The following is a 57,164-nucleotide window of genomic DNA, read 5'->3' as shown; positions in this document are numbered from 1 at the left end:
CTCGCGCGATCCGAACTGGAAACTCGTGGCGACCGAATCGGAACATGAGTGACCACGCATCGGACTTCGTCCTGCAGGCAATAAGCTTCGACACTCTGGAAGGCTGGAAGGATGATGATCCCTCCGGCCTTTTTGAAGTCATGCGAAGCTGCCAGCGGCAGATCACCGATGTCAAACCGTACCGCACCGGATCGCTGGGCCTGAGCTCGGAAGACCTGCTTCCGCTTCTCGCCGCCGCCGGAGATTTCATCCCGTCATCTCCGGCATCGGCACGCGCTTTTTTCGAGACGCACTGTCGGCCCTTTCTGATTCGCCGCAAGGACGGCAATGCCGGCTTCGTCACCGCCTTCTACGAACCTGATATCGACGTGTCGGAGCGGCCGGACGAAATTTTCCGTTTTCCCTTCTACCGGCGTCCGGACGATCTGATCGATCTCGACGACGCCAATCGCCCCGCCGAACTCGACAAGGCCTATGCTTTCGGCCGTCTGCATGAGGGCCACGTCACTGCCTATCCGGACCGCCGCGCCATCGATCAGGGATTTATCGAGGGCCGCGGCCTCGAAATCGCCTGGGCGAAGTCGAAGGTCGATGTCTTCTTCGTGCATGTGCAAGGCGCTGCCCGCCTGCGTTATGAGGATGGTCGTATCGGCCGCATCACCTATGCGGCGAAGGCCGGCCACGCTTTCTCGGCGATCGGCAAGCTGCTGATCGAGCGCGGCGAGATCGATCGGGCGGAGATTTCGATGCAGGCGATCCGTGCCTGGCTGGGGCGCAATCCCGAGCACGTCGATGAAGTGTTATGGCATAACCGCTCTTATATTTTCTTCCGTGAAGCGCCGGTTGCCGATCCGCAGGCAGGTCCGATCGCCGCCGCCAAGGTTCCGCTTCTCGCCGGGCGCGCGCTTGCGGTCGACCGGATGATCCATACCTTCGGCTTTCCCTTTTTCATTCGCGCCGAAAGCCTCACCCATCTCGACCAGGGCCGGCCGTTCCGCCGGCTGATGCTGGCGCTCGATACCGGTTCGGCGATCGTCGGGCCGGCGCGGGGTGATATCTTTACCGGTTCTGGGGATATGGCCGGGGAAAGTGCCGGCACCGTCCGCAACGAGGCCGATTTCGTCATCCTCATTCCCAATGCCGCCGCTGGACGATTCGACTGATGGCCAGGGATCGCAAGCTCAACACCGACGAGAGGATCCTCTGGGGCAAGGTCGCCCGCAGCACCCGGCCGATGCCCGGCAAGGCGGGGGCGTTGACCGAACTCGATGCTTTTCTTGCCGAAGCCGAGGCGGCGGCCGAACGGGAACAGGAAAAGCAGACGCCCGCCACACCCACGCCGCCGCAGCCGGCAGCACCGTCAATGGCGAAACCATCGGCCGGGGTGCATCATCCGCTGGAAAAGCCGGTCAAGCGGAAGATCGCCAAGGGCCGGCTGGCGCTCGAAGCGCGGATCGACCTGCACGGGCTAGTGCAGAGCCAGGCCCATGCCATCCTTCTCGATTTCCTGATCCGCGCCCATGAGCGCGGCATGCGCCATGTGCTGGTCATTACTGGCAAGGGCAGCTCCATGGGCAGCGACGGCGCGCTGAAGCGGGCTGTGCCTCTTTGGTTCTCGAAGCCGGAATTCCGCTACCTGATCTCCTCCTATGAACCGGCCGCACAGCATCATGGCGGTGAGGGCGCGCTCTACATTCGCCTGTCGCGGCGGCATGGGGAAAGGCCATGACACCCTTCGGAGAGGCGGTTCGCAGGCTGCGGGCGCGCAAGGGCGTCTCGCAGAAGGAGATGGCGGAGGCACTGAATGTCTCCCCTGCCTATCTCTCGGCGCTCGAACATGGAAAGCGTGGGCTGCCGACATTCGATCTGCTGCAGCGCATCGCCGGTTATTTCAACATCATCTGGGATGAGGCCGAGGAACTGTTTCTGCTCGCCCGTTCTTCGGACCCGCGCGTCGTGATCGACACCTCCGGCCTGCCCCCCGAATATACCGATTTTGCCAACCGGCTGGCCCGGCGAATCCGCAGCCTTGACAGCGCTGAGATAGGCCGGCTATCGGCTCTTCTCGAAAATGGCGGTAAAGGCGACGGAAAAGCGTCATAATCCCCTGTTTTATGCCTTGTTTTAGGGGCTTGCCATTGGGAAGTGGGTTCAAAAAACCTATATACAAGAGTGAAGAAAGCCGGTGATTCGCAAGGCGCGCCGCAGCTTTACGACAACAGGGAAAATCTCGACAGAATGAGCGATACATCCGCGACGGAAAACGGCGTAAGCACCGAATATGGCGCAGATTCCATCAAGGTTCTGAAGGGCCTCGATGCCGTGCGCAAACGCCCCGGCATGTATATCGGCGACACCGACGATGGCTCCGGCCTTCATCACATGGTCTATGAAGTCGTCGACAACGCGATCGACGAAGCGCTTGCCGGCCATGCCGACATCGTCACCGTCACTCTCAATCCGGATGGTTCGGTCACCGTCACCGACAATGGTCGCGGCATCCCGACGGACATTCACACCGGCGAAGGCGTGTCGGCTGCCGAAGTCATCATGACGCAGCTCCATGCCGGCGGTAAGTTCGACCAGAATTCCTACAAGGTTTCCGGCGGCCTGCACGGCGTCGGCGTCTCCGTCGTCAACGCGCTGTCCGTCTGGCTGAAGCTGAAGATCCGCCGTCACGACAAGATCCATGAAATGAGCTTCACCCATGGCGTGGCCGATGCTCCGCTGAAGGTTACGGGCGACGCGCCGAATGAAACCGGCACGGAAGTGAGCTTCATGCCGAGCACCGGCACCTTCACCATGACGGAGTTCGACTACGGCACGCTGGAGCATCGTCTTCGCGAGCTCGCCTTCCTGAATTCAGGCGTCCGCATCCTGCTGACCGACAAGCGCCACTCCGATATCAAGCAGGAAGAACTGCGTTATGACGGTGGCCTCGAGGCTTTCGTCGCCTATCTCGACCGCGCCAAGAAGTCGCTCGTCGACAAGCCGGTTGCCATCCACGGCGAAAAGGACGGCATCACCGTCGAAGTCGCGATGTGGTGGAACGACAGCTATCACGAGAACGTGCTGTGCTTCACCAACAACATCCCTCAGCGCGATGGCGGCACGCATATGGCCGGCTTCCGCGCGGCGCTGACGCGCCAGGTCGTTTCCTATGCCGACAGTTCCGGCATCACCAAAAGGGAAAAGGTGACGCTGCAGGGTGAAGATTGCCGCGAAGGCCTGACCGCGGTTCTGTCGGTCAAGGTGCCGGATCCGAAATTCTCGTCGCAGACCAAGGATAAGCTGGTTTCCTCGGAAGTCCGGCCTGTTGTCGAAAGTCTCGTCAACGAGGCGCTGAACACCTGGTTTGAAGAACATCCGAGCGAAGCCAAAATCCTCGTCGGCAAGGTCGTCGAGGCAGCCGCCGCACGCGAAGCGGCCCGCAAGGCCCGCGAGTTGACCCGCCGCAAGGGCGCCCTCGATATCGCTTCGCTGCCGGGCAAGCTCGCCGACTGCTCCGAGCGTGATCCGACAAAATCCGAAGTCTTCCTCGTCGAGGGCGATTCTGCCGGCGGTTCGGCCAAACAGGGCCGCTCGCGCGAGAACCAAGCGATCCTGCCGCTGCGCGGCAAGATCCTGAACGTCGAACGCGCCCGTTTCGACAAGATGCTGTCGAGCCAGGAAATCGGCACATTGATCACCGCGCTCGGTACCGGCATCGGCAAGGACGAGTTCAATGTCGAAAAGCTGCGCTACCACAAGATCATCATCATGACGGACGCTGACGTCGACGGCGCCCATATTCGCACCCTGCTGCTCACTTTCTTCTTCCGCCAGATGCCGCAACTGATCGAGCGCGGTCATCTCTATATCGCCCAGCCGCCGCTCTATAAGGTCTCGCGCGGCAAGTCGGTGCAGTATCTGAAGGATGAGAAGGCGCTCGAAGAATATCTCATCAGCCAAGGCCTGGAAGATGCTTCGCTGAGGCTCGGTAGCGGCGAGGTTCGCACCGGCCAGGATCTGCGCGAGGTCATCCTCGATGCCCTGCGTATGCGCGCGCTGCTCGACAATCTCCATTCGCGCTACAATCGTTCCGCCGTCGAACAAGCGGCGATTGCCGGCGCGCTCAATGCCGAGCTCGCCAGCGACCCGGGGAGGGCGCTGGCGCTGGCAAACGAAGTGGCTGGACGCCTCGATATCATCGCCGAGGAAACCGAGCGCGGCTGGCGGGGCGATCTGACAACCGATGGCGGCCTGCGCCTCGAGCGCATGGTCCGCGGCGTCAAGGAACTCGTTGTGCTCGACATGGCGCTGATCGGTTCCTCGGATGCCCGTCACATCGACCAGCTGACGGCACGCCTCAAGGAAATCTATCAGACGCCGCCATCGCTGCATCGCCGCGAAGGCGACGTCGAAATCTCCGGCCCGCGCGCCCTGCTCGATGCAATCTTCGCAAGCGGCCGCAAAGGCCTCACCATGCAGCGCTACAAGGGTCTTGGCGAGATGAATGCCGAGCAGCTCTGGGAAACGACGCTCGATCCGAACGTGCGCTCGCTGCTGCAGGTCAGGGTCAACGACGCCACCGACGCCGATGGTCTCTTCGCCCGCCTGATGGGGGACGAAGTCGAGCCGCGGCGCGAATTCATCCAGGACAATGCGCTAAGCGTCGCAAATCTCGATATCTAATTGATATTTCCGAAATAAATGGCCCCGCTATCTTTAGGATGGCGGGGCTTTCGTTTGCCCGATATCTGCTTGGCCTTTGGCTTCGCTCAATTCGCGACGAAGCGCCCGTTGAAGGCGACCTCGGAGAGCGGCTTGCGCTGGCTGGGGAATTCGCGCGCCTGATTGCGTTCGGAAAGAACGCTCTTGTCGGCCAGGCGGCCGATGGCGACGCCTGCTTCGACCCGGTATCCCTCGGGAATGGCGAAAGCCTGCCTGATCTCTTCATGCTTGATGCCGCCCATGCCATGGGCGTAAAGGTCGGAGAGGCGCGCCTGGATCGCCAGATGCCCCCATGCCGCACCGGCATCGAAGGAATGGGTGTAGCTCGGCTTTTCCTCAGCTGAGCCGGCAGCCCCGGTGAAGGCACGCGACACGACGAAGATCAGCGCCGACGCATTCCTGGCCCATTCCTGGTTGGCGTCGACGAGCAATGCGACGAATTTCTCCCAATGCCCTGAACCCTTGAGCGCATAAATGAAGCGCCATGGCTGGTGGTTGGCTGAGGACGGCGCCCAATGGGCAGCGTCGAGCAGACCGAGCAGCTGCGCCTCCTCGATGATTTCGCCGGTGAAGGCGCGCGGCGACCAGCGGTCGAGAAACATCGGATTGATCGGATAGTCGGATTCGCGGTGATTGCTCTTCGTCATGCTTGTTCCAGGGTTCGGGGCAGAAAATTTGGATCGGGGGCTGGGCTTAGTCCGTCCAGACGATGTCGAGTTCTTCGCGGAAGGCAAAGCGCTTCAGATGATCGTCGATGACGTGCTGCATCCTTTCCTGTTGCGAGGGATCGGCGACGGAAAGTGTCATGGTCAGCGTCGCATCGTCGGCCGCAAACGTCACCTCGGCCGTATCGCTGAACGGCACCCGGCCCCTCAGAGGATCAAAATCGACGCTGAACTTGTGGCTCCAGTGTTTGCAGAGCTGCTGCAGGTAGCGGCTTGCATGTTCGGTCGGCACGACGGCCTTCGAGAGATGCATTTCGAACTCCACGTCATTTTGTATAGCAGAGACATATTTCCTGCTTCACCGGGCTTGGCAAGCGCAGCATCGTCGCAGTTTGGGTGTACAGACTGTCTTCATAAACGCGGCATCACGCCGGCGTCGAAGCAGGATAATGAACCATTTCGTCAATCGATCGGGGAGTTGCGCATGCTGGTGAACGGAAAATGGACGGAAGACTGGCAGCCCGTTCAGGCAAAGGACGAAAAGGGCGGCTTTATCCGCCAGACCTCGAGTTTCCGCAATTGGGTGACCCCGGGTGGCAGCGCCGCGCCGACCGGCGAAGCCGGCTTTGCCGCCAGCGCCGGCCGTTACCATCTCTATGTCGCCTATATCTGCCCCTGGGCCTCGCGCACCCTGATCGGCCGCAAGCTCAAGGGCCTGGAAGATATCATCTCGATCTCGGTCGTCGAGCCGCTGCTGGGCAAGCAGGGCTGGCGCTTCGGTGATTATCCCGGCGCGACGCAGGATCACGTCAACGGCGTAACCTATATGCATGAAATCTATACCAGGGCAGCACCGGATTTCACCGGCCGGGCCACCGTGCCGGTTCTCTGGGACAAACAGAAAAAGACCATCGTCAACAATGAATCCGCCGATATTCTGCGTATGCTGAACAGCGGCTTCGGCGGTCTGGCAAAAAATCCGATCGATCTTTACCCGGCGGAGAGGCGCACCGAGATCGATGCTTTCAACGATCGCATCTATCCTGCCCTCAACAACGGTGTCTACCGCGCCGGTTTCGCCACCACGCAGATCGCCTACGAAGAAGCCTTTGCCGATGTCTTTGCCTGCCTCGACTGGGTCGAGCAGCAGTTCGAGGGCCGGTCTTTTCTCTTCGCCGATCATCCCACCGAGAGCGATATCCGGCTTTTTGTAACGCTGGTGCGCTTCGACGTCGCCTATCACGGCATCTTCAAATGCAATCTGCGCCGGCTTTCCGACTATGCCAATCTGCGCGCCTTCTGCCGCCGAATGCTGGATTGGCCGGGCATCGGTGAAACGGTGAATCTCGATCATATCAAGCGCGGCTACTATTCGATCGAAAGCCTCAATCCGACGAAGATCATTCCCTCCGGCCCCGATCTGGCGGAAATTTTTAGAGCATGATGCCGGCAGGTACCGGCGGTTTTCGGCAGAAAATCATCCGAATCGCGGCAAAGCCGTACCGCTTCCTGGGAAAGCCGTAATGACACCGATGAATAATTCGTTCATAGGTGGCTGCAAATCCGTTTTCGATGAGGAGGAATTCCATGAAGCTGATGCGTGTTGGCGAAGCAGGCGGTGAAAAACCAGCACTTCTCGATGCCGATGGCAAGATCCGCGATCTCTCCGGTCATGTCGCCGATATCGGCGGTGAAGCGATCGGACCGGCAGGCCTTGCAAAGATTGCGGCCATCGATCCGAAGAGCCTTCCGGAAATCGCACCCGGCCGCATTGGCGCCTGCGTCGCGGGCACTGGCAAATTCATCTGCATCGGCTTGAATTATTCGGATCATGCTGCCGAAACAGGTGCGACCGTGCCGCCCGAGCCGATCATCTTCATGAAGGCAACATCCGCAATCGTCGGACCGAACGACGATGTCGTCATCCCCCGCGGTTCGGAAAAGACCGATTGGGAAGTCGAACTCGGCGTCGTCATCGGCAAAACCGCCAAATATGTGACGGAAGCCGAAGCGCTGGATTATGTCGCCGGTTATTGCGTTTCCAACGACGTTTCCGAGCGCGCTTTCCAGACCGAGCGTTCCGGTCAGTGGACCAAGGGCAAATCCTGCGACACGTTTGGCCCGATCGGCCCCTGGCTCGTGACCAAGGATGAAATTGCCGAGCCGCAAAACCTCGGCATGTGGCTGACGGTCAACGGTCAGAAGATGCAGAACGGTTCATCGAAGACGATGGTTTACGGCGTTGCTTTCCTCGTCTCCTACCTCAGCCAGTTCATGTCGCTGCGTCCCGGCGACGTGATCTCGACCGGTACGCCTCCGGGCGTCGGCATGGGCCTCAAGCCACCGCGCTATCTCAAGAACGGCGACGTGGTCGAACTCGGAATCGAAGGTCTCGGCACGCAGAAACAGACCTTCGTAGCGGATCGTTAACGACGCTTCCTGTTGAGAAACTTAAGTTTTCAGGTCGATTATGATGCCGGGGATCAATTCTCCGGCATTTCTTGTGCGGGTCTGGTGCGTCAATGTTGCTGTGCAACAAAAACCTGTTAGTCTGCGTTACGTGCCCGCGTTACGAAAAGAGTCGATGCCTCTCAATCGGTGTCATCTTTTCGATAGAGAAAGGTGGCGCCTTCCAATGTTTTATCAGCTTTATGAATTGAACCATGCCGCCATGGCGCCGTTTCGCGCCGCGGCCGATATCATGCGATTTGCCTATGCCAATCCGCTGAACCCGTTCTCCCATACGCCATTCGGCCGGACGATGGCGGCAAGTCTCGAAATGTTCGAACGCACGACGCGCCGCTACGGGAAACCGGAATTCGGACTGAAGCAGACGACGATCGGTGACAAGACGGTGTCCGTCCGCGAAGAGGTCGTCTGGTCGCGACCCTTCTGCAATCTTCTGCATTTCGCCCGCAGTATTCCAGCCGCCCGCGGCAATGATCCACGCATCCTGATCGTCGCGCCGATGTCCGGCCACTATGCCACGCTGCTGCGCGGCACGGTCGAGGCGCTGCTGCCGAGTGCCGATATCTACATCACCGACTGGATCGACGCCCGCATGGTGCCGATGACAGAAGGCACGTTCGATTTCGACGATTACGTCGACTACGTTATCGAGATGCTGCATTTCCTCGGTCAGGACACGCATGTCATCGCCGTCTGTCAGCCTTCCGTTCCGGTGCTGGCAGCCGCTGCCGTGATGGAACAAGCCAGGGATCCGCTTTCGCCGGCGTCGATGACGCTGATGGGCGGCCCGATCGACACACGCATCAATCCGACGGCGGTCAACAAGCTCGCCCAGGAGCGGTCGCTGCAGTGGTTCTCCGACAATGTCATCATGAACGTGCCCTGGCCGCAGCCGGGCTTCATGCGCCCGGTCTATCCAGGATTCCTGCAGCTTTCGGGCTTCATGTCGATGAATCTTGATCGCCATCTCGTCGCGCACAAGGAATTCTTCATGCATCTCGTGAAGAACGACGGCGAGCCGGAAAGACATCGCGATTTCTACGACGAATATCTCGCCGTCATGGATCTGACCGCCGAATTTTATCTGCAGACGGTGGAGGAGGTCTTCATCAAGCATTCGCTGCCGAAGGGCGAACTGATGCATCGCGGCAAACGCGTCGATCCGGCGGCCATTCGCAACGTGGCGCTGCTGACCGTCGAAGGTGAGAATGACGATATCTCAGGGGTCGGCCAGACGGAGGCGGCGCAGACCATCTGCGTGAACATTCCCGAAGATATGCGCATGCATTATCTTCAGCCGGATGTCGGCCATTATGGTGTTTTCAACGGCTCGCGTTTCCGCCGCGAGATCGCGCCGCGCATCATCGATTTCGTCCGCCAGCATTCCCGTTCCGCCGTCAAGCCTCCCATCCCGCGTGTCATCAAGGGCGGCCGGACGGGCTGAATCAGGGACAGCTGAATTAGCAAAACGGATTCAAGGCCTTGTCCGATTTCGTGGGCAATCGTCTTGAAGGCGGTTATTGTGGTAACCACATCGATTTCAGCGTTCGGTATTCTGCCGGGCGCGGAAAGCGAGGGATACCCGCACGATGAACCAGTCAGCATTGCTTCGACCGGATTGGACTCCGGCTACCATTGCCCTGATGATTCTCGGCTTCATGGTTTTCTGGCCTCTGGGTCTTGCCATGCTTGCCTACATCATCTTCGGCGACCGTCTGCGCGGCTTCAAGCGTGACGTCAACCAGGCGACCGATGGCTTCTTTGCCTCCTGCCACCGCCCGCATGGCCGTCACCGCCCGCATTTTTCGACCGGCAACGTCGCCTTTGACGACTGGCGCAAGGCCGAACTCGACCGCATCGAGGAAGAGCGCCGCAAGCTTGACGAAATGCGCGAGGAATTCGACTCCTATCTTCGCGAACTCCGCCGCGCCAAGGATCAGGAAGAGTTCGATCGCTTCATGCGCGACCGCAGGAACGCCAAGCGCGATGACAACGGCCCGGTCGCTGAATATCAGACGCCGTAAACGCCTGAACGATGAAATGATGACCGGCATCTCTCGATGCCGGTTTTTCCATGTCTGCCCTTCCGGCGATCATTTAGATTTGCCGGCGAATCGTATAGAAAACACGCATGTTCTCGCTTCTGAAAACAAGGTCGAAGGCGCGAAAGCCGGCTCCGCCCGAAATGCGGACGCTCGATGTCGCCGGCCGGCTCATGCCGCTGACGATCAAGCAGCATGACCGGGCGACACGCATCACGCTGCGCATCGAACCGGGCGGTCGCGCCTTGAAGATGACGGTGCCGAAAGGCCTTGCGGCGCGTGAGGTCAATGCCTTCCTCGATCGTCACCAGGGCTGGCTCCTCACCAAGCTTGCTAAGTTTTCGACCGATACCGGCCTGCGTGATGGCGGCGAGATCCTCCTTCGCGGCGTTTCTCACCGCATCCAGCATAGCGGCAGCTTGCGCGGGCTGACGGAGGTGGTTTCCACAGGCGGCATCCCGGTGCTGCGCGTCAGCGGCATGCCGGAACATGTCGGACGGCGCATTGCGGCCTTTCTCAAGAAGGAGGCGCGCGCCGATCTCGCAAGACTGGCGACGATGCATGCCGCAACGATCCGGGCGCCGATCCGTTCGATCTCGATGAAGGATACCCGTAGCCGCTGGGGCTCCTGTTCGTCGGAGGGAAATCTGAGCTTTTCCTGGCGTATCGTCATGGCGCCGCCGTCGGTGATCGATTATCTCGCCGCCCATGAGGTAGCCCACCTCAAGGAAATGAATCACGGCCCGCACTTCTGGGCCCTCTGTGGCAAACTTTGCCCCGGTATGGACGAGGCGAAATCCTGGCTCAAGCGGCATGGCAGCCAGTTGCATGCCATCGATTTCGACTAGCGCGTAACCCCGAAATCGGAATCGATTTTTCGGAAAGCATTATGCGCAGATTTAAAGTGATAGAGCGTCCTTAGCGCGTCCTTTGGATGCGCGGCGCTCTAGCCGAGAGCCGCGCTAAATTCAGTGTTCGTCGCAAATTGGCTCGACTCTTTCCGCATTTCGTGTCACTTCGCTGCCATGAGACCGGATATCAAGATCTGTGGTTTGAAGACGCCTGAGGCTGTCGATCGTGCGCTGAAACGCGGCGCGACCCATATCGGTTTTATCTTCTTCGAAAAGAGCCCGCGCTATATCGAGCCGGACCTGGCGGCAAAACTGGCCGAACCTGCGCGCGGCAAGGCGAAGATCGTCGCCGTCGTCGTCGATCCGACCAATGACGAACTCGACGAGATCGTATCGTTGTTGAAGCCGGATATGCTCCAGCTTCATGGTAACGAGAGCCCTGAACATGTGCTGACCATAAAGGCGCTCTATGGTCTGCCTGTGATGAAGGTCTTTTCGGTCCGCACGGCAGACGACCTGAAGCGCGTCGAGGCCTATATCGGCATCGCCGACCGTTTCCTCTTCGACGCCAAAGCGCCGAAGGGTTCGGAACTGCCTGGCGGCAACGGTATTTCCTTCGATTGGAGCCTTCTCAGCTGGCTTGACGGCAGCGTCGATTACATGCTTTCCGGCGGGCTGAACAAGGACAATGTCGCCGAGGCGCTTTTCATCACCAAGGCACCGGGTATCGACGTCTCCTCGGGAGTCGAAACTGCGCCTGGCGTGAAGAGCGTCGCGAAGATCGATGAATTTTTTGACGCGGTCGAAAAGGCGAATGCGCCGATGATGGCCTCAGGGAGTTGAGAGTGAACGAGACGCCTAAACCGAATTCCTTCCGTTCCGGCCCCGATGAAGATGGCCGTTTCGGCATCTATGGCGGTCGTTTCGTGGCCGAAACATTGATGCCGTTGATCCTTGATCTGCAGGACGAGTGGAACAGGGCAAAGAACGATCCGGCGTTCCAGGCCGAATTGAAGCATCTCGGCGCGCATTATATCGGCCGCCCGAGCCCGCTCTATTTCGCCGAGCGGCTGACGGCCGAACTCGGCGGCGCCAAGATCTATTTCAAGCGCGAAGAGCTGAACCACACCGGCTCGCACAAGATCAACAACTGCATCGGCCAGATCCTGCTCGCCAAGCGCATGGGCAAGACCCGCATCATCGCCGAAACCGGTGCCGGTCAGCACGGCGTCGCCTCCGCAACCGTTGCCGCCCGCTTTGGCCTTCCCTGCGTCGTCTATATGGGCGCCACCGACGTCGAGCGTCAGGCGCCGAATGTTTTCCGCATGAAGCTGCTCGGCGCGGAAGTCAAGCCGGTCACGGCGGGCAGCGGCACGCTGAAGGACGCCATGAACGAGGCACTTCGCGACTGGGTCACCAATGTCGAGGATACCTATTACCTGATCGGAACGGCAGCCGGTCCGCATCCCTATCCGGAGATGGTCCGTGATTTCCAGTCGGTGATCGGCATCGAAGCGAAAGAGCAGATGCTGGCAGCCGAAGGCCGTCTTCCGGATCTGGTCATCGCTGCCGTCGGCGGCGGCTCGAACGCCATCGGCATTTTCCATCCTTTCCTGGATGATCCCTCTGTCAAGATGGTCGGCGTCGAAGCCGGCGGCAAGGGTCTGCAGGGCGACGAACATTGCGCCTCGATCACTGCCGGTTCGCCGGGCGTGCTGCACGGCAACCGCACCTATCTGCTGCAGGATGGCGACGGTCAGATCAAGGAAGGCCATTCGATTTCGGCCGGTCTCGATTATCCTGGCATCGGCCCCGAACATTCCTGGCTGAACGATACCGGCCGCGTCGACTATGTGCCGATCATGGATCACGAAGCGCTCGAGGCTTTCCAGACCTTGACCCGCCTCGAAGGCATCATCCCGGCGCTCGAGCCCTCGCACGCGATTGCCGAGGTGATCAAACGCGCACCGACGATGGGCAAGGACGAGATCATCCTGATGAACCTCTCCGGCCGCGGCGACAAGGATATCTTCACCGTCGGCAAGATTCTGGGAATGGGACTGTAAGACATGACCGCACGCATGGACAAACGCTTTGCCGAGCTGAAGGCCGAGGGCCGTCCGGCGCTTGTGACCTATTTCATGGGCGGCGATCCCGATTACGACACCTCGCTCGGCATCATGAAGGCGCTGCCGGAGGCAGGCTCCGACATCATCGAGCTCGGGATGCCCTTTTCCGATCCGATGGCCGACGGCCCGGCGATCCAGCTGGCCGGCCAACGGGCGCTGAAAGGCGGCCAGACGCTGAAGAAGACGCTGCAGCTGGCGGCCGATTTCCGCAAGACCAATGATGCGACGCCGATCGTGATGATGGGTTACTACAACCCGATCTATATTTATGGCGTCGAGAAATTCCTCGACGACGCGCTCGCCGCCGGCATCGACGGCCTGATCGTCGTCGACCTGCCGCCCGAGATGGATGACGAGCTCTGCATTCCGGCGATCCGCAAAGGCATCAATTTCATCCGCCTTGCGACGCCGACGACCGATGAGAAGCGCCTGCCGAAGGTCCTGAAGAACACCTCCGGCTTCGTCTACTACGTCTCGATGAATGGCATCACCGGTTCGGCGCTGCCCGATCCGTCGCTGGTTTCGGGCGCGGTCGAGCGCATCAAGCAGCATACCAAGCTGCCCGTCTGCGTCGGCTTCGGCGTCAAGACGGCGGAACATGCAAAGGTCATCGGCAGTTCGGCCGACGGCGTCGTCGTCGGCACCGCGATCGTCAATCAGGTTGCGACCAGCTTGACGCATGACGGAAAGGCAACGGCGGACACCGTTCAGGCGGTTGCCACGCTGGTGCGCGGCCTTTCCACGGGAACACGTTCGGCGCGCCTTGTTGCTGCCGAATAGTTTGCCCACATTGGCAATAAAGCATGTCGCGCAAAAGTGTGCAGCGGTTTTGCGGCAACGACATGCGGGAAACTAGGACCTAAAGCGTGGCAGCGCATCTGAAAGATCGCTACGCGCTTTAGACTATCAGGAGTATTCGAGTTGAACTGGATCACCAACTACGTTCGCCCGCGGATCAATTCCATGCTGGGCCGTCGCGAAGTGCCGGAGAACCTCTGGATCAAGTGCCCGGAAACGGGCGAGATGGTCTTCCACAAGGACCTGGAAGGCAACAAATGGGTCATTCCGGCGTCGGGTTATCACATGAAGATGCCGGCCAAGGCCCGGCTGGCCGATCTTTTCGATAATGGCGAGTTCGAATCGCTGCCGCAGCCGAAGGTCGCGCAGGACCCGCTGAAGTTCCGCGATTCGAAGAAATATAGCGATCGCCTGCGCGACAGCCGCCTGAAGACCGAACAGGAGGATACGATCCTCGCCGGTGTCGGAAAGGTGCAGGGACTGAAACTCGTGGCCGTTGTGCACGAATTCAACTTTATCGGCGGTTCGCTCGGCATGGCCGCCGGCGAGGCGATCGTCAAGGCTTTCGAGCGCGCGACGTCTGAAAAGTGCCCGCTGGTGATGTTCCCCGCTTCCGGCGGCGCGCGCATGCAGGAAGGCATCCTGTCGCTGATGCAGCTGCCGCGCACGACGGTTGCCGTCGACATGCTGAAAGAATCCGGCCAGCCCTATATCGTCGTGCTGACCAACCCGACGACGGGTGGCGTCACGGCCTCCTATGCCATGCTTGGCGATATTCATCTGGCCGAGCCCGGCGCCGAAATCGGCTTTGCCGGCAAGCGCGTGATCGAGCAGACGTTGCGTGAAAAACTGCCCGAAGGCTTCCAGACCGCCGAATACCTGCTGGAGCATGGTATGGTCGATATGGTCGTCAAGCGCCACGATATTCCGGAAACGCTGGCGCGCCTCTTGAAGATTCTGACGAAGAAGCCGGTTTCGGCGGCGAACGACATGAATGGCGGCGCCATCGCTCTGGCGGCGAGCGCCTGATAACTGACAAGCAGGCGGGGTGCCGAATTGATACCCAGAGGCCAAACCGCGGTGAGTGAGGCAGCGCAGGAGATCGACAAGCTCATGGGATTGCATCCCAAGGGCTTTGATCTGTCTCTCGATCGCATCACCCGTCTTCTCGATCAACTCGGCAATCCGCACAGGAAACTGCCGCCGGTGATTCATGTCGCCGGCACCAATGGCAAGGGGTCGGTCACCGCCTTCTGCCGCGCCCTGCTCGAAGCCGGCGGCTACAGCGCTCACGTCCACACCTCACCGCATCTCGTCAATTGGCACGAGCGTTATCGCATCGGCGTCAAGGGCGGACGCGGACAGCTTGTCGACGACGCCGTCTTTGCCGAGGCCGTGCGTCGCGTGGCCGATGCCAATGCAGGACAGCAGATCACCGTCTTCGAAATCCTGACGGCAGTCACCTTCATCCTGTTTTCCGAACATCCGGCCGATGCCGCGATCATCGAAGTCGGTCTCGGCGGCCGGTTCGACGCCACCAATGTCATTTCCGATCCGGCCGTCTCGGTGATCATGCCGATTTCGCTGGATCACCAGCCCTATCTCGGCGACAGGGTCGAGCTGATCGCGGCCGAAAAGGCCGGCATCATGAAACCGGGATTTCCCGTTGTCATCGGTCATCAGGAATATGACGCAGCGCTCGACGTGCTGATGTCGACGGCCGAACGGCTGCATTGCCCGAGCGCCGTCTTCGGGCAGGATTTCATGGCGCATGAGGAATATGGCCGGCTCGTCTACCAGGACGAGTTCGGCCTTGCCGACCTGCCGCTGCCGCGCCTTCCCGGCCGCCATCAATATGCCAATGCCGCCGCTGCCATTCGTGCCGTCAAGGCGGCGGGTTTCACCGTCACCGAGACGATGATGGAAAAGGCGATGAGTTCGGTCGAATGGCCGGGCCGGCTGCAGCGCCTGAGCGAGGGCCGGCTGCTGCCGCATGCACCCGCCGGCGCCGAGATCTGGATCGATGGCGGGCATAATCCCGGTGCCGGCGAAGTGATCGCCGAAGCCATGGCCACTTTCGAGGAGCGCCAGTCTCGGCCGCTTTTTCTGATTATCGGCATGATCAACACCAAGGATCCGGTCGGTTATTTCAAGGCCTTTGCCGGCTTGGTCGAGAAGGTTTTCTGCGTGCCGATCCGCGGCAGCGAAGCGATGGTCGACCCGGTGATATTGTCGAATGCCGCTTATGATGCCGGCTTGGTTGCCGAACCGATGTCGACGGTCGGCGATGCGCTGGAAGCGATAAAAGCCGTCGCCGACCCGGAGGCATTGCCGCCGCGCATCCTGGTCGGCGGCTCTCTCTATCTTGTCGGCGACGTGCTTGCCGACAACGGCACGCCGCCAAAATGAAGGCTGCGAAATGAAAAAAAGCCCGGTCGAGCCGGGCTTTTTCGTCAATGTGATATAAATTCGTCGATATTAATCAGGCAGCGCTCGAAATCCAGTTCGAAAGAGCCGTCTTCGGCTTTGCGCCGACCGAGATATCGGCAACTTCGCCGCCCTTGAAGATTGCAAGGGTCGGAATGGAGCGCACACCGAACTGTGCAGCGAGTTCCGGGTTCTCATCGATATTCAGCTTGGCGACCTTGACCTTGCCTTCCATCTCGACGGCGATTTCTTCGAGGCTCGGAGCAATCATCTTGCACGGGCCGCACCATTCGGCCCAGAAATCGACGACGACGGGTTCTGCGGATTCCAGAACTTCCGACTGGAAGTTATTGATATCGACTTTCACGGTAGCCATGGGCTGCTCCTTTAACGGAATTGGGTGTTGAACCACATGTGATGGTGCGGTGCCGAACTTTCAATGTCCGGTATTTCACTTTGTCTTGACCGCTGCAAGCGCCAAACCGAGCGCCTTTTCGCTCAGCGTGTAGAGCGAAGCGTTCTCGGTATAGACAAGCATGCAATCGATACGCTTGTGAGGATAGAGCGGCGCCAGGATCTCGCGATAGATCGCCAGCTGTGCCCGGTGCGCGAAGGGGATAGCTTCTTCTGTTGCTGGCGGTACCCGATTGGTCTTGTAGTCGAGAATGACGACGCGATCGGCAAGAACGGCAAGCCGGTCGATGCGGCCGGAGACGGCATAGCGCCGGTCTTCGAGCGTCAATGTTCCCATGATCGAGACTTCGGGCTGGGCCTGCGCACCGAGAACAGCCTGCAGGCCTTCCTCGTCCAATAGTTTCAGAACCGAATCGACAAGCTTGCGCCGTTCGGCTTCCGGCCAGAATCGAGCCGCCCTTTCGGCATAACGGCTCGCCGCGTCAGGCCGTTCGCCAAGCGGAATTTCGGGAAGCGCCTGCAGCATGCGATGGATCAGCCTGCCCTTTTCCAGCGAACGATCGCTGCGCTCCTTTTCGCCGAACAGCGGCGAGACAATCAGCAGACCGCCCTCGTCTTCATCGATGATCGTCCCGGCGCCGGAAGGACTGAGCGGCCGGGGCAGCTCAGCCTGCGGCGGCAATGGCCGCAACAGACCGTCGGGCAAGGTCTCCTCGCTGCCGCGCTCTTCGGTGCTATCGGTACGCTCGAAGCGTCGTTCCACCCGCGGCACGCGCCATTTGACGCCCGGCCATTCCCCATCGGGACCGGAGAATGTGGTCGCCTCCACATGCGGATGGTCGTCGCGCAGGGCCGTCGAGATCATCATATGCCAGGTGTCGTTATTCACACGCACGCCACGATAGCCGCAGACGACCAGCCGGTCGGCGGCGCGCGTCATAGCGACGTAGAGCAACCGGCGGTATTCCTCTTCCGCCAGCATCTGGATACGTGCGGCATCGTCCTGGGTCAGCGAATTGGCCAGATCGGAGACAGGAACCCAGACGGGCATCGGTGGTTCGTCGGGGCTGGTCTCGATCAGGCGAAGCTTCGGCAGATGGGTATGGGTGAAGGCCTTCGAACCGCCGTCGACAAGAAAAACGATCGGTGCTTCAAGACCCTTGGAGGCATGCACCGTCATGATCCGCACCTCGTTGCGCCCCTTGTCCTGCTCGCGCTTCATTACCGGGGCTTCGAGCTCCAGCGTCGAGATGAAGGATTGCAGCCCGGGAAGGCCGGAGCTCTCATGGTCGAGCGTGAAGGTCAGGAATTCGTCGAGAATATCGCTGACTTCGGTGCCGAGACGGGCAAGGAATTGCCGCCGCCCGCCATAGTTGCCCAGCACGCGCGCATAGAAATCATGGACCGACAGGCTCCTGGACTGCCGGAGAAACAGCTCCAGCCTCTCGACGGCAGCGCGGAAACGTTCGGTGCCGTCGGCGGCGAAGCTTTTGAGATGGCTCCAGACGCTTTCATTGTCGCCGCGCAACGCGGCGATCGCAAAGATGTCGTCCTCCGAGAGATCGAAAAGCGGGCTCTTCAGCACGGCGGCGAGCGAAAGATCGTCTTCCGGCAGAAGCAGGAAACGGCCGAGCGCCAGCAGATCCTGCACGGCGATATGGCTGGTCAGCACCAGCCTGTCCGCGCCGGCGACGGGAATATCGCCGCGGCGCTTCAACGCGCGCGTCAACGCATTGACGAAGGCATCGCGCTTGCGCACCAGCACCAGGATGTCGCCCGCCTCGATCAAGCGCTCCTTGCCTTTGTCGACGATCGTTTCCCGGCCAACAAGCGTGCCGATCGAATGGGCGATCCGCCGCGCGAGGATCGCGGCCGGCGCGCTTTCCGGCGTCGCATCGAAGGGCGCCGTCCAGTCCTCCTCCTTCACCACCGCTTCCGGCGCAACCATTTCCCAGAGATCGACGGCGCCGGGATGTCCGATGCGGCTTGAACGATGCACGACCGGTTCGCCGAGCGCGCTGAGGCCGCGCGCATTCTCGGCTGTCTTGAAAATGTGGTCAACCGCCTCGAGTACGTCTGAGGTCGAGCGGAACGACAGTGGCAGCCGCACGGAGGAAAAACTCTGCCCGCTATCGGAAACGCGCCGCCGCGTCCGGTCGCTCTCCTCGGAAAAACGCTCGGGCCGCGCCCCCTGGAAGGAATAGATCGACTGCTTTTCGTCGCCGACGGCAAACAGCGTGCGCACGGTCGGCCGGGCGCTTTCGCCGGAGAAGAAATCTTCGGCGAGCGACTGGATGACGCTCCACTGGATCGGGCTGGTATCCTGCGCCTCGTCGACGAGGATATGATCGATGCCGCGATCGAGCTTGTAGTGGATCCAGGGGCCGACGCCACTTTTGGTCAGCAGGTCGGCAGTGCGGCTGATCAGATCCTCGAAATCGAGCTGGCTGCGCTGCTTCTTCAACTCCTCATAGTCGTGATTCAGCCGATCGGCGAGCACGAGCGCTGCATGCGTGGCGCCGTACATCCGCATCAGCTTCAGCCGGTCGCGACTTGCTGCGACATGCGCGCGGGCAATGGCGATGGCCTCTGCCAGCTGCGGTGCCTCGGCAAGCATGGCCTTGACGAAGAATTGCGAGTCCGCCTTGGGCTCGCCCTTCACGGTCAGAAAGATCTTCTCGAGAAATTGCGCACGCCTTGCGTCATCGCGCTCCCGCCCGGCGAGCCTGAGGCCGTAAGCAACTTCCTGCGCCTTCGCGCCGCCCTTCTGGTCGGCAAGCGAGAGATAGAGCTCCAGTGTGCTGCCCGAAAGCTCCGGCAAAGGCCAATATTGCGCCGCGATCCTGTCTTCAGTGTCGCCGACGGCAAGGCCGAGCCTTTTGCGCAGAACCATTTCCACACCGCCCTGCTGTTCGGCCGTCGCGGTGAAACGACGAACGGCATTGCGGTTGGCGACGATGTCGCCGAGCAGGTTCTCCAGCCCGGATTCGTCGCCGAGATTGAGCACGTAGGCGAATGCCTCGGCAAGGGCGCTGTCTTCGTCAGGCGCCGTTGCCGTCAGCAGCGCCCGGCGCGCATCGGAAAGCAGCGTCAACGCCGCGCGATCGTCGAGAACCGAGAAATGTCCGGCAACGTTGGCCTCCAGCGGGAACTGATGCAGCAGTGCCTCGCAAAAGGCATGGATCGTCTGGATCTTCAGTCCGCCGGGCGTCTCCAGCGCCTTGGCAAACAGCCGACGAGCCTCGGCAAGCTTCAGTCCGTCGGGAGCCACGCCTTCGATCTGCGTGATGCGGCGGCCGAGGTCTTCATCGTCAAGCACCACCCATTCCGCCAGCCGTTCGAAAACGCGGTTCGACATTTCCGACGCCGCAGCCTTGGTGTAGGTGAGGCATAAAATGGCGGAGGGCCGCGCGCCTGATAGGAGCAGCCGGATGACGCGCTGCGTCAGCACATGCGTCTTGCCGGAACCGGCATTGGCCGAGACCCATGCCGACCGAAACGGATCGGAGGCTATCGCCTGCTGGATTGTCGTCCAGCCGATCCAGGCGCCCGGATCGTCATCGTTGGGAAGGGCGGTCACATCACTCATCGCCGCCCTCTTCGGTTTCGGCCGTCGACCATTCGGAGACGCGGGCGAGATGATCATAATCGCCGCCGAAATCGAACTGCTGGGCCGGGATCAGCCGCGAGGTAAAGCCTCTTTCGCTGGATTGCAGCAACCCCACGAATTTGACCAGCTGGTCGATCGATTCAGCGGCGAGATCCATCGCCGATTTGGCCTTGTCGCTGCGTGCAGAGCTCTCGTTGTTGACGGTATCGACTTGAAAGCGGCTTCCCGGTCGCAGACGCACATAGAGAAGGTCCTGCGGCACGAGGCTGCCGGCATCGCGAAAAGCGCCAGCGCTCAAGGCCGCTGCTTCAAGTGCCAGCTGCGGATCGAGAAGCACGCGTGCCTGCGCCGGCGAGGGATTGTAGCCGGTCTTGTAGTCGATGATATCGGCCGAGTGTGGTCCGGTGACGTCGATCCGGTCTGCGACGCCGGTGAGCCGGATATTGATCGGCTCCAGTTCCATGCCGCCTCGCACTTCCGTCAACGTTTTCAGGATGCCATGTCGCCGTCCGGCCTCCCATTCGAGGAAGACGCGGGCGACTGCGCGAAAACGCGGCCGCCACACGGCATCGATATGCGGCGGCAACTTTTCCATGTCGAAAAGCTCGGAAAGGACGTGCTCCATCGCCGCTGCCGCATCCGGCGTGCCGGCGATATGGGCTTCGCGGATGAAACGGTCGATGATCTTGTGGTAGAGCGTCCCGCGTTCGGCCGCACCCGGGTCGCGATTGAACGGGTCGACGGGGTCGAGCCGCAGGATGCGACGGGCATAGATGGCATAGGGATCTCGGCGCAGCCGGCCGACTTCGCTGAAGGAATAGGATTTCGGCTGCAGCGCCAGCGGCGGTTTCGGCGAGGGTCGTTGCGCCGGCGCCTGACTGTCGCCCCGATCGATGAGAGCGGTCCACTGCAGGAAACGATTGCCGGGTCCCTTCAATTCCGCTTCGAACGCCTCTCCGCCGAGCGCCAGCAGCCGCTGCAGCCAACGTGAGGCAACGGTCGGCGTCGAGCCCTGGCGCAGCGCGCGCGAATAGATCAGATGACGTGTGCCGTTTGCCATCTCGAAGTCATGTGCCAGCTGGCCGATGCGCCGCTCCGGCGGCTCGAGGCCGATTTCCGTCTTCATCATGCGCGGAATGAAGGGATTGTTGGCGGTCTGTCCCGGCCAGGTGCCTTCGTTCAGGCCGCCGAGGATCAACGTATCGACGCTCTGCAGGCGGGCTTCCAGCGTGCCGAAGATGAAAAGCCTCGGATGGCTGAGCGCCCGTGGCTTCACCGCATGACCGGCGGCGAGTGCTGCCATGATGTCGATCCATTGCGGTCCGTCGGCCTCCATCTGGCCGTCCGTGTCGATCACTTCACCGAGCAGGGCGGCGAGGGCATCTCCCGCTTCGTTCGACCAGAGATCGGCGAGATTGCCTTGCGGATCGACCGCGACCGCTTCAAGCGAACGGCCGGTGCGTTCCGCCCATTCGGACAATGTGAAGCGCGCTGTTCTTCCGCGATCTTCCGGCCGGTGCCGCATCAGCGCCGAAGCCAGAGGCTCGGTCGCCCGTGTGACCCGCCGGGCAAGGTCGTATGCGGCGTCGGCGGCCTCAGGCGAAAGCGCTTTTCGCCATTGCGGCGCGTGCCTGTCCAGGGCCTGTTCGGCAAGTTGGTGCGTGAGCAGCGGTTCCAGCGTACTGATATCCACCTCTGCCACGCCGCCGCGCAGTGCCAGCAGCTCGAGCGCCTCGGTAGCGGAAATCAAGGCGCCGCGCTCCAGGCCGAAGCGGGCAAGCGGATGTTTGAGCAGCGAGACGATGGCCACCGGATCGCCCGGCCGCAGCGCTGCCTCCAGCAGCAATTGCAGCAAGGTACCCTGCGGCATGGCCGAAAGCGGTGTGCCCGCCGAATCGTCTGCGAGGATGCCGAAGCGGGAAAGCTCGGCCATCACCCGCCGCGCGAGATTGCGGTCCGGAGTGATGAGTGCTGCCCGGCTCTCGCTGTCCTGTCCCGGCCTCTCCAACGCAAGCCGGAGCGCGATGGCAATTGCGGTTGCTTCCTCACGCTCATTGGCGGCTTCAATCAGCGAAATGTCAGAGAAGGCCGAAGACAGCGCGCCTGCCGGCAGGTCGTTTTTCCACGCTCCCCAGTCGCTGGTCGCCTCCGCCGGAGCAAGTGCCCGCGACAGGATTTCGGCACGCCGCTCAAGATCGGCCTCCGGTCTGTCGAGGAGCGTGACGTCGGCCCGCGTCAGCTTCAGCCGCTTGAGCAGAGACGACAGACCATATTGCGGATGGCTCCGGCTTGCCGGATTGGCATGTTGGCCTGGCGCCGGTTCCGGCGCGACCATCTGCCAGTGCCTTTCGGGCATGGAGAGATCGAGACCTGGAAGCACGATCACGCCTTCCGGCAGATGGGCGACGGCGGCAATGAGATCGGCGGTGGCGGGAACGGAACCCGTCGAACCGGCGATGATGATCGGCCCGGCGGGTTTCGTTGCCGAAAGCCGGCTTGCTTCGGCCCGGAGAATGGCGTTTCTGTGCCGCGCCGGCGAGGATTTGCCGAGCTCGGACAGCCGCTCGGGCCAGAAGGCGCTGGCGATCTGCAGGAACTCCGCCGTCAACTGCCACCAGGCGGCATAATCGCCAGTATCGAGTTTCGACAGCTCCGACCAGTCGAGATCCTCGGTCTCGATGGAATCGATCAGCTCCGCAAGGTTGCGGGCGAGCCAGATCGCATCGGCCGGGCTTGCCGGCGCGACGAGCGGCGAGTCCGAGTGAATGTGGCGGACGATCTCCGGCAGCTTGTTTCGCCAGGCGAGGATCAGACGCGCAAGCTCCAGCAGACGGGCGGTATTCGATAGCGGCTGAGCGAGATCGATCGTTGCCGGCAGCGCCTCGTCGAAATAGCCGCTATCGTCATCGGTTTCGCCGAGCGGGCGGATGACGGGGAGGATCGCCGAGCGGCCGCCGAGCAGGTCGACGAATTCGGAGCGCAGCACACGCACGGCGCGCCGGGTCGGCAGGTAGATCGTCACTTTGGCAAGCGATAGCGGATCATCGGCGTCGTGCCGGAAAATCGGCGTCAATCGGCCGTCGCAAAGTGTCGTCGCCAGCGTTTTAAGGAAGGAGAGGCCCGCCGGGATCGTCAGGATGCGTGGCTGGTGCCGCTCTGCCATGGCTTACGCAAACGTCCGCAATCGCCGGATCGTTTCCTCCGCCTCGCCGATCGCCTCGGGCGTGCCGACCGTCAGCCAATGGCCTTCGAGCACCATGCCGAAAAGCCGTCCACGCGCGATCGCCTTGTCGAAATAGATATTGAGGTTGAAGGCATCCTTCGGCGCATCGTCGAACAGCGACGGGTTCATGGCGATCGCGCCGGCATAGACAACGGGATTGGACGGATCGTCGCGATAACGCGTCAGCCGGCCATCGGCCGCAAGACTGAAGTCGTTCTTGCCATTGTGACCCGTCGTATCCTCGATCCCGACGCAAAGCAGCGCCATATCCATGCGCTCGGCATCGAAGAATCCGGCTAAGCGTTCCAGGTTCGTCGGCCGCCCCGGCTGTTCGCCGATCCAGAAGAGATCGGCATTCATGACGAAGATATTGTCGCGGCTAAGCAGCCTCAGCCCCTTCGCCAGGCCGCCGCCGGAATTCATCAGTGCGTCCCGCTCGTCCGATATGGCGATGTCGAGGCCGTGATAATTCCTGAGATGTTCGAGCATCTGGTCCGCGTGGTGGTGAACGTTGACGACGGCGCGTTCGATGCCGGCCGCCACCAGGCAATCCAGCGCGTAGTCGATCATCGGCTTGCCGTCGATCTTCACCAGCGGCTTCGGGATCATGTCGGTGATCGGGCGCATTCGGGTTCCGAGACCCGCGGCCAGTACCATGGCTTGTCTGATGGTCATTCTGATCCGGAACTTATGATTCGCTCTGGCCTATTCCAGCCCTTGCGCACCAATCGCGCAAGGGGGCAAGCGCTTCATGCTCAAGCGCGACGTTCAGATAGGAAAGCGTGCGCGGCATATGTTTCAGATAGCTCGGTTTGCCATCGCGCTGCAACAGTCGCACCCAGAGGCCGGCAAGCTTGCAGTTGCGCTGGGCAGACATGATCGCCCAGGCCTTCATAAATCCGGCTTCGTCGAAACCGCTCTCTGCGCGGCGAAGCCTCAGATAATCATCCATCAGCTGCCGGAAGAGGTTCGGCTCGATCGTTACGCGCGCATCCTGGACGATCGAGGCAAGATCATAGGCCGTTGGTCCGATCATCGCGTCCTGGAAATCGATGAGGCCGATCTTGCGAATACCGCTCTCATGTTCGCGCCAGATGATGTTCGGCGAGTGGAAGTCGCGCAGTAGCAGGTTCTTCTCGGCCGTTGCGAGCTCATCGATGAGCGCATCCCAGATCGCCAGATATTCCGCCCGTTCGGCTTCCGTTGTAGGCGCGCCCTGGCGCTTCCAGGGCAGGTGCCAGTCGAGCACCAGCCGCACCTCCATCTTCATCGCCGTGCGGTCGAAGTCAGGAATATGATGGACATGCCGCTTTCCAACGGGGATGTCCTGCGGAAATTTCAGGGCGTGCAGTCTGGCCAGGCAGGCAACGCTTTCGCGATAGCGTTCGATAACCGGCTGTCCGTGGGCATCCAGCACGCCTTCGCTGCCGAGATCTTCGATCAGCAGGATACCCTTGTTATAATCCACCTTGTAGACTTCGGGCGCCGCAAAACCGTCCTTGCGCAGCGCATCGGCGATCGCCACGAAGGGATAAGCGTTTTCGGCGAGATGCGCGACTTTGGGATAGGGTTTGCCGTCGAGAACCGGCGGGCCTTCAGCAAGCGGCGGCCAGTCCATCAGGATGATGCGTCGGTTCCCGGCCTTCGGATAGATCGCCTCATAGGCGCGCAACGAGGCATCACCGGTCAGGAATCGGCGTCTCGCTTCGGGATAACCTGCACCGTCAAGGAAATCGCGGATCGCCAGGACGCGGTGGATGCGTGTATTTTGCGCGCCAGCAGCTTCGATCGTCGCCCGCCGGCCGCTGCCTTCATGCGCCAGCGTCAGGGTGATTCGCTCCGCGGGCAGTTCGCTCTTCGCCATCTCCGGCCATTCGACGAGACAGATGCCGTTCTGCAGGGCCTCGTCGAAGCCAAGCTCCCTCAGTTCGGCAGGATCGCCGAGCCGGTAGAGATCGAAATGCGAAACAGCGATGCGCAGATCATAGGATTGCACCAGCGTGAAGGTCGGGCTCGGAACCTCGAGCCCCTCGTCATCGGCCATGGCGCGCAGGATCGCCCGGGCGAGCGAGGATTTCCCCGCGCCGAGATCGCCGGAAAGGGCAAGGCAATCGCCGGCCTTCAGGGCCAGCGCCAGGTCCTCACCGAGGCGGATGGTGGCCACCTCGTCTTTCAGGAAAAGCGAGATCGCATCGCTGGTCGTCATTCGGCGGCAGCTGAATGCGGTACATCGACCGAGGGGATACGGCAGACGACGGTCGTCCCCTTGCCCGGCTCGCTGTCGATCGTCACATCGCCATGATGCAGACTGACGAAGCTGTCGACGATCGAGAGACCGAGGCCGGCGCCGCCGCGTTTGCCGCTTTTCGCTCCCGTGGCAAAACGGTCGAAGACGGTCGCGATCATGTCGGGTGAGATGCCGGGGCCGCGATCACTGACGGCGAAGACGAAATCCGTGCCTTCGCGATGGCATTCCAGCGAGATCGACGTGCCTTCGGGCGAGAAATTCGCCGCATTGGACAGAAGCTTCAGAAGGATCTGTTTCAGCCGCTGCGGATCGGCAACGATCGAGCCGAGATAGGCGGGCGCGGTGATTTCAAGCGCGACACCGCTTTCGTGGAGCCGATCGGCGATCTGCATCGAGACGTCGTCGAGCAGGCCGTTGAGATCGATATCCGCATAATTGAGGCGCATGATGCCGGCATCGACGGTCGCAAGGTCGAGAATATCGTTGACGAGCGTCAGGAGAACCGAGGACGAGGTCGAGATGTGGTCGATATATTCGGCCTGCCGTTCGGTAAGCGGCCCGACGCCCGGTGTGCGCAGGAGATCGGTGAAGCCGATAATGTTGGTCAGTGGCGAACGCAGTTCATAGGAAACGTGCTGGACGAAGTCGTTCTTCAGCTCGTCGGCCTTGCGCAACGCTTCGTTCTTCTCGGTCAGCGCGCGCTCGGCGCGCACGCTGTCCGTCATGTTGACGAAGGTCAGCATGGTCTGGGCGTTCGGCAGCGGGATGACGGCATAGTCGAGCACGAGGCCGGAGAAGAGTTCCAGTGTTCCCTGGCCCGAGCGGCGTTCGTCGTCGAAGCTGGTGATCAGTTCCGCGAAGGTCTTCCAGCCGTCCGGCCGGTCATAGGACGGGGCGCAGGCCTCGCCCAGCGCACGGATATGGGTGCCGGGCTTGCCTTCGGTTTCGGTGATCCCCCAAAGCGCGCGAAAGGCCGGGTTGGAAAGGCGGATGCGTCCGTCAGGACCGAACACCGCCACACCTTCGGAAAGATGGTCGATCGTTTCGCCCTGCACCTTGACCAGCGTGTTGTAGCGCGTTTCGAGATCGACCTGCTCGGTCAGGTTTTCGAACACCCAGGTGGCGCCGCCCTGCGGATGGGCGGTCGCAAAGACCCGCAACGTCTGCCCGTTCGGCAGGTGCCAGAGATCCGTTTGCGTGTCGAGCGCGCGATAGACGGAAAGCGCGGCTTCCTTCCAGCTTTTCCAGTTGAGCTGGTCCGGCAGCTTCTTGGCCGCCCGCAGCCGCTCGAGCAGCTCGCTATTGTCAGGCCGGCCTTCGAGGAAGGCGATATCCAGCTCCCAAAGCGCGACGAAAGCCTGGTTGTAGAATTGCAGCCGGCGGTCGCCGTCGAAAATGGCAACCGGCGTGGCGAGATGGTCGAGCGTTTCGGCATGGCTCTTCAGCGTCCGTTCCAGCTCGGCACGCACGGCCTCTATCTCGGACACATCGATCGCGATGCCGGCCGAGCCGCCGGGAACCCTGACGTCGACGACTTCGAAGAATGTGCGGTTGCCGTGCACGACCGTCGAGATCTTGTCGTGGAAGGGCGATTCCGGCGTCGTCGTGGCGCGAATGCGTTCGCGCGCGACGGTCGTCAGCATCTCGCGGCCTTCATTGATCGCCTGCTGCGGTGATCGCGCTTCGACCGCCTCGCCATAAGCCTGGTTGACCCAGGTGAGGCGGCCCACCGGGTCGCGCTGCCAGGCCGGCATGTCGATCGCGTCGAGCATGGTCTGGAAGGCCGAGATCGAGGTCATCAGCCGGTCGCGCTCAATCCTGAGCTCTGCGAGCTCGGCGCGCAGATTGTTGAGCGCCACGAAACGGACGAAGGCACGCCCGCCGGAAACCCGGCCCTGCGCCTCGAGGATCTCGTCGCGGATGGTTTCGACCACCATGTCGAAGCTCTGCGCCTCGTCGCGCAGCCGGTCGATCGCCTTTTCCAGCTCGGAAGCCGAACGTGACTTCAGCCACAGGCCGAAGGCCAGGAATTCGCCGTCTTGCGGCGCGCCGGTCTCGGGCGGAAGCTGGCCGAGCAGTTCGGGCCGCGCATTGCCGTCCCAGATGACGATCCGCCGGTTCTTGTCGGCGATCAGAGCCTGGTATTGCGAAATGCGCTGCTGGGCATCGGAGAGCGCCGAGCGGATTTCCCGGCTCTCGTTTTCCAGGTTGCCGCGCTGGCGCACCAGCCACAGCGTCGAAAGCAGGGCTGCCGATATGACGCCGATGACGACGGAAACACCGATCACCTGCGAGGATGTGAAGAGGTGAGCCGAGGCCGCCGCCTGCTGCTCCGCCTGTGCCAGAGCCGGCCGCGCCAGGGTGGCGAGCGCCGTCCCGGCCGCGCAGCTTTTCAGGAAGCGCGCCAATGGTCCGTGCTCTTGCTTTACGGCCTCGTGCGCCGTTGCAGATTGATATCCTTGGCCTGCCATGAGCGGGCGGCGATCGGCGCGAGCGCCATCATCCGCCTGACCGGGCAGGCTGCTTTTCATTTCCGACATCCGCGGTATGTCTCCGTCCTTCAATGTGCCGCATTACGACAAGACATCCCATTTTCGCAGCGGTCGGACAGGGTCCGGCGCCACGAATCAAGTCTTAAAACAATACTTCGGAAGGGAATCTGCGGGAAGGGAGCGTCCAAAAAATAAGCCGCGGCATTTGTCAATGCCGCGGCTTCTACATCTTGTGGATATTAACGATCAAATCAATATCTGTAGTGGTCGGACTTGAACGGGCCCTTCGGCGAGACGCCGATATAGGCAGCCTGTTCCGCAGAAAGCTCAGTCAGCTTCACGCCGAGCTTGTCGAGATGCAGGCGTGCGACCTTTTCATCGAGATGCTTCGGCAGGATATAGACCTGGTTGGAATACTGGTCGGGCTTGGTGAAGAGCTCGATCTGCGCCAGCGTCTGGTTGGTGAACGAAGCCGACATCACGAAGGACGGATGGCCGGTGGCGTTGCCGAGGTTGAGCAGACGTCCTTCGGACAGAAGGATGATGCGATTGCCCTTGGGGAATTCGATCAGGTCGACCTGCGGCTTGACGTTGGTCCACTTGAGATTGCGCAATGCAGCGACTTCGATTTCGTTGTCGAAGTGACCGATATTGCCGACGATCGCCATATCCTTCATCGCCCGCATATGGTCGATGCGGATGACGTCCTTGTTGCCGGTGGTGGTGATGAAGATATCGGCCGAGGAAACGACGTCCTCGAGCAGAACGACTTCGTAACCGTCCATCGCAGCCTGCAATGCGCAGATCGGATCGGCTTCGGTCACCTTGACGCGGGCGCCGGCACCGGAGAGCGAAGCGGCAGAACCCTTGCCGACGTCGCCGTATCCGCAGACGACGGCAACCTTGCCGGCCATCATGACGTCGGTGCCGCGGCGGATGCCGTCGACCAGCGATTCCTTGCAGCCATACTTGTTGTCGAACTTCGACTTGGTGACCGAGTCGTTGACGTTGATCGCCGGGAAGGGCAGCAGGCCCTTCTGGCTGAGCTGGTAAAGGCGGTTGACGCCGGTCGTCGTTTCCTCGGTGACGCCCTTGATCGCGTCGCGCTGCTTGGTGAACCAGCCAGGTGAAGCGGCAAGGCGCTTCTTGATCTGTGCGAAGAGGATTTCCTCTTCTTCGGAATGCGGATGAGTGAGCACGTCCTCGCCGGCTTCTGCGCGGGCGCCAAGCAGGATGTACATGGTGGCGTCGCCGCCGTCATCGAGGATCATGTTGGAAAGGCCGCCATCGGCCCACTGGAAGATCTTGTCGGTGTAGACCCAGTAATCTTCGAGCGATTCGCCCTTGATGGCGAAGACAGGTACGCCTGAGGCGGCGATCGCGGCAGCGGCATGATCCTGCGTCGAGAAGATGTTGCACGAGGCCCAGCGGACTTCCGCGCCGAGCGCGACCAGCGTCTCGATGAGCACGGCCGTCTGAATAGTCATGTGCAGCGAGCCGGTGATGCGCGCGCCCTTCAGCGGCTTTGTCTGGCCGAATTCGGTGCGGCAGGACATCAGCCCCGGCATTTCGGTTTCGGCGATCGTAATTTCCTTGCGGCCGAAATCCGCAAGCCCGATATCGGCGACGACATAATCTTTTTCAGTGCTCATAGAGGCCTCCAGGCTGAAAAACGTCTCAAAATTGGCGCAGGCGCGAAGATGACCCACGTGCAAGCGCACGGCATGTCCGCCGTTTAGCAGGCTTCGCCGGTGATGGCAATAAGGATATAAAGAAGTCTTTATATGTTTATATGAACTCGATCCGAGCTCACATCTCCTCGCCGAACCTGTTCTGGATCAGCTGGTCCAGCGCCTCCAGCGCTTCCTCGGCCTGGCTGCCGCTTGCCGAGACGACGACGCTCGAGCCGGGGCTTGCCGCAAGCATCATCAGGCCCATGATGGAGGTACCGCCGACCGTCATTCCGTCCTTGGAAACGGTGATGGCGGCATCGAAGGTCTCGACCATCTGCACGAATTTGGCGGAAGCGCGCGCGTGAAGACCGCGCTTGTTGATGATAAGGAGTTCCCGGGAGAGCGACGTCATGAATGCCCGTTATTTTCCGCTGAGCACACGGCTGGCGACGTTGATATATTTCCGCCCGGCTTCGGAGGCCTCCACCAGCGCCTTCTCCATGTTGTTCTCGCCGCGCACCCCGGCAAGCTTGATCAACATCGGCAGGTTGACGCCGGCAATGACCTCGGTATGGCCGCTGCTCATGACTGATATGGCAAGATTGGACGGCGTGCCGCCGAACATGTCGGTCAGGATGACGACGCCGTGGCCATCATCGGCACCGGAAACGGCTTCCAGAATGTCCTGCCGTCTCTGGTCCATGTCGTCTTCGGGGCCAATACAGACCGTCTCGATGAATTTCTGAGGACCGACGACGTGCTCGACAGCATGACGAAACTCTTCAGCCAGCTTGCCATGAGTGACAAGCACAAGTCCGATCATGATATTACTGCTCCCATATACGCAAACGGTGGCCCCAATATCGCAATGCAGCAATTACGTCCACCGGTGGGGGCACATCTTGGCTATGAAAAGCCGAAGTGCAAGATAAAAATGCGAATATATAAGGCAGATTGACCAATCCGGAAGGCCTCAGCGCCCGATATCCGGCACTTTTGCCATCAGGATCGCAAGGGGTGAAGAAACGCCTGTGAGCAACCGCAATGCGGGAAGCGAAAAACCGGCGGCAAGGCTCACCATTTCGCCCTCGGGAGGCACCCGGTTTTCACCGGTAGCGCTGCCCGGAAGCACGGCATAATGCATGGCCGCCCTGGGAATATGGTCCTGACGAACGATGCCGGTGCCGCGAAGTTCGATCAGCCCGGTGATCGACGGCGGGCACGTGGCGATCACCGCGCCGGCCTCTCTTGAGAGAAGAACCTGGTCGTCCGCGACCAGTGCCGTGAAAAGACCGAGCCGGCGCGACTCGGTCATGCAGGTGAAGGCCAGCATCGATTTTCCCCAGCCGGAGGGGCCGCTGAACAGCAGCCCGGTCTTGCCGACGACGATCGCCGTCGCATGAACGTTGAAACCTGCCTCGGTCATGCTGCGGCGCCGATTGGCAAAGAGAGGATGAAGCGCGCGCCGAGTATATGCCCGCTCTCGGCATCGGTGATGTTTTCGGCTCTCAGCGAACCGCCATGCGCTTCGGCGATCTGCCGGCTGATCGACAGGCCGAGCCCCGAATTCTGGCCGAAGCCTTCCGCCTCCGGCCGGTCCGTATAGAAGCGCTCGAAGATACGGTCGATATTTTCCGCCTGGATGCCGGGGCCGTTGTCTTCGATCGTGGTGACGCAGCGCGAGCGTGTCCGCACCAGCCGCACGGTAATCTTGCCGCCCTTTTCCGGCACGAAAGAGCGGGCATTCTCGATCAGGTTGGCGATGATCTGGCCGATGCGTAGATCGTGGCCGTTGACGACGAAGCGCGTCTTGACGTTCGGCTTGCGTTCGATCGCATATTCGATTTCCACCTGCTTCTTGGTGCTCCTGACCTGGCGCGAAACCTCGATGAGGTCGCGCAGCAGCACTTCCATGTCGACGGAACCGGCATCGACGCGTGCGAGTTCGGCGTCGAGACGGGAGGCGTCGGAGATATCGCTGATCAGCCGGTCGAGGCGGCGGACATCATGCTGGATGACGTCCATCAGCCGCTTTTTGGAATCGTCGGATCGGGCAAGCGGCAGCGTTTCGACGGCGCTGCGCAGCGAGGTCAGCGGGTTCTTCAGCTCATGGCTGACATCGGCCGCGAAACTTTCGATGGCATCGATGCGGTCGTAGAGCGCCGTCGTCATCTCGCGCAATGCGATGGAAAGGTTGCCGATTTCATCCTGGCGGGCAGAGAAGTCGGGAATTTCCTCACGCGTCTTGGCGCCGCGGCGCACACGGATGGCAGCTGCCGAAAGACGGCGCAGCGGATTGGCGATGGTCGACGACAGCACCAGCGAAAGCAGCACGTTGACGAGTGTCGCCACGCCGAAGACGCGCATGATGGCAAGCCGCTCGGCGTGGACGATATTGTCGATGTCGCCCGCCTGTGTCGACAACAACAGCACGCCGAGCACAGCACGGAAGCGCTGGATCGGCACGGCGACGGAAACGATGAGCTCACCTTTTTCGGTGGTGCGCACGACTGCGCCGCGCACGCCGGTGAGCGCGTTCATCACTTCGGGATAGATCGAGCCGTCGCCGCCCGGCGCTTCCTTATAGAGCGGCAGATTGCCGGGCTGCAACGCCTTGTTGAACAAGGTAGCGAACCACTCGCTCCAGGTCTGTTTCTCTTCCTCCACCGGCGGCAGGTCGAAGCGCAGCACCTGGCCGCGCGAATAGAGATGGCGCGAGTCGAGCAGCAGGTTGGCATCGGCATCGAAGATGCGGGCGCGGGTGCGCGTCGGAGAGATCAGCCGGCGCAGGACCGGCGCGACCTTTTCGGGATCGATCGGGAATTCAAGGTCCTCGTCGTTCGGCACCGGGGTGATGCTCTGGCCGGCCTGCAGCTCGAGCAGCTTCTGCGGATCGATGGTAATCGAGTTCGTATCGACCGACGCGGAGGCCGAAACGGCGCCGGCGATGATTTCGCCCTGCGTCAACAGGCTTTCGGCGCGAGCGTCGATCAATCCCTCGCGGAACTGGTTAAGGTAGAGGATGCCGCCGACGAGCACCACCAGCGCGACGAGATTGAAGAACAGGATGCGCCGCGTCAGGCTCGAAAAGACGGCATTGCCGAAGATGCGGCGGATCAGCGTGAAGGGATGCGACCAACGGCGGCCTCGGACGCGACGGGTGCTCACGCCCTCCGCATCGTCGAGATCCCTTTCCTGCACCAACTGTGCCAATAACAGGCCCTTTCGAAGGGCGGGGCCGGATGGACCGGCCCGCAGCCCTCAACATTCTAACAGCGCCGCGCGTCTTTTCAGACGCGCAAAGGACGCTGTGACATTTTGAACTGCTGCATAATTTGATCCTTAAATCGATGCCGACTTAGGAGATTATGCAGGAGCGCGCTGCGCCGCTCGGGGCTCAGCCTGCTTCGCGGAAGCGGTATCCCACTCCGTAGAGTGTTTCAATCATATCAAAGTCGGTGTCGACCATCTTGAATTTCTTGCGCAGCCGCTTGATGTGGCTGTCGATGGTCCGATCATCGACATAGACCTGTTCGTCATAGGCTGCGTCCATCAGCGCGTCGCGGCTTTTGACGACGCCGGGGCGCTGCGCCAGCGAATGCAGGATCAGGAATTCGGTCACCGTCAGCGTCACGGCCTCGCCTTTCCAGGTGCAGGTATGGCGTTCCTGGTCCATGACCAGTTGCCCGCGCTCCAGCGAGCGGGCCTGCTGCACGGCGCCGGTCTTCGGCGCGCCGCTGGGGCCGGTGCCGGCGGCGGCGGCTTCGCGGCTTGACGCGCGGCGCAGGACGGCGCGCACACGCTCTACTAGCAGACGCTGCGAAAAAGGTTTGGTGATGAAATCATCGGCGCCCATCTTCAGGCCGAAGAGTTCATCGATCTCCTCATCCTTGGAGGTGAGGAAGATGACGGGAATATCCGACTTCTGCCGCAGGCGGCGCAGCAGTTCCATGCCGTCCATGCGTGGCATCTTGATGTCGAAGATCGCCAGCTGCGGCGGTCGCGCCAGCAGGCCGTCGAGCGCCGAAGCACCGTCCGTATACGTCTCGACCTTATATCCTTCGGCCTCCAGTGCGATCGACACCGAGGTGAGGATGTTGCGGTCGTCATCAACGAGCGCGATTGTCGGCATGGTGTTGGTCTCCGTCATCAGTGCGCAATCTCCCGGATTTGCTCTCCCCAGGCGGTCTCAGTGACCGGATGCGCTTATGGAGGATAAAGGTGGAACAAATTGTGGCAAAGATAAAGGGGAGGATTGTCGTAAAATTCGTTAGCAATCTTAGGTGGCGCATTCGAAAGTTTAAACGTGATCTATTCAAACGATTTAAAATTGAGGCGATAAATTTAAATCGATTAATTGTTTGATATCACTGCATTTTCTCCAGTTTTCCATCTTGTGTTTTAAAATTTCTGCCCGTATTTTCGCGATTAGTTTTAATCGGCAACGAGCCTGAGCGAAGGGAACTAGCCAATGGAAATGTTCGGAGTTCATAACCCGGCGATAGAGCTGGCAACGGTTGGATTGGGCGGCGCAGCCAGCGTTCGCTACAACTTTTCCGCCGCTGCGCTCTATGAAGAAGCGATCCGCCGGGGCGAAGCCGAACTGACCGCTCAAGGCGCACTGCGGGCTATTACCGGCCAGCACACGGGCCGTTCGCCGCGCGACAAGTTCGTCGTTCGCGATATCAACACCGATGGCGAAATCTGGTGGGACAATAACAAGCCGATCTCTCCGGAGCATTTCGCCGTGCTGCGCGACGATATGCTGGCGCATGCCGCGGGCAAGGAGCTTTTCGTCCAGGATCTCGTCGGCGGCGCCGAGGAGGGCCATGCCCTGCCGACCCGCGTCGTGACCGAATTCGCCTGGCATTCGCTGTTCATCCGCAATCTGCTGATCCGCCCTGACACCGCAGCGCTGTCCAGCTTCGTGCCGAAGCTGACGATCATCGATCTGCCGAGCTTCAAGGCCGATCCGGCCCGCCACGGCTGCCGTTCGGAAACGGTGATCGCCTGCGATCTCACCAACGGCCTCGTCCTCATCGGCGGCACCTCCTATGCCGGCGAAATGAAGAAATCGGTCTTCACCGTGCTCAACTACCTGCTGCCGGCCAAGGGCGTGATGCCGATGCACTGCTCGGCCAACGTCGGCCCGGACGGTGACGCGGCGGTCTTCTTCGGCCTTTCCGGCACGGGCAAGACGACGCTTTCGGCCGATCCGGCCCGGACGCTGATCGGCGATGACGAACATGGCTGGAGCGAAAACGGCATCTTCAACTTCGAAGGCGGCTGCTATGCCAAGACCATCCGCCTATCGGCCGAAGCCGAGCCGGAAATCTATGCGACAACGCAGCGCTTCGGCACCGTGCTGGAAAACGTCGTGCTGAACGAAAGCCGCGAGCCGGATTTCGACGACGGGTCGCTGACCGAGAACACCCGTTGCGCCTATCCGATGGACTTCATCCCGAATGCTTCGGAAACGGGCCGTGCCGGACATCCAAAGACGATCATCATGCTGACCGCCGATGCCTTTGGCGTCATGCCGCCGATCGCCCGATTGACGCCTGATCAGGCGATGTATCACTTCCTCTCCGGCTACACCGCCAAGGTGGCCGGCACCGAAAAGGGTGTCGTCGAGCCGGAAGCGACCTTCTCCACCTGCTTCGGCGCTCCTTTCATGCCCCGGCATCCGGCCGAATATGGCAATCTGCTCAAGGAGTTGATCGGCCGTCATGGCGTCCAATGCTGGCTTGTCAACACCGGCTGGACCGGCGGCGCCTACGGCACCGGCAAGCGCATGCCGATCAAGGCGACGCGTGCGCTTCTCGCTGCCGCCCTGAGCGGCGAACTTGGACAGGCGGAATTCCGCGCTGACACGAACTTCGGCTTCGCCGTGCCGGTCTCCGTCGACGGTGTCGATGGCGGCATTCTCGATCCGCGCTCGACCTGGGCCGACAAGGCAGCCTATGACGCGCAGGCCGAAAAGCTGGTCTCGATGTTCATTGCGAATTTTGCCAAGTTCGAGAACCACGTCGACGGCGGCGTCCGTGATGCGGCCCCCGGCGTAAAGGTCGCTGCCGAATAAGCAGATCAAACCTCTGACTCACGTGAAACCCGGCATCGCAAGATCGCCGGGTTTTCCATGTCACAGCCGATATTTTCAATTCGCCGCCGATGTGAGATAGAACGCCGATGGCCAGCGACGCACTCTATATCGATGACAGGATCACCATCGCGGGATGGGAGCTGACGGAACAGTTCGTTCTGGCGGGCGGTCCCGGCGGGCAGAATGTCAACAAGGTCTCGACCGCGGTCCAGCTGTTCTTCAACATCGCGAATTCGCCGTCCCTCAATGATCGTGTCAAAACCAATGCGATCAAGCTCGCCGGCCGGCGTTTGTCGAAGGATGGCGTGTTGATGATCGAGGCGAGCCGGTTTCGCAGCCAGGACCGCAACCGCGAGGATGCGCGCGACCGGCTGAAGGAACTGATCCTCGAGGCCGCCAAGCCGCCGCCGCCGCCGCGCAAGAAGACCAGGCCGACCAAGGGTTCGGTCGAACGCCGCCTGAAGGAAAAATCCGGTCGCTCGGAAGTCAAGAAAATGCGCGGCCGCCCCGGCGGCGGCAGCGGTGAGTGACATGCCGGAGCTCTTGAGCGGCATCCGCCATCTCCCCGGTTACCTCGACCGAGCGCGTCAGGAGGCATTGGTCGAGATAATCCGCTCCGTCGTCGCCGAAGTGCCGCTCTATGTGCCCGCCATGCCCGGTACCGGCAAGCCGATGTCCGTGCGCATGACCAATTGCGGGCCGCTCGGCTGGGTGACGGACAAAGAGCGCGGCTATCGCTACCAGCCGACGCACCCGGCAACCGGCAGACCCTGGCCTGATATGCCGCAGCAATTGCTCGATATCTGGAATGACGTTTCGGGTTACGACAAGCCGCCGGAAGCCTGCCTCGTCAATTTCTACTCCGACGAAGCGCGCATGGGCTTGCATCAGGACAAGGACGAACAGGATCTCAAAGCCCCGGTCGTCTCGATCTCGCTCGGCAACAGCTGCCTCTTTCGCGTCGGCGGTCTCAGCCGCAATGATCGCACGCTATCTTTCAAGCTTTCGAGCGGTGATCTGGTCGTGCTGGGCGGCGAGGGGAGGCTGTGTTTCCACGGCGTCGACCGTATCCATCCGGCGACGTCGACGCTGCTGAAGAATGGCGGCCGCATCAATCTGACGCTGCGCCGCGTCAATCCCTGACTAGAGCAATTCCAGCAAAAGTGTGCAGCGGTTTTGCGTCCGGAATTGCGTAAAAACAAAGCGATAGAGCGTTTCCGTGATTCGGAGAAAAACGGAAAGGCTCTAACGACCGCCGCTATAGTTTTCGCAGCGCAACCTGTTCGATCAGGTGATCCTTGCCCTTTTTCAGGATGAGATCGGCGCGTGGACGCGTCGGCAGAATGTTCTGCCGCAGGTTCTTCAGGTTGATGTTTGCCCAAAGATCCTCGGCGATTTCGAGCGCTTCCGCGTCTGATATCGAGGCATAGCGATGGAAATAGGAATTCGGATCGCGGAAGGCGGTCTCGCGCAGCCGCATGAAGCGCGTGACATACCAGTTGTGGATCTCGTCTTCGGCGGCATCGATATAGATCGAGAAGTCGAAGAAGTCGGAGACCATCGGCACGATCTTGCCGCCGGCCGGCAGGTCGCGCGATTGCAGCACGTTGATGCCCTCGAAGATCAGGATGTCGGGCCGGTCGACGATCTTGTATTCGTCCGGCAGCACGTCGTAGACGAGGTGCGAATAGCTGGGCGCCTTCACATCCGGTCGTCCGGCCTTGATCGCCGACAGGAAGCGCAGGATCGCACCCGTGTCGTAGCTTTCCGGAAAACCTTTGCGCTGCATCAGCTTTTCCCGCTGCAGCACGGCGTTCGGATGCAGGAAGCCGTCGGTGGTGACGAGATCGACCTTCGGGCTGGAAGGCCAGCGCCCCAGGAGCTCCTTGAGGATACGGGCGGTGGTCGATTTTCCGACAGCGACCGAGCCGGCGATGCCGATGACGAAGGGCGTCTTCGTCACATCGGACAGGCTGAGGAAGCGGTTGCGCTGTTCAAACAGCATCTGCGAGGATTCGACATGTGCCGAGAGCAGGCGCGACAGCGACAGATAGATGCGCCGGACCTCATCGAGATCGATCGGATCGCCCATCGAACGCAGCCGTTTGACTTCGTCGCTCGCCAGCGTCAACGGCGTGTCGGCGCGGAATTTCGACCATTGTTCGGAAGAGAAGAAGTGGTAGGGCGAATAGGATTCCGACTGGAAGTGATCCAACGTTTCCGGCACCCCGATAATCTCAGTCGCGATACTCATGAACTCTGCCGGCTGGCCTTTTCCTTGAGGCCGGACTGCGCGGTTCTGCGCTCGAGCTCGGCCATGACATTCTCTAACGGTATTTCAGCAATCTTCAATACGACCAATAGGTGATAGAGCACATCGGCAGCCTCATAGGTCAGATTGTCACGGTCGCCGGTCACCGCCGCCATCACGGCTTCGATCGCCTCTTCACCGAGCTTCTTTGCCGCTTTCGGCTGGCCGGCGGCCACGAGCTTGGCTGTCCAGGATTGCTCCGGCGAGGCTTTCGATCGTTCTGCGACGATGCTTTCGAGATCGGAAAGGGAAAATCCGCTCATAGGTCCGCTTTCAAAGTTCAGTCGAGACGCATGTCGATGCCGCACTTCGACATATAGTGCTTCGCCTCGCTGACGGAATAGGTGCCGAAGTGGAAGATCGACGCGGCGAGCACCGCATTGGCATGGCCTTCCTTCACCCCGGCGACGAGATCGTCGAGATCGCCGACGCCGCCGGACGCGATGACGGGCACACGCACCGCATCGGCGATCGCCCGCGTCAGCTCCAGATCGTAGCCGACCTTTGTGCCATCGCGGTCCATCGAGGTGACCAAGAGCTCACCGGCGCCGCGCGCCACCATCTTCTCCGCGAATTCGACGGCATCGATGCCGGTCGCGTTACGGCCACCATGCGTATAGATTTCCCAGGCGCTGAGATTGTCGCCACCGACCGCCTGCGTGCGCCGGCGCTTGGCGTCGATGGAAACAACGATGCACTGGTCGCCGAACTTGTCGGCTGCCTCGGTGACGAAGTCGGGATTGCTGACGGCAGCCGAATTGATCGAGACCTTGTCGGCACCGCACAGCAACAGCTTGCGGATATCGGCGATGGTGCGCACCCCGCCGCCGACCGTCAGCGGCATGAAGCATTGGTCGGCCGTGCGCGACACGACATCGAAGATCGTCTCGCGATTGTCCGAGGAAGCGGTGATGTCGAGGAAGCAGAGTTCGTCGGCGCCGGCCGCATCATAAGCCTTTGCGGCTTCGACGGGATCGCCGGCATCGACGAGATTGAGGAAGTTGACGCCCTTGACGACACGGCCGTCCTTGACGTCGAGACAGGGAATGACACGGGCCTTGAGGGTCATTTATGCGGTCTCCTTGGCCCGGGCCGCCTTGATCAGCGCCAGCGCTTCCTTGGGATCGATACGGCCGTCATAAAGCGCACGGCCTGAAATCGCCCCTTCCAGCTTCCGCGCATCGGGCTCCAGCATGCGTCTCACATCGTCGAGAGAGGCAAGGCCGCCCGAGGCGATGACGGGAATGGAAACGGCGTCGGCAAGTTCCAGCGTCGAACTCCAGTTGATGCCGGCCAGAATGCCGTCGCGGTCGATATCGGTGTAGATGATCGCGGCGACGCCGGCACCCTCGAATTTCCTGGCGAGCTCGATGACACCGAGTTCGGAGGCTTCCGCCCAACCCTCGACGGCCACCTTGCCGCCCTTGGCATCGATGCCGACGGCGACATGACCGGGAAATTTCCGGCAGGCCTCGATGACCAGCGCCGGATTTCTGACCGCGATGGTGCCGAGAATGACGCGCCGCAGTCCGCGCGACAACCAGGCCTCGATATGATCGAGCGTGCGAATGCCGCCGCCGAGCTGCACGGGATTATCCGTTGCCTTCAAGATCGCTTCGACGGCATCGCCATTGGCCGAATGTCCCGCAAAGGCGCCGTCGAGATCGACCACGTGCAGCCATTCGAAACCCTGATCTTCGAAGGATCTCGCCTGGGCGGCCGGATCGGTGTTGTAGACCGTCGCCTGCTGCATGTCACCGAGCTTCAGGCGGACGCATTGGCCGCCTTTCAGGTCGATCGCGGGAAAAAGGATCATGTCGTCTTACGTCCGTAGAGTGGTCGGTACCATCAGCGCATTCCACGCATCTACGATATCCGAGCGGAAAAAGACAGCGGCAATGGCAGCCGCGCCGAAAAGCAGAAGGAGGAGCAGGGTGACGGCAAAGCCGGCACGGACCTGACGCCAGAACCCCAGGCGCCTCTTGATCGATTTCTCGATGTTTCGCACCTGGCGCAACGCATCGCTGTTGACGGCGGACAGCCGGATCTGCGGCTCCATCGCCTCGACATAGGTTTCGGCATAACTCGAAAGGATCTGCGAGGCGCGGTCGCGCAGCGTGTTGCGCAGGTCGGTCGAGAGATAATTGCTGTTGACGGCGGCAAGCTCGGCCTCATCGGGCGAACGGCCGGCATTTCGCTTGCGATGGCTGAGAACGAAATCGCGCTTTTGCCGCTCGTAGAGTGCGTAGGCGAGCAGGCCGATCAGATCGTCCTCACCTTCGATATAGAATTCCAGCACGGCCTCGGCGATATCGCCGGCGCTGACCCCGTTTTGCCGCCGGCTCGAACCGTCGTTTGCGGGGAAAGAGTCATGGATCATCGGTCCAGCCTTTCTTTCAGCGCCTTGGCTGCATTGGAAAGCGCCTTCCTGTGGATGGCTTCATCAACACGGCGGATGATCGTGCCGCCGGGAAGCTTGATATCAGAAAAGGGAGGCAAGCCTTCCCTGGAGGGCCGCAACGTGTAGAACACCTTGCCTGATTTCCGTGAAGCCGGCATCGAGCGCACTCCTGTTCCGCCGTTTCAATACTAGAACAGGATGATTTTAGGCCGGGTCGGCCTAAAATCTGAATCCTGTTCTACATTATACAGTCAGAGCATGATGTCGTCCGAAAACCGCTCACACTTTTCGGCATCATGCTCTAGGGACATAGGCGGCTGTATTAAAAGCCAGCCCTTGGAGAAATTCCAGCAAAACCGTGTAGCCGTTTTGCTTCGGGATTGCGTGAACAATGCTTGACGGGTTTGGGGCTCTACGGGTTCCAGCGCAGAAAATTGGCGATCAGGGCCAGGCCGAGCTTCTGGCTCTTTTCCGGGTGGAACTGCGCCCCGACCATGTTGTCGCGCCCGACGAAAGCAGTCATCGGACCGCCATAGTCGGCCGTCGCAATAACATCCTCGGCGTTTTCGGCGGCAAGATGGTAGGAATGCACGAAATAGGCGTGCAGTCCCTGCGACCCCGTCGGAATTCCTTCGAAGAGCGGATGTTCGCGCTTCAGGTCGAGCGTGTTCCAGCCGATCTGCGGGATCTTGAGTGCCGGATCATCCGGCGTCATCTCGACGACGTTACCGGGAATCCAGCCGAAACCCTGCGTCACGGTCTTCTCGAGGCCGCGCGAGGACATGAGCTGCATGCCGACGCAGATGCCGAGGAACGGCCGCGCCTTCTTCTCGACAGCCTCGATCAGCACCTCGGCCATATCAGGCACGGCATCGAGGCCGCGCCGGCAATCGGCATAGGCGCCGACACCGGGAAGCACGATACGATCGGCCGCGGCAACATCCTCCGCCCTGTCGGTGAGATCGATATGGGCATCGATGCCAGCTTCGTGGGCGGCACGCTCGAAAGCCTTGGTCGCCGAGCGCAGGTTGCCGGAGCCATAGTCGATAATCGCGACGCGCATCGTCAGCGTCCTCCATCAAAACCAAAGAGACCAAGCGACGTTGCATCGCCGTGCGGGCTGTTCGGACGGGCCTTGTTCTGCCAGTCCGGTGCCGCGGCGTCGTCACTAGCTGCGATGGCCGCCCTGTCCGAAAAATAGACCTGCTCAGCAATGCCGATCGTATCGGCCGCAATGAATGCGTCTTCGTTCCAGCCCTTGGCAGCAAGGTTGCGGACCCGGAAATTCTGGCCCTCGAGACCGACCAGCATATTCACGCCCAACAGGATTGCCGCTCCCGCCGGCCCGAGGCCCGGTTCGTCCATCAGCGCACCACCAATCCCCTGCAGCAGAAAGGCCGCGGCCGCATGCAGCCAAAGCCGATGCGCCAGCAGCCAAACCCATGGAAACAGGAAGCCGAGCAGCGTGAAGCCGTCACGGATGGTTCGCGTCTCATCGGCCGTGGCGCTCGTGTTACCGGGCGGTGTCAGGAAGATATAGCTGGATGTCACTGCCGCTGCTCCCTTGAAGGGCTCAGACAAGCGTGCCCTTGGTCGAGGGAACACGGCCCGCCTGTCTCGGATCGATCTCTGTTGCCGTGCGCAATGCACGGGCAACGGCCTTGAAGCATGTCTCGGCAATATGGTGATTGTTGGCACCATAATGGTTGAGAATATGCAAGGTGATGCCGGCATTCTGGGCGAGCGCATGGAAGAATTCGCGCACGAGCTCGGTGTCGAAAGTGCCGATCTTCGGCGCGCTGAAGGCAACATTCCAGACGAGGAACGGCCGGCCGGAAAGATCGACCGCAGCCTTGGTCATCGTCTCGTCCATGGCGAGATCGATCGAGGCGTAGCGGGTGATCCCGCGCCGGTCGCCGAGCGCCTTGGAGATCGCCTGGCCGATGGCGATGCCGGTATCTTCGACCGTATGATGGTCGTCGATATGCAGGTCGCCCTTGGCATCGATCTCCATGTCGATGAGGGAGTGTCGCGAAAGCTGGTCGAGCATGTGGTCGAAGAAGCCGACGCCCGTCGAGATCGTCGATTTGCCGGTGCCGTCGAGATTGACGGAAACGGAAATCGAGGTTTCGTTGGTCTTGCGGGAAACGCTGCCGGTGCGGCTCGCTGCGGTCTCGGCCATATGGCCCTCCATCGGGAATAAGGCCGTTCCTTATCAGGCGCATCGGGAAATATCCAGAAGCCGGGCAAGAGAAAAGCCGGCCCATTTGCAATCGGCGCCAGTCCACTTACATAGGGCTCAACAGGGCCGGCATGCGGCCCGGCAGACAGGTGTTTTATGACAACAATCATTACAGTTCGAAAAGGCGGCAAGGTGGTGATGGCAGGCGATGGCCAGGTGAGCCTCGGCCAGACCGTCATGAAGGGCAATGCCCGCAAGGTGCGCCGCATCGGTAAGGGCGAAGTCGTTGCCGGTTTCGCCGGCGCGACTGCCGATGCCTTTACCCTGCTCGAAAGGCTTGAAAAGAAGCTTGAGCAATATCCCGGTCAGCTGATGCGCGCCGCCGTCGAACTCGCCAAGGACTGGCGCACCGACAAATACCTGCGCAATCTCGAAGCCATGATGCTCGTCGCCGACAAGTCGATCACGCTGGCGATCACCGGCAATGGCGACGTTCTGGAACCGGAGCATGGCACGACGGCGATCGGTTCCGGCGGCAATTTTGCCCTCGCCGCCGCCCTCGCACTCATGGATACCGACAAATCGGCCGAAGAGATTGCTCGCCGCGCCCTCGATATCGCCGCCGACATCTGCGTCTACACGAACCACAACGTCGTGGTGGAATCGCTGGATGCCGAAGGCTGAACCCTATGCCTTCCGGCCACTTGCCGCGACTGACCTGCCGCTCCTCGCCGAATGGCTGGAAAGCCGGCATGTCAGGCGTTGGTGGAGCGAACCGGCCAAGGCGCTGGCTTCGATGGAAAAGCATATCGATTCGGCCTCCGTCTCGTGCTTCATCGTCACGCTGAATGGAAGGGACTTCGCCTTTATCCAGGCGGCCGATCTCGACGACGTGGACGATGAAGCGCTCGCCGGTCAGCCGAAGGGCACCTACGGCATCGACCAGTTCATCGGCATCGAGGAACTCGCGGGCAAGGGTCATGGACCGGCCTTTATGGTAGGGTTCTGCGATATGCTCTTTGCAAAGGGCGCGCAGCGGATCCTCGTCGATCCGCATCCTGACAATGCATTCGCAATCAGAGCCTATACCAAGGCGGGCTTTCAAGGACTTGGCGAAACAACGACTAATTACGGCCGGGCGCTGTTGATGGCCCTGGACCGCCAGGAGAATGATACGCAATGACCACTTTTTCCCCCCGCGAGATCGTTTCCGAGCTCGATCGCTACATCATCGGCCAGCATGACGCCAAGCGCGCCGTTGCGATTGCGCTGCGCAACCGCTGGCGCCGCCAGCAGCTCGATCCGAGCCTGCGAGACGAAGTCATGCCGAAGAACATCCTGATGATCGGCCCGACCGGTGTCGGCAAGACGGAAATCTCCCGCCGTCTGGCAAAACTCGCCGGTGCGCCCTTCATCAAGGTGGAAGCCACCAAGTTCACCGAAGTCGGCTATGTCGGCCGCGATGTCGAGCAGATCATCCGCGACCTCGTCGAGGTCGGCATCGGCCTGGTGCGCGAGAAGAAGCGGGCCGAGGTGCAGGCCAAGGCGCATGTGAGCGCCGAGGAGCGTGTTCTCGATGCGCTGGTCGGCACGACCGCATCACCCGCCACACGCGAAAACTTTCGCAAGAAGCTCCGGGACGGCGAACTCGACGACAAGGAAATCGATATCGAGGTGGCCGATGCCGGTTCCGGCATGGGAGGTTTCGAAATTCCCGGCATGCCGGGCGCCAATATCGGCGTGCTGAACCTGTCGGAAATGTTCGGCAAGGCGATGGGCGGCCGCACCAAAAAGGTCCGCACGACAGTCAAGGCCTCGTATAGTGACCTGATCCGCGACGAATCCGACAAGCTGATCGACAACGAAGTGATCCAGCGTGAAGCCGTTCGCTCCACTGAGAATGACGGTATCGTCTTCCTTGACGAAATCGACAAGATTGCCGCCCGAGACGGCGGCATGGGCGCCGGCGTTTCGCGCGAAGGCGTGCAGCGCGACCTCTTGCCGCTCGTTGAAGGCACAACGGTCTCGACCAAATACGGGCCGGTCAAGACCGACCATATCCTCTTCATCGCCTCCGGCGCCTTCCATGTCTCCAAGCCTTCGGATCTTCTGCCGGAATTGCAGGGCCGCCTGCCGATCCGTGTCGAATTGCGTCCGCTGAACAAGGATGATTTCCGCCGGATCCTGACCGAGACGGAAGCAAGCCTCATCCGCCAGTACCGCGCGCTGATGGAGACGGAAAGCCTGAGCCTCGAATTCACCGACGACGCGATCGACGCGCTTGCCGATGTCGCCGTGCATCTGAATTCCTCCGTCGAAAATATCGGCGCACGCCGTCTGCAGACGGTGATGGAGCGGGTCCTCGACGATATTTCCTACAACGCGCCGGATCGGGGCGGGACGGCGGTGACGATCGATGCCGCCTATGTGCGCGAACATGTCGGCGATCTCGCACAGAATACCGATCTCTCGCGCTTCATTCTGTGATATCGGCGCACCGGTCCTTGTCTTTACCGATGTGACGACCGGTTGTGACGAAAACAACTCTCGACAGCGGGCCTTTTACTTTCTAGTGAAGGCCCGTTTTGTTTTCCGCTCCGGCTTTATTCGGCCAAGATTCTGGTCCAGTCAGCCGCATCACAAAACAGGACGATGGAACGGACGGGATAACGGATCGTGCGACGCCTTTTGACAAGCCTTATGATTGCCGTTGCCCTGGTGAATTCGGCGCCTGCCTTCGCAATGCAGATGGTGCCGGCCGGCAATCGTCATGCCGAGCAGCCCGATATTCCGGGTGCTTCCATCCGGCGCACCAAGGGCACCAAGAGCAGCTTCGATCTGAAATACGAAAAGGTTCATGAGCTTCTGGCGACCGATCGCGAGCTGATGAGCAAGATCCGCAAGATTTCCAGCGCTTACGGCATCAACCCCATCCATGTCGTCGGCGCGATCGTCGGCGAACATACCTATAATGTCGACGCCTACGACCGGCTGCAGGCCTATTATGTCAAGGCTGCCTCCTACGCCGGAGAAAGCTTCCGCTTCTCCTATGATGGCGAAAGCGTCGACGAATTCGTGGCGCGGCCGCAATTTTCCGAATGCAAGGGCAAGAGCGATTCCTACACGCTCTGGTCCTGCCGCGAAGATGTCTGGGAAACCGATTTCCGCGGCAAGACAGTGGGTGGTACGAGCTTTCCCAACAACCGTTTCAGCGCGGTCTTCTTCCAGCCCTTCTATGCCGGCCAGACCTTCGGCCTCGGTCAGGTCAATCCGCTGACGGCGCTGATGCTCTCCGATCTCGTGACCCGCGTGTCCGGCTATCCGAAGCTGAACGAGAAGAATGCCGGCGCCGTCTACAGGGCCATCATGGATCCCGATATCTCGCTCGCCTTCGTCGCGGCCTCGATCCGCAGGTCGATCGACGATTATAAGGAGATCGCCGGCATGGATATCTCGGGCAATCCCGGCCTGACGGCGACGCTCTATAATGTCGGCAATTCGCGCCAGCGCGCCGCAGCTCTTGCTGCGAAGAACCGCGGCGCCGGTGCGACGTTCTGGCCGGAAGAGAATTATTACGGCTGGCTGATCAACGACAAGCTGGACGAACTCAAGGGCCTGCTCTAGCTTCAAGCTTGCCGGGAAGGCCTAGATCTTCCCCGAAAGGCTTTTACGATGGACATGCGTCCGGACCCCTTCGTCCCGCCAGCACCGCTGCCGCGGTCCGTTCCGCCGAGCCGGCTGGAAATCATTCGCATCATCCTGCGCAATCCGCTCGAACTCTGGGGCGAGCCGTCCTACACGCTGCCCTGGATCCGCACCAATTTCTTCGGCCAAAGGACGCTGATCGTCAACGATCCCGGCTTGATCAAGCATGTGCTGGTCGACAATGCCAATAATTACCGCATGTCGGATGTGCGCCAGCTCGTCCTGCGTCCGATCCTCCGCGACGGCCTTCTGACCGCCGAAGGTCCTGTCTGGAAAAGATCGCGCAAGGCGGTGGCGCCTATTTTCACACCCCGCCATGCCCAAGGCTTTGCCGGGCAGATGCTGCGCCAGTCCGAAGATTATGCCCGTAAATATGAGGGCGCAGGCGAGGCAGGCGCAATTTTCGATATCAGCACCGATATGACCGAGCTGACCTTCGCGATTCTGGCTGACACATTATTTTCCGGCGAAATCGTCACATCGAGCGGCCATTTCGCCGACGACGTCAATGAACTCCTGCATCGCATGGGCCGGGTCGATCCGATGGACCTGATGCGCGCTCCGTCCTGGGTTCCACGTGTGACACGCATCGGCGGGCAGAAGGTGCTGGAGAAATTCCGCGCCATCGTGCGCAACACGATGGATATGCGGCTGGCAAAGATGAAGGCAGACCGCAGTAGCGCGCCGCAAGATTTCCTGACCCTGCTCCTGGAGCAGGCCGGCCCCGACGGGCTGACCAAAGAAGAGATCGAAGACAATATTCTGACCTTCATCGGCGCGGGGCATGAAACCACAGCCCGGGCATTGGCCTGGACGCTGTATTGCGTATCAAACAGCCCGCATATCCGCGAGGCGATGGAAGAAGAAATCGACGCGGTGCTCGCCACCGGGGCCAAACCTGTGGAGTGGCTGGATATGATGCCGCAGACGCGCGCCGCCTTCGAGGAGGCCTTGCGCCTTTATCCGCCGGCGCCATCGATCAATCGCGCCGCCATATCAGATGATTCCTGGACAAGCCCCAAGGGCGAGCGGGTCGTAATCGAGGCCGGCGTCACGGTGCTGATCATGCCCTGGACGCTGCATCGCCACGAACTTCACTGGGACAGGCCGCGCGCCTATATGCCCGAACGCTTCCTGCCGGAAAATCGCGGCTCTATCGGCCGCTTTCAGTTCCTGCCTTTCGGCGCTGGCCCGCGTGTCTGCATCGGCGCAACCTTTGCGCTTCAGGAGGCGGTGATCGCCCTTGCTGTCCTGATGCATCGTTATCGCTTCGATTCCACCGATCAGACCAATCCCTGGCCGGTGCAGAAACTGACGACGCAGCCGCAGAACGGACTGCCGATGCGGGTGACGCCACGCATAATTTCCACGAAGGCATAAATCTTTCGAATTATTGCAGAATTGACTGTGAATGAAAGCCGGGCAAAGTGGCAGCATTCAAAAGTCGTTGCCAGGGAGAATGTCGCATGAGCCGCGTTGATAAGAACGGTCTTGCCATCGAAGCCGTCCTTCATGATTTCCTCGTCAAGGAGGTGCTGCCGGGTCTGGCGGTCGATGCTGACAAGTTCTTTGCCGATTTTTCGGCGATCATTCACGATCTCGCCCCGAAAAATCGTGCGCTGCTGGCAAAACGCGACGAGCTGCAGGTAAAGATCGACGACTGGTACCGCCGGCACGGCGCGCCGGCCGATATGGACGAATACCAGGCCTTCCTCCGCGAAATCGGCTATCTCCTGCCTGAGGGATCCGACTTCCAGGTTTCGACCGACAATGTCGATCCGGAGATCGCCTCGACCGCCGGCCCGCAACTCGTCGTTCCCGTCATGAACGCCCGTTACGCCCTGAACGCCGCCAATGCCCGCTGGGGCTCGCTCTACGATGCGCTCTACGGCACGGACGCCATTCCGGAGAGCGATGGCGCAGAGAAGGGTAAGGGTTACAATCCGAAGCGCGGCGAGAAGGTCATCAGCTGGGTGCGCGATTTCCTCGATACATCAGCGCCGCTGCAGGACTGCCGCTGGAGGGACGTCGGAAGCTTCGCCGTCAAGGATGGAACGCTGGTCGTCAGATCGATCGATGGCGAGCAGGCCATGCTGACGGACGGCAAGCATTTTGCCGGCTATCGCGGAGATGCCGCCGCTCCGACGCATATTCTCCTGAAGAACAACGGCATTCACATAGAAATCGTCATCGATGCGGCGACGACGATCGGAAAAGCCGATCCGGCTGATATTTCCGATGTCTGGCTGGAATCGGCAATTACGACGATCATGGACTGCGAGGATTCGATTGCCGCTGTCGATGCCGAGGACAAGGTCGTCGTCTATCGCAACTGGCTCGGTCTGATGAAGGGCGATCTGCAGGAAGAGGTGGCAAAGGGCGGAACGAGCTTCATCCGCACGCTCAACCCGGATCTGCAATATTCTGGCCCGGATGGTGTCTCCTTCGAGGTGCATCGCCGCTCGCTGATGCTGGTGCGCAATGTCGGCCACCTCATGACCAACCCGGCGATCCTCGACCGCGACGGCAACGAAGTGCCTGAAGGCATCATGGATGCTGTGATCACCGGCCTGATCGCGCTTTACGATATAGGTCCGGCCGGCCGGCGGAAGAATTCCCGCACCGGCTCCATGTATGTGGTCAAGCCGAAGATGCATGGGCCCGAAGAGGTCGCCTTCGCCGTCGAGATCTTCTCGCGGGTCGAAGATGCGCTTGGCCTACCGCGCAACACTATCAAGATGGGCATCATGGATGAGGAGCGCCGCACGACCGTCAACCTCAAGGAATGCATCCGTGCCGCCCGCGAGCGCGTCGTCTTCATCAATACCGGCTTCCTCGATCGCACCGGCGACGAGATCCACACCTCGATGGAAGCCGGCCCGATGATTCGCAAGGGCGACATGCGCCAGGCGGCCTGGATTTCCGCCTATGAGAACTGGAACGTCGACATCGGCCTCGAATGCGGCCTGTCCGGCCACGCCCAGATCGGCAAGGGCATGTGGGCGATGCCGGATCTGATGGCGGCAATGCTCGAACAGAAAATCGCCCATCCGAAAGCCGGCGCCAACACCGCGTGGGTGCCGTCGCCGACGGCCGCGACCCTGCATGCCACCCATTATCACCGGGTCAATGTCGCTCGTGTTCAGCAGGGGCTGAAGGATCGCGCCCGCGCCAAGCTCTCCGACATTCTCTCCGTGCCGGTCGCGGTGCGGCCGAACTGGACGCCGGAGGAAATTCAGCGCGAGCTCGACAACAATGCCCAGGGCATCCTCGGCTACGTCGTGCGCTGGGTCGATCAGGGGGTCGGTTGCTCGAAGGTGCCCGACATCAACAATGTCGGCCTGATGGAAGATCGCGCGACGCTGCGCATTTCGGCCCAGCACATGGCGAACTGGCTGCATCACAAGGTCGTCAGCGAAGCTCAGATCGTCGAGACGATGAAGCGCATGGCCGCCGTCGTCGACCGGCAGAATGCGTCGGACCCCGCCTATCAGCCGATGGCCGGCAATTTCGCCGATTCGATCGCCTTTCAGGCTGCCCTCGATCTCGTCCTCAAGGGCAGAGAACAGCCGAACGGCTACACCGAGCCGGTGCTTCACCGCCGCCGCCTCGAGCTCAAGGCGAAGCAGACTGCCTGACGGAGAATACGAAAAGGCCGCCGGAACGATAGTTCGGCGGCCTTTTTTATACCGAATTCGATAATTAGCTTACTGAATGACGACGACTTTGGACGTGCCCTTGCCCGGGCGGACGCGGCTGTAGAGATCGATGACGTCCTGGTTCATCAGGCGAATGCAGCCCGAGGAAGCGGCGGTGCCGATGGAGGCCCATTCCGGCGTGCCGTGGAGGCGGAAGAGCGTGTCCTTGCCGTCCTCGTTGAAGAGATACATGGCGCGCGCGCCGAGCGGATTGCTGAGACCCGGACCCATGCCGTCCTCGACGTATTTGGCGAGATCGGGCCGGCGGACGGCCATTTCCTTCGGCGGGTGCCAGTTCGGCCATTCCTGCTTCCAGGCGACGTAGGCGGTGCCGGCCCATGCGAAGCCCTGCTTGCCGACGCCGATGCCGTAGCGCATCGCCTTGCCGTTGGCCAGGATGTAATAGAGGAAACGCTCGCGCGTGTTGACGATGATCGTTCCGGGACGCTCTGTGGTCTGGTAGCTGACGACCTGGCGGCGGAATTGCGGCTTGACCCTGTCGATAGGGATCGCTGGTAGGGAGTATCCGGCATCCTTCGTCAGGCCGTAGGCGTCATTGAAGATCTGTGCCGTCTGAACCGTCGGGCCTGCGCCCTTGTCGTCGACGGATGCGCTGTCTGAGGTCGTGGAGCAACCGGCCAGAGCGAATGTCGCCAGCAGGCCAAAGACAGGGAATGCATTGCGGATGCGCATGGATGACTCTTGAAGTTTTGGGGCAAGGAGAACGGTCTTTCGACCATCGTTGATTATGGTTTATTTTCGATTAACTTGCGCTTTGCAAGACTACTGCAGCGCGACAAATCCGTCTGCCGCGCAAATTAGAAGCGCATGGTTTTTTTGCAACAACACGCCAGCCCCCGCGGTGGTTATCCATGACGATTTTGAGTGTTTACAATAACAATCCGTTAATCGATGGCCGGCAATCGGACAGGGCCATGATGGTGCGGCGCGGAACGCAGATATTGCTGCATGAAATGCGCCACGCCGTGCTGCCCGAACTGCCGCTGGCCAGCGGCCGCCGCGCCGATCTGATCACGCTTTCTGAAAAGGGCGAGGTCTGGATCATCGAAATCAAGACCTCGATCGAAGATTTCAGGGTGGATCGCAAATGGCCGGAATACAGGCTGCATTGCGACCGGCTGTTCTTCGCGACTCACCAGGATGTGCCGTTGGAGATCTTTCCCGAGGAATGCGGACTGTTCCTGTCGGATGGTTACGGCGCCCATATGATTCGCGAGGCGCCGGAACACCGCATGGCGCCGGCCACGCGCAAATCCGTCACGCTCAACTTCTCGCGTGCCGCCGCGCAAAGGCTGATGATGGCCGAATGGGCGAACGGAAAACCGTTCACCGTGGATGATGTTTAATGGGCGCGACGTGCGCGTTTATTTCGGCGCGCGTTTGGCAAGGATACGCTGCAGCGTCCGCCGGTGCATGTTGAGCCGGCGCGCCGTTTCGGAAACATTGCGCTCGCACATTTCATAGACCCGCTGGATGTGCTCCCAGCGCACCCGGTCGGCCGACATTGGATTTTCGGGAAGCTCGGCCTTTTCACCCGGCCGCTGCGTCAGCGCCGAAAACACGTCGTCGGCATCCGCAGGCTTTGCAAGATAATCGACGGCGCCGAGTTTCACGGCCGTGACCGCCGTTGCGATATTGCCATAGCCGGTCAGCACGATGATCCTGGTGTCGTCGCGCCGCTGGCGGATCGCCTCGATGACGTCGAGCCCATTGCCGTCGCCGAGCCGAAGGTCGACCACCGCATATTTTGGCGGCCGGCCTTTCGATTTCGCAACGCCCTCCGCCACTGATTCGGCCGTCTCCACCTGGAAGCCGCGTGTCTCCATCGCCCGTGCCAGGCGGCGCAGAAACGGCCCGTCGTCATCGACGATCAGCAGGCTGGCGTCGGGACCGATATGGTCCTCATCCGACGCGGCGAAATTGTCATGATTCTGTTCTGTCATCGTCCCGGTCCCGACGGTTGAACGCCCGATCTGCGTCAACCGCTTATATCCTGTTTATGCCGACCAAGTCATTTTGTCGAATTTGCGTCGATCAGCATGCGCGGCCATTCGATCCGGATACGCGCGCCCGCACTTTCCGGATCGCGGTTCTCGAAAATCAGCGATGCGCCGGAGCGCTCCAGCAGCGTCTTGGCGATGAAAAGCCCGAGCCCGAGGCCACCCGCCGTATCCTCTTTCTGCCGCTTCGTCACATAGGGTTCGCCGATCCGCGTCAGAATATCGGGCGCATAACCGTTGCCGTCGTCCTCGATAACGATCAGCACTTTGTCGTGATCGTGCTCGACGGTAACGATCACTTTCTCTCGCGCATAATCGACGGCATTTTCGATCAGATTGCCGAGCCCATACATGATGCCGGCATTGCGGTCGGTGACCGGCTCGCCCTTGCGCGGGCTCTTTTCGATAAGCTCCAATCTGATGCCGAATTCCCGGTGCGGCGCGACGATCTCCTCGATCATCGAGGAAAGCGGCAGCCGGCGCATATGCGCCTCGCCTTCGGAGGAAAGCGTCGTCAGCCGCCGCAGGATGTCGCGGCAGCGTTCGCTCTGGCTGCGTAGCAGCATCACGTCCTCGCGGAAACGATCGTCATCCTTAAGCTCCCGCTCCATTTCCTTGGCAACGACGCTGATCGTCGCAAGCGGCGTGCCGAGTTCATGGGCGGCCGCGGCGGCCAGACCGTCGAGCTGCGACAGGTGCTTTTCCCGCTGCAGCACCAGTTCGGTCGCAGCCAGTGCATCGGCAAGCTGGCTTGCTTCCATCGAGACCCGATAGGCATAGAAAGCGGCGAATGCCATGGTCGAGGCGATCGAGCACCAGACACCGAACTGCATGACGGTGTGCACGTTGATCTCGGCCCCGTCGAACCAGGGCAGTGGAAAGGGCGAAAAGGCAAGCACCGTGATGCAGACCATCGCAACGCCGATCAGCGCGGTGCTATAGCGGATCGGCTGCGAGGCAAAGGAGATGATGACCGGCACGCAGACGAGCGCTGCGAAGGGGTTGGCAAGGCCGCCGGTGATGAAGAGCAGCGCGCAGAGCTGCAAAAGGTCGAAGCCGAGCAGCGCAAAGGCGGCAGGCGGTTCCAGCCGATGCGTCGGCGGATAACGGATCGTCAGGTAGAAATTCACCCAGGCAAGGGCGGCGATCAGCGAAGAACTGGCAATCAGCGGCAGGGGAAATTTCAGCCAGAAGGCAACGATGAAAACCGTCAGCGCCTGTCCGCCGACGGCAAGCCAGCGCAGCCGCACCAGTGTCTGCAGGCGCAGCCTGCGGCTGTTGTGCCGGTCTTCCAGCGTATAGCCTTCCGTCTTGTCGATCATGTCAGGCTTGTCGATCATGCCGGGGGCTCCTTGAATGGCCCTCATGTACCACGCGGTTTTGCCCGTGTCGTCGGCAACGCATCCTCCGGCCGTTCCGGCCAAGGATGCCGGGGATAGCGCCCGCGCATATCGGCACGCACATCCTTCCAGGAGCCCGCCCAGAAGCCCGGCAGGTCGCGTGTCGTCTGGATCGGCCGGTGCGCCGGCGAGGTGAGCTCGAGCAGCAGCGGCAGGCGGCCACCGGCAATGGCCGGATGCTGCTTCAGTCCAAACAGCTCCTGCACGCGGATCGTCAGAACCGGCTCCTCGCCCTCATATTGGATCGGATGCCTTTGGCCGGTCGGCGCTTCGAAGTGGGTCGGCGCAAGCCGGCTAAGGTCGCGCTGCAATTCGTGCGGCACCAGCGACATCAGTCCGTTCGAAAGCCCGGCTGCGGAAATCTCCGAAAGGCCGCGGGCCTCCGTCTGGAAGGGTGCGAACCAGTCGTCGAGCCGGGAAAGCAGGGCATCATCGCTGACATCGGGCCAAGGCTCGCCGATCGTCCTGTGGAGAAAGCCGATCCGCTCGCGAAGCTGAATGGCCTCCTTCGAGAAGGCAAGCTGATCGAGCCCCAGCTCGCGTACCCCTTCCACCAGTGCCTGGGTGACCGCTGCCCCGGAAGGGCGCGGCAAGGGTGTCTCTTCGAAGACGATCGCGCCGAGCCGGGTTGCCCGCCGCGCCCGGATTTGCCGGCTTTGCCGGTCGAAGAATATCTGGTCGCCGGTTTTGATCTCACCGGGCAGTTCGGCTTCGATATCGCCGCGTGTCACCTCGGCTGCCGCCAGAACCCGCGCCTGCGCCGCCCGTCCGGTCAGGTCGGCAATCACCAGCATCTGGCTGCCGGCCAGCCTCTCGGTTTCCGGCAACTCTGCTCCGCGCCCGTTCGCCATCACGAATCGGCCGCGCCCGCCGCGCTGAAGTGCGATTCGATCCGGGAACGCATGCAGCAGCAATTGGCCTGCAAGCGCCGGCGCCGCTGAGGCACCCCTGTCGAGCCCGCTCGCCAACCGTCCCGCCAGTCGCCGCGAGGCCTCTGCTCTCTCGCCCCGCTCGGCCTTGAAGCGTCGCAGCCGTTCCTCAATATCGACACTCGTTCCGCCAAGCCCCTGTTCGGTGAGAAGCACGGCGATCATCGCCGCATCCCGGGCCTGCCCCGCTTCTCCCGCCGAGACGACCATGGCGGCAAGCCGCGGCGGCAAAGCCAGATCGCGCATCATCTTGCCGCGCGCTGTCAACGCTCCGTCCTTGTCGAGGGCGCCGAGCTGGCCAAGCAGCACCCGCGCTTCCCTCAGCGTCGTTTCCGGCGGCTGATCGACGAAGACAAGGGATGCCGGATCTTGAACGCCCCAATGTGCGAGGTCGAGCACCAGCCCCGAGAGATCGCTGGAAAGGATCTGCGGCGGGGTGAAGGCCGGCAGTGCCGCCGTCTGTCCCTGGTGCCACAGCCTGACGGCGATGCCCGGTTCCGTTCGTCCGGCACGGCCGGCCCGCTGATCGGCGGAAGCCCGCGACACGCGCACCGTCTCCAGCCGCGTGATCCCGGTCGACGCCTCGAAGACCGGCAGGCGCTGCAGCCCGCTGTCGATCACGATCCTGACACCGTCGATGGTGATCGATGTTTCGGCGATCGATGTCGCAAGCACGATCTTGCGCGTCCCTTGGGATGCCGGTCGGATCGCCGCATCCTGCTCCTTCTGGCTGAGATTGCCGTAAAGGGGCGCAATCAGCGTTTCGGCTCGGAATCGCCCTGCCAAGCGTTCGACGGTCCGGGTGATTTCCGCCTGGCCGGGCAGGAAGGCGAGGATCGAGCCGGCCTCGTTGGCATGGGCATCGAGTATCGCCCGCGTCACCGCATCCTCGATGCGTTCGCCGCCCGGCCGATCCTGGTAACGCATATCGATCGGAAAGCTGCGCCCCAGGCTTTCGATAACAGGTGGATGGTCGAGCAGGGCGGCCACGCGTTCGACGTCGAGGGTGGCCGACATGACGAGGATGCGCAGATCCTCGCGCAGCGCCGACTGGACGTCGAGCGCCAGAGCGAGTCCGAAGTCTGCGTCCAACGAACGCTCGTGGAACTCGTCGAAGATCACGACCGAGACGCCGTCCAGTTCCGGATCGTCGAGGATCATCCGGGCAAAAACCCCTTCGGTTACAACCTCGATCCGTGTCGCTGCCGATACCCTGTTGTCGAGGCGCATGCGGTAGCCGACTGTCTCGCCGACCTGTTCGCCGATCAGCGATGCCATCCGGCTTGCCGCTGCTCGCGCCGCCAGCCGCCGTGGCTCCAGCAGGATGATCTTGCCGTCGCCGCGCCAGGTCTTGTCGAGCAGGTAAAGCGGTACCAGCGTCGTCTTGCCGGCGCCGGGCGGGGCGGAAAGAATGGCGCGTTTTTGCTTTTCCAGCGCGGTAGCGACGGCCGGCAGGACATGTGAAACCGGGAGCTCCGGCAAGGATGCACTGATTGTCACTTTTGGCCCGTCACTGTCTCATAGGCAAGGATGGCGCCGGCGAGATCCTCCAACGCCGCACCCACCGACTTGAACAGCGTGATTTCTGCGTCATGGCTTCGTCCGCCATGGGCGCCGCTGACGAGTTCCGCAAGCTCAGCCCTGATGTCGCCTTCCTTCAGCACGCCGCTTTTCAGCGGCTGGACGATGTCGCCTGCCTCGGCGATGGCGCCGGCCCGGGTGTCGACATAAACGGAGGCACGGCGGATGGCCTCGTCGTCGCTTTCGCGCATGCTCGGCTTGAAAGCGCCGACGAGATCGAGATGCGCGCCGGGCTTCAGCCATTCGCCTGATATCAGCGGCGTGCTGGAAAGCGTGGCGCAGGAAATGATATCGGCTGTCCGCGCTGCGGCTTCAGCATCCGCGACCGCCTCGGCATTCAGGCCGAGCGCTCGGGCTTCGGCTGCGATCTTTTCCGCCGCTTGCCCGTTACGGCCCCAGACCCGGTACCTCTTGATCGGCCGGGTCGTGCCATGGGCAAGCATCAGGTTGAGCGACAGCCGCCCGGTTCCGCAGACGAGCAGCTCTTCCGCGTCGGCACGGGCGAGATGTCGGGCCGCCAGCGCCGATGCTGCCGCCGTCCGCCGCGCTGTCAACTCGCCGCCGTCGATTGCGGCAAGCATTTCCCCGGTAGCGCCGGAGGAAAGAAGATAGGTTCCGAAGATCGCCGGCAGGCTCCGCCGCACATTGCCTGGAAAGACCGAGACAGTCTTCACCCCGGCATAGCGTCCAGGAACCCAGGCCGGCATCAGGAGCAGTGTGGCGCTCTCCTCACCCGGTACCTCCATCTCATGGTGATGGCGCACCGGCATCACGCATTCGCTGTGGAACATGCGGGCGATCGCATCGATCAGTTCCGGCCAGGGCAGGGCCGCGCGCGTTTGTTCTTCATCAAGGACAAGCATTCTTCACTCCGCCGCATCGTTCTTCATCGCCAAACTAGCGAGTGAGGCGCGGCATAGGCAAGCACCCTGGAATTCCGCGTCAGGCGCCCCATATAAGGCTCATCTCCCTCGCCGAAGCCTATCTTTCAGGATTCGGCAAAAACGAATCTCAAAAACCGTCCGATTGGGTGGTGGATTTGCTCGTTTTTGGAGGCAGGCGATAAAAGCCCTTCATTT

53 protein-coding genes (1 of these 53 running past the window's edge) are annotated in these 57,164 nt (G+C 61.2%); 25 read left to right on the top strand and 28 right to left on the bottom strand.

What is annotated here, in order from left to right:
• From RWJ89_RS18135 to gyrB, 5 genes are all read left to right on the top strand, one after another.
• On the top strand, positions 1 to 52 hold the 3' end of the coding sequence (locus RWJ89_RS18135) for a Tim44/TimA family putative adaptor protein (protein ID WP_020052224.1). The gene continues 644 nt to the left of window position 1, outside the view; only the last 52 of its 696 coding nucleotides appear in the window; its start codon lies off the left edge, out of view; the stop codon is at positions 50 to 52.
• On the top strand, positions 45 to 1,163 hold the full coding sequence (gene mltA, locus RWJ89_RS18130; protein ID WP_168284787.1) for a murein transglycosylase A: 1,119 nt from the start codon (positions 45 to 47) through the stop codon (positions 1,161 to 1,163). The genes RWJ89_RS18135 and mltA overlap by 8 nt, the downstream gene beginning before the upstream one ends.
• Positions 1,163 to 1,729, top strand: a complete 567-nt coding sequence (locus RWJ89_RS18125) for a Smr/MutS family protein (RefSeq protein ID WP_168284786.1) — start codon at positions 1,163 to 1,165, stop codon at positions 1,727 to 1,729. The genes mltA and RWJ89_RS18125 overlap by 1 nt, the downstream gene beginning before the upstream one ends.
• Positions 1,726 to 2,103, top strand: a complete 378-nt coding sequence (locus tag RWJ89_RS18120; protein ID WP_131665081.1) for a helix-turn-helix domain-containing protein — start codon at positions 1,726 to 1,728, stop codon at positions 2,101 to 2,103. Before RWJ89_RS18125 ends, RWJ89_RS18120 begins: the two co-directional genes overlap by 4 nt.
• 135 nt (positions 2,104 to 2,238) lie before the next feature.
• Complete coding sequence (gene gyrB / locus RWJ89_RS18115) at positions 2,239 to 4,674, top strand: DNA topoisomerase (ATP-hydrolyzing) subunit B (protein ID WP_131665080.1); 2,436 nt, start codon at positions 2,239 to 2,241, stop codon at positions 4,672 to 4,674.
• 86 nt (positions 4,675 to 4,760) lie between these two features.
• Here the strand turns inward: gyrB and RWJ89_RS18110 are convergent, their stop codons facing one another.
• Positions 4,761 to 5,360, bottom strand: a complete 600-nt coding sequence (locus tag RWJ89_RS18110) for a nitroreductase family protein (RefSeq protein WP_131665079.1) — start codon at positions 5,358 to 5,360, stop codon at positions 4,761 to 4,763.
• Positions 5,361 to 5,406: 46 nt separating this feature from the next.
• Positions 5,407 to 5,691 carry a DUF2218 domain-containing protein gene (locus RWJ89_RS18105; RefSeq protein WP_131665078.1) on the bottom strand — a complete coding sequence of 95 codons (285 nt, stop codon included), beginning with the start codon at positions 5,689 to 5,691 and terminating at the stop codon, positions 5,407 to 5,409.
• Positions 5,692 to 5,862: 171 nt separating this feature from the next.
• On the opposite strand from RWJ89_RS18105, the gene RWJ89_RS18100 reads away from it, so the two are divergent.
• The 10 genes from RWJ89_RS18100 (at position 5,863) to RWJ89_RS18055 (ending at position 16,076) form a co-directional block, all read left to right on the top strand.
• Positions 5,863 to 6,822: a glutathione S-transferase family protein gene (locus RWJ89_RS18100; RefSeq protein ID WP_316031214.1), complete on the top strand. Its 960-nt coding sequence runs from the start codon at positions 5,863 to 5,865 to the stop codon at positions 6,820 to 6,822.
• A 143-nt stretch (positions 6,823 to 6,965) separates the two neighbouring features.
• The gene (locus RWJ89_RS18095; protein ID WP_316031213.1) at positions 6,966 to 7,808 is read left to right on the top strand and encodes a fumarylacetoacetate hydrolase family protein; all 843 of its coding nucleotides are present in this window, start codon (positions 6,966 to 6,968) and stop codon (positions 7,806 to 7,808) included.
• A 205-nt stretch (positions 7,809 to 8,013) separates the two neighbouring features.
• Entirely contained in the window at positions 8,014 to 9,291 is a 1,278-nt protein-coding gene (locus RWJ89_RS18090; protein ID WP_131665075.1) for a polyhydroxyalkanoate depolymerase, read from the top strand.
• 145 nt (positions 9,292 to 9,436) lie between these two features.
• A complete protein-coding gene (locus tag RWJ89_RS18085; RefSeq protein WP_316031212.1) occupies positions 9,437 to 9,871 on the top strand; it encodes a DUF2852 domain-containing protein in 435 nt (144 codons plus the stop codon).
• A gap of 107 nt (positions 9,872 to 9,978) precedes the next feature.
• The gene (locus RWJ89_RS18080) at positions 9,979 to 10,737 is read left to right on the top strand and encodes a M48 family metallopeptidase (protein WP_168284782.1); all 759 of its coding nucleotides are present in this window, start codon (positions 9,979 to 9,981) and stop codon (positions 10,735 to 10,737) included.
• 177 nt (positions 10,738 to 10,914) lie between these two features.
• Positions 10,915 to 11,583, top strand: coding sequence for a phosphoribosylanthranilate isomerase (locus RWJ89_RS18075; RefSeq protein WP_024322892.1), 669 nt, complete (start codon positions 10,915 to 10,917; stop codon positions 11,581 to 11,583).
• 2 nt (positions 11,584 to 11,585) lie between these two features.
• The gene (gene trpB, locus RWJ89_RS18070) at positions 11,586 to 12,806 is read left to right on the top strand and encodes a tryptophan synthase subunit beta (protein ID WP_020052236.1); all 1,221 of its coding nucleotides are present in this window, start codon (positions 11,586 to 11,588) and stop codon (positions 12,804 to 12,806) included.
• Positions 12,807 to 12,809: 3 nt separating this feature from the next.
• On the top strand, positions 12,810 to 13,649 hold the full coding sequence (trpA, locus tag RWJ89_RS18065; RefSeq protein WP_168284780.1) for a tryptophan synthase subunit alpha: 840 nt from the start codon (positions 12,810 to 12,812) through the stop codon (positions 13,647 to 13,649).
• A 141-nt stretch (positions 13,650 to 13,790) separates the two neighbouring features.
• Complete coding sequence (accD, locus tag RWJ89_RS18060) at positions 13,791 to 14,696, top strand: acetyl-CoA carboxylase, carboxyltransferase subunit beta (protein WP_033182047.1); 906 nt, start codon at positions 13,791 to 13,793, stop codon at positions 14,694 to 14,696.
• 27 nt (positions 14,697 to 14,723) lie between these two features.
• Complete coding sequence (locus RWJ89_RS18055) at positions 14,724 to 16,076, top strand: bifunctional folylpolyglutamate synthase/dihydrofolate synthase (RefSeq protein ID WP_221999512.1); 1,353 nt, start codon at positions 14,724 to 14,726, stop codon at positions 16,074 to 16,076.
• A 73-nt stretch (positions 16,077 to 16,149) separates the two neighbouring features.
• Here the strand turns inward: RWJ89_RS18055 and trxA are convergent, their stop codons facing one another.
• The 12 genes from trxA to RWJ89_RS17995 form a co-directional block, all read right to left on the bottom strand.
• Positions 16,150 to 16,470: a thioredoxin gene (gene trxA, locus RWJ89_RS18050; RefSeq protein ID WP_003544118.1), complete on the bottom strand. Its 321-nt coding sequence runs from the start codon at positions 16,468 to 16,470 to the stop codon at positions 16,150 to 16,152.
• A gap of 75 nt (positions 16,471 to 16,545) precedes the next feature.
• Positions 16,546 to 20,097 carry a double-strand break repair helicase AddA gene (gene addA, locus RWJ89_RS18045; protein ID WP_316031211.1) on the bottom strand — a complete coding sequence of 1,184 codons (3,552 nt, stop codon included), beginning with the start codon at positions 20,095 to 20,097 and terminating at the stop codon, positions 16,546 to 16,548.
• The gene (gene addB / locus RWJ89_RS18040; protein ID WP_221999514.1) at positions 20,090 to 23,281 is read right to left on the bottom strand and encodes a double-strand break repair protein AddB; all 3,192 of its coding nucleotides are present in this window, start codon (positions 23,279 to 23,281) and stop codon (positions 20,090 to 20,092) included. Before addB ends, addA begins: the two co-directional genes overlap by 8 nt.
• A 3-nt stretch (positions 23,282 to 23,284) precedes the next feature.
• Positions 23,285 to 24,016: a nucleotidyltransferase family protein gene (locus RWJ89_RS18035; protein WP_168284777.1), complete on the bottom strand. Its 732-nt coding sequence runs from the start codon at positions 24,014 to 24,016 to the stop codon at positions 23,285 to 23,287.
• Between the two features lie 13 nt (positions 24,017 to 24,029).
• The gene (gene tsaE, locus RWJ89_RS18030) at positions 24,030 to 25,547 is read right to left on the bottom strand and encodes a tRNA (adenosine(37)-N6)-threonylcarbamoyltransferase complex ATPase subunit type 1 TsaE (RefSeq protein ID WP_316031210.1); all 1,518 of its coding nucleotides are present in this window, start codon (positions 25,545 to 25,547) and stop codon (positions 24,030 to 24,032) included.
• The gene (locus RWJ89_RS18025; protein WP_316031209.1) at positions 25,544 to 28,129 is read right to left on the bottom strand and encodes a sensor histidine kinase; all 2,586 of its coding nucleotides are present in this window, start codon (positions 28,127 to 28,129) and stop codon (positions 25,544 to 25,546) included. The genes tsaE and RWJ89_RS18025 overlap by 4 nt, the downstream gene beginning before the upstream one ends.
• 203 nt (positions 28,130 to 28,332) lie before the next feature.
• Positions 28,333 to 29,733, bottom strand: a complete 1,401-nt coding sequence (gene ahcY / locus RWJ89_RS18020; protein WP_025396524.1) for an adenosylhomocysteinase — start codon at positions 29,731 to 29,733, stop codon at positions 28,333 to 28,335.
• Positions 29,734 to 29,890: 157 nt separating this feature from the next.
• Entirely contained in the window at positions 29,891 to 30,166 is a 276-nt protein-coding gene (locus RWJ89_RS18015; protein WP_003544133.1) for an HPr family phosphocarrier protein, read from the bottom strand.
• Positions 30,167 to 30,175: 9 nt separating this feature from the next.
• Entirely contained in the window at positions 30,176 to 30,577 is a 402-nt protein-coding gene (locus RWJ89_RS18010) for a PTS sugar transporter subunit IIA (RefSeq protein WP_003544139.1), read from the bottom strand.
• 150 nt (positions 30,578 to 30,727) lie between these two features.
• Complete coding sequence (locus RWJ89_RS18005; RefSeq protein WP_168284774.1) at positions 30,728 to 31,180, bottom strand: HPr kinase/phosphorylase; 453 nt, start codon at positions 31,178 to 31,180, stop codon at positions 30,728 to 30,730.
• Positions 31,177 to 32,967, bottom strand: coding sequence for a sensor histidine kinase (locus RWJ89_RS18000; RefSeq protein WP_011649861.1), 1,791 nt, complete (start codon positions 32,965 to 32,967; stop codon positions 31,177 to 31,179). Before RWJ89_RS18000 ends, RWJ89_RS18005 begins: the two co-directional genes overlap by 4 nt.
• Before the next feature lie 184 nt (positions 32,968 to 33,151).
• A complete protein-coding gene (locus tag RWJ89_RS17995; RefSeq protein WP_206102978.1) occupies positions 33,152 to 33,886 on the bottom strand; it encodes a response regulator transcription factor in 735 nt (244 codons plus the stop codon).
• 339 nt (positions 33,887 to 34,225) lie between these two features.
• Between RWJ89_RS17995 and RWJ89_RS17990 the strand changes: the two genes are divergently transcribed.
• The 3 genes from RWJ89_RS17990 to RWJ89_RS17980 all read left to right on the top strand — a co-directional run bounded on the left by RWJ89_RS17990 (position 34,226) and on the right by RWJ89_RS17980 (position 37,000).
• The gene (locus RWJ89_RS17990) at positions 34,226 to 35,836 is read left to right on the top strand and encodes a phosphoenolpyruvate carboxykinase (RefSeq protein ID WP_027667951.1); all 1,611 of its coding nucleotides are present in this window, start codon (positions 34,226 to 34,228) and stop codon (positions 35,834 to 35,836) included.
• Between the two features lie 107 nt (positions 35,837 to 35,943).
• A complete protein-coding gene (arfB, locus tag RWJ89_RS17985; protein ID WP_011649864.1) occupies positions 35,944 to 36,387 on the top strand; it encodes an alternative ribosome rescue aminoacyl-tRNA hydrolase ArfB in 444 nt (147 codons plus the stop codon).
• A 1-nt stretch (position 36,388) separates the two neighbouring features.
• The gene (locus RWJ89_RS17980; protein WP_168284773.1) at positions 36,389 to 37,000 is read left to right on the top strand and encodes an alpha-ketoglutarate-dependent dioxygenase AlkB; all 612 of its coding nucleotides are present in this window, start codon (positions 36,389 to 36,391) and stop codon (positions 36,998 to 37,000) included.
• Positions 37,001 to 37,115: 115 nt separating this feature from the next.
• Here RWJ89_RS17980 and coaA read toward each other — a convergent pair whose 3' ends face one another.
• The 9 genes from coaA to hisB all read right to left on the bottom strand — a co-directional run bounded on the left by coaA (position 37,116) and on the right by hisB (position 42,751).
• Positions 37,116 to 38,111, bottom strand: coding sequence for a type I pantothenate kinase (gene coaA / locus RWJ89_RS17975; RefSeq protein ID WP_020052249.1), 996 nt, complete (start codon positions 38,109 to 38,111; stop codon positions 37,116 to 37,118).
• Positions 38,108 to 38,431 (bottom strand): phosphoribosyl-ATP diphosphatase, encoded by a 324-nt coding sequence (locus tag RWJ89_RS17970; protein ID WP_017962659.1) that lies wholly within the window; start codon positions 38,429 to 38,431, stop codon positions 38,108 to 38,110. Before RWJ89_RS17970 ends, coaA begins: the two co-directional genes overlap by 4 nt.
• 17 nt (positions 38,432 to 38,448) lie before the next feature.
• Positions 38,449 to 39,237 carry an imidazole glycerol phosphate synthase subunit HisF gene (hisF, locus tag RWJ89_RS17965; RefSeq protein ID WP_017962660.1) on the bottom strand — a complete coding sequence of 263 codons (789 nt, stop codon included), beginning with the start codon at positions 39,235 to 39,237 and terminating at the stop codon, positions 38,449 to 38,451.
• Positions 39,238 to 39,984 carry a 1-(5-phosphoribosyl)-5-[(5-phosphoribosylamino)methylideneamino]imidazole-4-carboxamide isomerase gene (hisA, locus tag RWJ89_RS17960; RefSeq protein ID WP_077978054.1) on the bottom strand — a complete coding sequence of 249 codons (747 nt, stop codon included), beginning with the start codon at positions 39,982 to 39,984 and terminating at the stop codon, positions 39,238 to 39,240.
• A gap of 6 nt (positions 39,985 to 39,990) precedes the next feature.
• On the bottom strand, positions 39,991 to 40,548 hold the full coding sequence (locus RWJ89_RS17955; RefSeq protein WP_020052251.1) for a hypothetical protein: 558 nt from the start codon (positions 40,546 to 40,548) through the stop codon (positions 39,991 to 39,993).
• Positions 40,545 to 40,727, bottom strand: coding sequence for a hypothetical protein (locus tag RWJ89_RS17950; RefSeq protein WP_029768237.1), 183 nt, complete (start codon positions 40,725 to 40,727; stop codon positions 40,545 to 40,547). Before RWJ89_RS17950 ends, RWJ89_RS17955 begins: the two co-directional genes overlap by 4 nt.
• 254 nt (positions 40,728 to 40,981) lie before the next feature.
• Positions 40,982 to 41,632, bottom strand: a complete 651-nt coding sequence (gene hisH / locus RWJ89_RS17945; protein ID WP_003544174.1) for an imidazole glycerol phosphate synthase subunit HisH — start codon at positions 41,630 to 41,632, stop codon at positions 40,982 to 40,984.
• Positions 41,633 to 41,634: 2 nt separating this feature from the next.
• Positions 41,635 to 42,120, bottom strand: coding sequence for a DUF2628 domain-containing protein (locus RWJ89_RS17940; RefSeq protein WP_077978056.1), 486 nt, complete (start codon positions 42,118 to 42,120; stop codon positions 41,635 to 41,637).
• Positions 42,121 to 42,142: 22 nt separating this feature from the next.
• Entirely contained in the window at positions 42,143 to 42,751 is a 609-nt protein-coding gene (hisB, locus tag RWJ89_RS17935; RefSeq protein ID WP_003544176.1) for an imidazoleglycerol-phosphate dehydratase HisB, read from the bottom strand.
• Between the two features lie 156 nt (positions 42,752 to 42,907).
• Between hisB and hslV the strand changes: the two genes are divergently transcribed.
• The 6 genes from hslV (at position 42,908) to RWJ89_RS17905 (ending at position 50,094) form a co-directional block, all read left to right on the top strand.
• Positions 42,908 to 43,435, top strand: a complete 528-nt coding sequence (gene hslV / locus RWJ89_RS17930) for an ATP-dependent protease subunit HslV (protein ID WP_017962666.1) — start codon at positions 42,908 to 42,910, stop codon at positions 43,433 to 43,435.
• Positions 43,422 to 43,934: a GNAT family N-acetyltransferase gene (locus RWJ89_RS17925; protein ID WP_316028417.1), complete on the top strand. Its 513-nt coding sequence runs from the start codon at positions 43,422 to 43,424 to the stop codon at positions 43,932 to 43,934. Before hslV ends, RWJ89_RS17925 begins: the two co-directional genes overlap by 14 nt.
• Positions 43,931 to 45,238, top strand: a complete 1,308-nt coding sequence (gene hslU / locus RWJ89_RS17920) for an ATP-dependent protease ATPase subunit HslU (protein ID WP_011649875.1) — start codon at positions 43,931 to 43,933, stop codon at positions 45,236 to 45,238. The genes RWJ89_RS17925 and hslU overlap by 4 nt, the downstream gene beginning before the upstream one ends.
• 189 nt (positions 45,239 to 45,427) lie before the next feature.
• Positions 45,428 to 46,375: a DUF1402 family protein gene (locus RWJ89_RS17915; RefSeq protein ID WP_316028418.1), complete on the top strand. Its 948-nt coding sequence runs from the start codon at positions 45,428 to 45,430 to the stop codon at positions 46,373 to 46,375.
• 48 nt (positions 46,376 to 46,423) lie between these two features.
• A complete protein-coding gene (locus RWJ89_RS17910; RefSeq protein WP_316031208.1) occupies positions 46,424 to 47,836 on the top strand; it encodes a cytochrome P450 in 1,413 nt (470 codons plus the stop codon).
• Between the two features lie 86 nt (positions 47,837 to 47,922).
• Positions 47,923 to 50,094, top strand: coding sequence for a malate synthase G (locus RWJ89_RS17905; RefSeq protein ID WP_316031207.1), 2,172 nt, complete (start codon positions 47,923 to 47,925; stop codon positions 50,092 to 50,094).
• A 69-nt stretch (positions 50,095 to 50,163) separates the two neighbouring features.
• Here RWJ89_RS17905 and RWJ89_RS17900 read toward each other — a convergent pair whose 3' ends face one another.
• Complete coding sequence (locus RWJ89_RS17900; RefSeq protein WP_017962671.1) at positions 50,164 to 50,847, bottom strand: L,D-transpeptidase; 684 nt, start codon at positions 50,845 to 50,847, stop codon at positions 50,164 to 50,166.
• Between the two features lie 179 nt (positions 50,848 to 51,026).
• On the opposite strand from RWJ89_RS17900, the gene RWJ89_RS17895 reads away from it, so the two are divergent.
• Positions 51,027 to 51,521, top strand: a complete 495-nt coding sequence (locus RWJ89_RS17895; RefSeq protein WP_012759589.1) for an MmcB family DNA repair protein — start codon at positions 51,027 to 51,029, stop codon at positions 51,519 to 51,521.
• A gap of 18 nt (positions 51,522 to 51,539) precedes the next feature.
• On the opposite strand, the gene RWJ89_RS17890 is transcribed toward RWJ89_RS17895, so the two are convergent.
• The 4 genes from RWJ89_RS17890 to RWJ89_RS17875 form a co-directional block, all read right to left on the bottom strand.
• Positions 51,540 to 52,118: an ActR/PrrA/RegA family redox response regulator transcription factor gene (locus tag RWJ89_RS17890; protein ID WP_025396545.1), complete on the bottom strand. Its 579-nt coding sequence runs from the start codon at positions 52,116 to 52,118 to the stop codon at positions 51,540 to 51,542.
• A gap of 68 nt (positions 52,119 to 52,186) precedes the next feature.
• A complete protein-coding gene (locus tag RWJ89_RS17885; RefSeq protein WP_276508031.1) occupies positions 52,187 to 53,515 on the bottom strand; it encodes an ActS/PrrB/RegB family redox-sensitive histidine kinase in 1,329 nt (442 codons plus the stop codon).
• A gap of 23 nt (positions 53,516 to 53,538) precedes the next feature.
• Entirely contained in the window at positions 53,539 to 56,004 is a 2,466-nt protein-coding gene (gene hrpB, locus RWJ89_RS17880; RefSeq protein ID WP_316031206.1) for an ATP-dependent helicase HrpB, read from the bottom strand.
• On the bottom strand, positions 56,001 to 56,948 hold the full coding sequence (locus tag RWJ89_RS17875) for an ornithine cyclodeaminase family protein (RefSeq protein ID WP_131665060.1): 948 nt from the start codon (positions 56,946 to 56,948) through the stop codon (positions 56,001 to 56,003). Before RWJ89_RS17875 ends, hrpB begins: the two co-directional genes overlap by 4 nt.
• Positions 56,949 to 57,164: the final 216 nt, after the last annotated feature.

It is taken from the genome of Rhizobium sp. 10PS4, assembly GCF_032464805.1.
GTDB lineage: Bacteria > Pseudomonadota > Alphaproteobacteria > Rhizobiales > Rhizobiaceae > Rhizobium > Rhizobium laguerreae.
This window is presented reverse-complemented; position numbering and strand designations above follow the sequence as displayed.

Bases quoted from the DNA above. Each gene is read 5' to 3' on its own strand.
- mltA (WP_168284787.1), top strand. From the start codon at position 45: ATGAGTGACCACGCATCGGACTTCGTCCTGCAGGCAATAAGCTTCGAC.
- RWJ89_RS18125 (WP_168284786.1), top strand. From the start codon at position 1,163: ATGGCCAGGGATCGCAAGCTCAACACCGACGAGAGGATCCTCTGGGGC.
- RWJ89_RS18120 (WP_131665081.1), top strand. From the start codon at position 1,726: ATGACACCCTTCGGAGAGGCGGTTCGCAGGCTGCGGGCGCGCAAGGGC.
- gyrB (WP_131665080.1), top strand. From the start codon at position 2,239: ATGAGCGATACATCCGCGACGGAAAACGGCGTAAGCACCGAATATGGC.
- RWJ89_RS18110 (WP_131665079.1), bottom strand. From the start codon at position 5,360: ATGACGAAGAGCAATCACCGCGAATCCGACTATCCGATCAATCCGATG.
- RWJ89_RS18105 (WP_131665078.1), bottom strand. From the start codon at position 5,691: ATGCATCTCTCGAAGGCCGTCGTGCCGACCGAACATGCAAGCCGCTAC.
- RWJ89_RS18100 (WP_316031214.1), top strand. From the start codon at position 5,863: ATGCTGGTGAACGGAAAATGGACGGAAGACTGGCAGCCCGTTCAGGCA.
- RWJ89_RS18095 (WP_316031213.1), top strand. From the start codon at position 6,966: ATGAAGCTGATGCGTGTTGGCGAAGCAGGCGGTGAAAAACCAGCACTT.
- RWJ89_RS18090 (WP_131665075.1), top strand. From the start codon at position 8,014: ATGTTTTATCAGCTTTATGAATTGAACCATGCCGCCATGGCGCCGTTT.
- RWJ89_RS18085 (WP_316031212.1), top strand. From the start codon at position 9,437: ATGAACCAGTCAGCATTGCTTCGACCGGATTGGACTCCGGCTACCATT.
- RWJ89_RS18080 (WP_168284782.1), top strand. From the start codon at position 9,979: ATGTTCTCGCTTCTGAAAACAAGGTCGAAGGCGCGAAAGCCGGCTCCG.
- RWJ89_RS18075 (WP_024322892.1), top strand. From the start codon at position 10,915: ATGAGACCGGATATCAAGATCTGTGGTTTGAAGACGCCTGAGGCTGTC.
- trpA (WP_168284780.1), top strand. From the start codon at position 12,810: ATGACCGCACGCATGGACAAACGCTTTGCCGAGCTGAAGGCCGAGGGC.
- trxA (WP_003544118.1), bottom strand. From the start codon at position 16,470: ATGGCTACCGTGAAAGTCGATATCAATAACTTCCAGTCGGAAGTTCTG.
- addA (WP_316031211.1), bottom strand. From the start codon at position 20,097: ATGAGTGATGTGACCGCCCTTCCCAACGATGACGATCCGGGCGCCTGG.
- addB (WP_221999514.1), bottom strand. From the start codon at position 23,281: ATGGCAGAGCGGCACCAGCCACGCATCCTGACGATCCCGGCGGGCCTC.
- RWJ89_RS18035 (WP_168284777.1), bottom strand. From the start codon at position 24,016: ATGACCATCAGACAAGCCATGGTACTGGCCGCGGGTCTCGGAACCCGA.
- tsaE (WP_316031210.1), bottom strand. From the start codon at position 25,547: ATGACGACCAGCGATGCGATCTCGCTTTTCCTGAAAGACGAGGTGGCC.
- RWJ89_RS18025 (WP_316031209.1), bottom strand. From the start codon at position 28,129: ATGTCGGAAATGAAAAGCAGCCTGCCCGGTCAGGCGGATGATGGCGCT.
- ahcY (WP_025396524.1), bottom strand. From the start codon at position 29,733: ATGAGCACTGAAAAAGATTATGTCGTCGCCGATATCGGGCTTGCGGAT.
- RWJ89_RS18015 (WP_003544133.1), bottom strand. From the start codon at position 30,166: ATGACGTCGCTCTCCCGGGAACTCCTTATCATCAACAAGCGCGGTCTT.
- RWJ89_RS18010 (WP_003544139.1), bottom strand. From the start codon at position 30,577: ATGATCGGACTTGTGCTTGTCACTCATGGCAAGCTGGCTGAAGAGTTT.
- RWJ89_RS18005 (WP_168284774.1), bottom strand. From the start codon at position 31,180: ATGACCGAGGCAGGTTTCAACGTTCATGCGACGGCGATCGTCGTCGGC.
- RWJ89_RS17995 (WP_206102978.1), bottom strand. From the start codon at position 33,886: ATGCCGACAATCGCGCTCGTTGATGACGACCGCAACATCCTCACCTCG.
- RWJ89_RS17990 (WP_027667951.1), top strand. From the start codon at position 34,226: ATGGAAATGTTCGGAGTTCATAACCCGGCGATAGAGCTGGCAACGGTT.
- arfB (WP_011649864.1), top strand. From the start codon at position 35,944: ATGGCCAGCGACGCACTCTATATCGATGACAGGATCACCATCGCGGGA.
- RWJ89_RS17980 (WP_168284773.1), top strand. From the start codon at position 36,389: ATGCCGGAGCTCTTGAGCGGCATCCGCCATCTCCCCGGTTACCTCGAC.
- coaA (WP_020052249.1), bottom strand. From the start codon at position 38,111: ATGAGTATCGCGACTGAGATTATCGGGGTGCCGGAAACGTTGGATCAC.
- RWJ89_RS17970 (WP_017962659.1), bottom strand. From the start codon at position 38,431: ATGAGCGGATTTTCCCTTTCCGATCTCGAAAGCATCGTCGCAGAACGA.
- hisF (WP_017962660.1), bottom strand. From the start codon at position 39,237: ATGACCCTCAAGGCCCGTGTCATTCCCTGTCTCGACGTCAAGGACGGC.
- hisA (WP_077978054.1), bottom strand. From the start codon at position 39,984: ATGATCCTTTTTCCCGCGATCGACCTGAAAGGCGGCCAATGCGTCCGC.
- RWJ89_RS17955 (WP_020052251.1), bottom strand. From the start codon at position 40,548: ATGATCCATGACTCTTTCCCCGCAAACGACGGTTCGAGCCGGCGGCAA.
- RWJ89_RS17950 (WP_029768237.1), bottom strand. From the start codon at position 40,727: ATGCCGGCTTCACGGAAATCAGGCAAGGTGTTCTACACGTTGCGGCCC.
- hisH (WP_003544174.1), bottom strand. From the start codon at position 41,632: ATGCGCGTCGCGATTATCGACTATGGCTCCGGCAACCTGCGCTCGGCG.
- hisB (WP_003544176.1), bottom strand. From the start codon at position 42,751: ATGGCCGAGACCGCAGCGAGCCGCACCGGCAGCGTTTCCCGCAAGACC.
- hslV (WP_017962666.1), top strand. From the start codon at position 42,908: ATGACAACAATCATTACAGTTCGAAAAGGCGGCAAGGTGGTGATGGCA.
- RWJ89_RS17925 (WP_316028417.1), top strand. From the start codon at position 43,422: ATGCCGAAGGCTGAACCCTATGCCTTCCGGCCACTTGCCGCGACTGAC.
- hslU (WP_011649875.1), top strand. From the start codon at position 43,931: ATGACCACTTTTTCCCCCCGCGAGATCGTTTCCGAGCTCGATCGCTAC.
- RWJ89_RS17910 (WP_316031208.1), top strand. From the start codon at position 46,424: ATGGACATGCGTCCGGACCCCTTCGTCCCGCCAGCACCGCTGCCGCGG.
- RWJ89_RS17905 (WP_316031207.1), top strand. From the start codon at position 47,923: ATGAGCCGCGTTGATAAGAACGGTCTTGCCATCGAAGCCGTCCTTCAT.
- RWJ89_RS17900 (WP_017962671.1), bottom strand. From the start codon at position 50,847: ATGCGCATCCGCAATGCATTCCCTGTCTTTGGCCTGCTGGCGACATTC.
- RWJ89_RS17895 (WP_012759589.1), top strand. From the start codon at position 51,027: ATGACGATTTTGAGTGTTTACAATAACAATCCGTTAATCGATGGCCGG.
- RWJ89_RS17890 (WP_025396545.1), bottom strand. From the start codon at position 52,118: ATGACAGAACAGAATCATGACAATTTCGCCGCGTCGGATGAGGACCAT.
- RWJ89_RS17885 (WP_276508031.1), bottom strand. From the start codon at position 53,515: ATGATCGACAAGCCTGACATGATCGACAAGACGGAAGGCTATACGCTG.
- RWJ89_RS17875 (WP_131665060.1), bottom strand. From the start codon at position 56,948: ATGCTTGTCCTTGATGAAGAACAAACGCGCGCGGCCCTGCCCTGGCCG.